Below are 40,902 nucleotides of genomic sequence, written 5' to 3' on the forward strand. Positions count from 1 at the left end.
TTAAGAGCCGCAGACAATTGCCCGACTTCATCCTCGGATTTCTGCACCAGGCGACGAGAAAAATCGCCCAGGCTGATGTTGGCGGCCAAGGCCGCGGCCTCGCGAATCGGCCCGACGATTTTCGCGGCGGCATACCACAGGGCGGCCAGGGCCAACAGGGAAATGACCATCCCCACCGACACTTGCCAGATGCTGTTGCTGATACTGCGCGCCTGCAGTTCCTGCTCCAGGGCTATCGCCTGGCTCATGACCACGGCCTTGGGCAGACGGATCAACACCGCCCAGGGCTTGCCTGTGCGACCCAGCGTAATGGGCATCAGCACTTCAATATGCTGGGTTTGTGGATTGAGCAGGCCATTGCCACGACCGCTCTGGATGTCGCGCAGTACGTTTTCCCAGGACTCAGGCAACAACGCCTTGATGGGTTGGCCAATCAAGTCAGTACGCTGGCTGTCCGCAACCACCAGGCCCTGGTTGCTCAGGATCGTCACCGTGCCTTTGCCACCGTAGAGCTCGGCAGACATCTGCTCACTGAGCTTCTGGATAAAGGCAATATCGAAATCCGCCCCGACCACACCATAGAACTTGCCATTGGCGACGATCGGAACCGACAAAGTGGTCAGCCAGACGTTTTTACCCTGGACCACATAAGGAATGGGGTCCAGCACGCTTTCCTTCAGGGTATCGCGCGGGCCGCTGTACCAGCCGCCCTTAGGCACGCCGTTGGGGTGACGATCCGGGGAGTCGTACTCGACCAACGGCTGCACCGCGACATGGCCACCGGCGCTGCGGGTCCAATAAGGGGTGAAGCGCCCGGTCAGTGGATTATTGCCATCCTGGGCATTGCGAAACGCCTGATCCTGCCCGTCCAGCGCATCCGGTTCCCAGCAGGAATAGGTACCGTTGAAATCAGGGTTATCCTTGAGGACGCTGAGCAATACCGTATTGACCTGCTCCCGGCCCAATGCCAGGGGGCTTTGCGTGACTTTGCTGGCGGCAAAGGCATTGGCCATGGTGCGGGCCGCATCCAGGGCATTTTGCAACTTGGCCTGGATGGCGTTGGCCCGCGACTCGGCCAGGTTTTGAATTTCCCGGATCGTTGATTTTTCAACCAGTGCGCTGACCTCGGTCGCGACATATTGCTCATTGGCCCGAGCCGTGAAGAGCCCATATACAACCAGGCTGATGGATGAAACAAACAGGCATATGCCTGCCGTGACACAAATTCGTGCCTGCAATGATCTGAATTTCATATCGTCCCCTGCCTGATTCTTTTTGTTGCCAACGTTAAAGAGCGAAAGCCTCTAACTTTTGCACGACGCGGCGAATAACAATCAATCCGCGCTGTTTACGCGGCCCACGAGGCAATCGCCTTGAAAGGGCATGGCGGTACAGCTGCTTTATAAGTATTTGAAACGTGGTGGGTTGGGGCGTAAATCCAGCTCTATTCGCCTGGAAAGCAATAGAGGTATTCAAGTCAGGAACCGAAGGCCTTATGTGCCAGGACAATAAGGGCGATAGGTGGAAAGAATGTGAAAACCTGCTTTTCCAGTAACCACAGGGTCACCCTTGAATAATGCCGCAGAATCCATTCAGACCAATAACCACAACAGCAAATTAACACGCTCGGGTTTTATACAAAATCAAACTTAGGCGTTATACAAAACAGTACTTTAGTCGTAACTCACCAAAGACCCGACATGCGGATGAAAGTACCCGCGATTGATGTGTACACCGTGCGGAACCGAGAGGATCTGTGGCGCGCGCGAGGCATCACGCCAGGCTATTCCTGGGCAAGCGCCGTTGCACTATCGGCTGTAGGAGGGCATCGCCAATGGCACTGGCTGCGGATTGGCGATGACCCAGCGCACGGCCAACTCACAGAGGCGCTCGGTCTGCCCGGCGTTATCGTTACCCCCCCGCAGAATGGCAGCCAGCGCCCGCGCTTCAGCGAGCTCGGCCTCAGACAGAGGCACGGCGCTGCCCACGTGGCTAACCAGAGCCGCCAACATCGCTTTGAAATCCGCGTCCCAGTTGGCCGAGCCGTTGTGGTGAATCTCTCGGGAGATACGGCCACTGATGCGGATCACCTCACCCTGCACCGTCGCTGCGGCGCCAGAGGATGGCACCAGCAGCTCCCACAATTGCTGATGCTGATCAGGCCAGCCACTGGCCGTTACGACGATAGCGGCCTGACCGTCGTGAACCTTGCGGGAGGCAACGGGAGTGACGTCGAAAAGACGATAAAGATTGGCCAGGGCCGCGTCCGCTGCCTCGAGGTAGTCCGGGTTGAAGGAGGCCCGGTGAAACTCGAATTCACGGCCGATGCGCTGCACCTCAGCGAGCATGCCGTCATCGGGTTGCAGCCCTGCCGCCAGCAGAATCTGGGCGATTTTCGCAGTGGCCTCGATATCGGCATTGCGGCTAGTCGCCAGGGCAATATGCAGCACACCCTGTCCCTGCCGACTCTTGGCATCGACATTGGCGCCTCGACGGATCAGGGCTGCGATGGCCTCGGCTTTGTGACTGTTGGCCGCGGCATGCAGTGGTGTATAGCCCTGGTAATCCTGCGCCTCGATATCGGCTCCTAAATCCAGTAGCAGATCGACACCGCCAATCCAACTCGAACTGCGATGGTGCAGGGGCGTTCGTTGGTAAGTGTCACGGGCATTAATGTCGGCGCCCTGCTCCACCAGCCAGCGGGCCAGTTCGTCGGGGCAGGTGTAGAAGCCCAGCGCAGAGCTCTTGCTGTAACCGCCGGTGGCTTCAAGCTCGCATTCATCGAACACGGCGACCAGCTCGGCAAACGAAGCCTGCTCCAGCAACTGACCGAAATCCTTCGGCAGTGTCTTGCGTTTACGCTTACCCATGGCGAAGGTCACCGTTCTGATCCAAAGATTTTTCAGCCTAAAATTACATAGTCATTGGTCACGGCCATCTGAATGGAGATCAGACTTTTCTGGTCCTCGGCAAGAATATCGCCAACACCCCAAACAACGGCAGGAACGAGCACAACCAATACACGTACTCGATGCCACGGATGTCCGCCAGATGCCCCAGGAGCGCGGCGCCAATCCCGCCAAAACCGAACATCAACCCAAAGAATACGCCGGCGATCATCCCGACATTGCCCGGCACCAGTTCCTGGGCGTACACCACGATGGCCGAGAACGCCGAAGCCAGGATAAAGCCGATGACCACGCTGAGGATGCTGGTCCACAGCAGGTCAACGTGCGGCAGGATCAAGGTGAACGGCGCCACGCCAAGGATCGAGAACCAGATCACCGCCTTGCGCCCGATCCTGTCTCCAATGGGGCCGCCGAAGAAGGTTCCCGCCGCCACCGCACCGAGGAACAGGAACAGGTGCAACTGCGAAGACGCCACTGACAGGTCGAACTTTTCGATCAGGTAGAAGGTGAAGTAGCTGGTGAAACTGGCCATGTAGAAGTACTTGGAAAACACCAGCAGCCCCAGCACTACCAGCGCACTCAAGACCCGCCCTTTGGATAAACCGTGAGTAGCCGCCTGGCCTTGCTTGAGCTTGAACAGGTTCAGGTGGTTGGCGTACCAGCGGCTGATGCGGTACAGCACGAACAGCGCAAACAGTGCGAACAACCCGAACCAGGCCACATTGCCTTGCCCGTAGGGAATGATGATCGCGGCCGCCAGCAAAGGGCCGAAGGCAGAGCCGGCGTTCCCGCCGACCTGAAACGTCGACTGTGCCAGCCCATAACGGCCGCCCGAGGCCAGTCGTGCGACCCGCGAGGCTTCCGGGTGAAAGGTCGATGAGCCGATGCCGATCAGCGCGGCGGCCAACAGAATCAAAGGGAAGCTGCCGACCATGGACATCATCACGATACCGATCAGCGTGCACACTGTTCCGGCCGGCAGCAGCCAGGGCTTGGGATGCCGGTCGGTGTGATAGCCGACCCAGGGCTGCAGCAACGAAGCCGTCAGTTGGAAGGTCAGTGTGATCAAGCCGACCTGGGTGAACGTCAGGCCATAGCTTTCCTTGAGCATCGGATAGATCGACGGCAGCACCGCCTGGATCAGGTCGTTGATCAGGTGCGCCAGCGCCACGGCACCGATGATCCGCATGACCAAGGGACTGCTTTGCGCGGGGGCGGGAATAGACGGTGTGTCCGCCTGGGTATTGCTCAGAGCCATGGGAGTTTCCATACGACAGATGGGTGCACACGGGCAGGTGCGTCAATGTGCCATTTTTCGGTGCAGCACGGCTATCCCCTTAGCTTGCTATCGAACTAGAAAATTGTCGGAAACCAAGGTGATAGCGCAACGCCATGGTCTGAATCTTGCCTTGTTAATGGTCTATAACGCGGCCTCTTACAAAGGGGACCGAGAATGGGAAGTTTCGCTACAGAGCTGGCCTACCGAGCCGATTTGGACAAACTTTCGAGGCCTTTTAAAAGGGCACCTGTTTCTGCACTGTGTAGAAACGCACAAAAACAGTGCAAAGGTGTTCAGGGGAGTATGGGCATGCAGGCTTTTCTATCACCGGGCATCGGATTGCTGGGACGTTTCGGCTTCGCCCGTAAATTCCAGCTGTTGTTCCTGCTTTTCATCCTGCCGCTCATGGGCAGCCTATGGCTGATCGGCCAGGACTATCGCGACAAACTCAGCCTGATTTCCGGGGAGCGCGCCGGGGTACGCCAGTTGCTGGCCCTGGATAACCTGGACAACCTGCTCACTGCCCAGCGCAACCGTGCGGCCCGTTGGCGTGCCACCGAAACCAATCGACAACCGACGCCGGCAACCATTGCCGCAATGGCGGCTTTCGACGCAGTGCAACCGGCCCTCAACCAGGCCGCCAGCGACTTGGGCAGTACCCTGCAAGCCGAGGGCGCCGAAGCCGACACCCTCGCCCGCTATCAAACCCTGCAAACCAGCCTCAACGGCCTGGATTCGAAGAGCCTGGGCGCCGTGGGCTGGTGGCCAGACGGTTACGACCGTTTCACCACGGCCCTGAGCGCACTGCAAGCCTTGCGCGAGCAAATGGTCATGGACAACCGCCTGACCCTCGCCTCCTGGTTGGAGACGTATTTGCTGACGCAGATTTCCACCCAACAGACACCGGACCTGATTGAACGGGTTGGCCGCCTGGCCAGCGTCGGCCAAGCCTCCGTGGTGTCGGGCCAGTTCACTTTGCAGAGCCGTCTGCAACTGCGGGACCTGCGCAGCCGTATCGGGGACGCCCGGGACCAGTTGGTCAAAACCGGGGCATTGCTGGAAACACGCCTGCCCAGCGAGCTGCAAACCTGGGCCGGACAATTCCAAGGCAGCCTCAAGCACCTGGATGCGGGCCTGAAAGTACTGGATGACGGCGTGTTTGGCGGCTCCATCAATCTCAAGCCGGAAGACTTCGAGAAACACATGGATGCCCTCCTGGCCAACCTGGCCACCTTGCGACAACAGTCGCTGGTGGCATTGGACAGCCGACTGGACCACTACCACGGCTCGGCGATCCGTCAATTCACGCTGGTGGCAACAGTGCTTGGCTGCCTGTTACTGGCCGCACTGTACCTCTTCATCTGCCTGCAAGCGTCGATCCGCCGCAGTGCCAGCGGCATCACCCTGCTGGCCGAAGCCCTGCGTGACGGCAATCTCAGCTTACAAGTGCCGGTACAGGGGCGCGACGAACTGGCGGCCATCAGCACCGCCCTCAACGTCGCCGTGGTACAGCTGCGCAACAGCCTGCTGGGGGTGGACCACGAAACGTTGCAGTTGAGCAATGCCGTACGCACCCTTAACACTCACTCCAGCGGTGCCCTGGACGAAGTCGAAGCCCAGCAGATGCAGATCAGCCAGATTGCTGCCGCCGCGACACAACTGGCCGCCACGTCTCAAGGGGTGGCGAGAAGTTGTGAACAGGCTTCTGACAGCGCCCAACAGACCCGGCGCATCGCCACCGACAGCAGCCGCGACAGCCAACGCACCACGGCGAGCATCCAGCAGCTCAACCAGCGACTCAACGAAACCGCCGCCGCACTGGGTCGGGTCAGCGAGCAGGGGCAGCAGATCCAGCTGGTGGTCGATACCATCCGTGGCGTGGCCGAGCAGACCAACCTACTGGCCCTCAACGCCGCCATCGAAGCCGCTCGCGCCGGGGAACAGGGCCGTGGTTTCGCGGTGGTAGCCGATGAGGTGCGTAGCCTGTCGCAACGTACCCAGTCTTCCACGCAACAGATTGCCGGCACCGTCGACAGCCTGCGGGCCACGGTCAACGAAGCGGTCAGCCTGATGGAAGCCGCCTGCGGCCAGGCCCAGACCGACGCCCAAGCCGTCACCGGCCTTGGCGAACGCCTGGCAGAAATCGCCAGCGCCGTGCAAAGCGTCACCGACACCCTGGCGCAAATCGCTACCGCGGTGGATGAGCAAGCCAGCACGGCCGACGAGGTCAGCGGCAATATCCAGCAGGTCGATCAAGCGGCCATGCGCTTGCTCGATGGCGCACGGGCCGTGAACCAGGCGGCGGATACCCTGAGCAAGGGAAGCCAGGCCTTGAGTGCCAATACGGGGAGATTTCAACTCGGTTGAGGGGCATTTGCAGCGAGGATTGATAAGCGGTTGAAAGCGTAGAGAAATATTTCAGATTTACGCTTGACACATCTTCGTTACCGGCGAATAATGCGCGCCACTTGGCTACATAGCTCAGTTGGTTAGAGCATAGCATTCATAATGCTGGGGTCCGGGGTTCAAGTCCCTGTGTAGCCACCAAGTACTAAAAACGGCTTATCGAAAGATAAGCCGTTTTTTTATGCCTTGAGAAAAGCACTGTAGCTGGGATCCACCACACTCTCGCTGGGGAGCGGCCCCTTTTCGCGAGCGCTTCGCACTCCAGAGCAGCCTACAACCCAAACCGAGCCTGTTATTGCTCCAAGGCCATCGTTCGGCGCGCGGTCTCTGAGCTGGTCAGTGTCTTGACGCAAGCCAGCAATTCGCGGCTGTCAGCGGGCTTGAGCAATACCGCATCGAATACCAGGTCCGTCGGATGAGCGTTCGGGCGGCGTGCCGGGACCGCCGAATAAAGCATCACAGGCACATGCCGCCACCGGTCACGCACACGTCGCAGCAGCTCCCAACCGTCCATACCGGGCATCATCTGGTCGCTGATCAATAGATCGACCCGCTGCTCTCCCAGACATACCAAGGCATCTTCTCCGGTCGCCACCATGCTCACGTCAAAGCCATAACCGGCCAGCAGGTCGTACAGCCATTCACAGTTCTGCTCGATATCATCGACCAACAGGATATGTTTGCCCTGGCCATCAAAGGGGGCGACATTGTTATCGACGATGCCGCTCTCCAGGTCCTGTTCCCGAGCGTATTCCAACTGGAGACGAAAAGTGAATCGGCTGCCGCCCTGCTCTGTGGCCTGCGGTTCCAGCCGGCTGTTCATACGCTCCAGCAACTGAGTGACGATCGACAAACCCAGCCCGCTGCCTTCGTAGCGTTGCGCATTGCGTCCGCGGCGGAAGGGCAGAAGTAACTGTTCGACCTCCTCCGGATCAATGCCGATTCCTGTGTCGACCACGCTGAAACACAGCTCCACTGTTTCAGGGGCCGCTCCTGGGCAACAGGTCACTTCGAAGCGGATGTGTCCGTTACGGGTGAATTTCGCCGCGTTCGCCAAGAGGTTCATCAGTATCTGCCGAAGACGCTTGAAATCTGCCTGCACCAGTACCGGCAGATCATCCGACAGAACAACCTCAAAGGTGTTGTCCTGTCGCGATGCGAGAAAGCCCGCCTCGCCTTCGATCTCCTGCAAGAAGCCGTACAAATAACCTGGCGCGAGGGTTAACTGCATTTGCTCCAGTTCTCCATGGGAGAACTCCAGCATTTCGTCGATCAACTCCAGTTGCTGGCGAGCATTGCGCTCGATATTGGCCTGATATTCCCGGTTCGACCCTGTATGCAACAGGCGCGCGTAGTCAATGATGCGCACCAGCGGGGAACGCAGATCATGACTGATCCGAGCCATCAACCCGCTACGTGCCGCCAGCGACTCACGCAACTGCGCGGTGCGCAGTGCCACGGTACTTTCGAGGCGCTCATGCTCGGCTTGTCGTTGTAACTCCAGGTTGGACAGGGCGTGCCTTTCCCGGATTCGGCTCCGGCTGACCTCCATGATTAACGTACACACCAACAACGCCACGCCGGGCAAGGTGGACGATAAGTTGTATTTGTTTTCGGGCGACTGCCAGGGCAACTGCTCCTGCGGGAAAAAGTATCGAATAGCCAACTGCAGGAGCAGCAGCCCCGGGACCAGACAAGCCATCCAGTTGTAGGCTAGCCTTCTTCGCCACGCCATGAATAACGTAGGGAGCAGCGCCCCGTAGAAACTAAACAGGAACAGCTGTAAAAAATATGCTCCCTGAGCAGGATCGACCTTCAACCACCAAAGTCGGCCAAGCGCGTATCCCAACAGAGGCACGCAATATATCCAGCCAATGATTCTAGGCAGGCGAGAGACCTGTAACAGCACGCGCATGTAGGAAAGAAAAAGTGCGAACGTAACCACACTGGCGAACGTCAGTAACTCCCGCGACCAGCCGAGCGCCGCGGGCCAGAACACCAAATAGCCGTTCAAGATACAGGTCAGCAGGATATTGCCGAGTACCGCGGCCGCATTTATCACCAGCAGTCGAGAATGCAAAATCCAGCCAACGATGAGACCGAACGGGACGATCAACAAGACAATGCCGAGCGTCAGCCCATCGGTCAGATAGGTATGTTGCTGACTTCGAAGAAGCTCTCGCTCTGCCCAGAGTTGCGGGTCCAATAATAGCTGTGAGGTGCTGGTCACCCGGACCAACAGCATGACGGTCTCCCCCGCCGGCAGCGAGAGCTGGAACGCGGGCTGACGTGCCGCGGGCAGTGGCCATTCATCCAAGGGATAGGCGCTTCCCCCATGCGAACGACTCCAGCGCCCCGCTTTCCTTTGGTATACCTGGATATCTTCCAGGCGTGGGGCGCCAACAACCAGCAACCGCGAGCATGCCCTATTGCTCGAATTAGTCAGCTGCAGCCTCAACCAGAATGCGGACTGGGTGTAACCCTGTGTCGGCCAGTCAGTGGTCGCGACATTGAAACTCGCTACGGGAAGCTGCGTAACGTCTTCCAGGCTCAGCCTTGCTTGCGGGTCTTCGAAAATCTGCGTAGCGGAGATCAAATTCAGGTGATCCGCATGGCAGACCTCTACCGGAGCCGCCTGCAGGAGGCCGCTGACCAATAAGCCAATCATCAGCAACAGCGACTGTAGAAGCCGCATTATGTGCACTCAGCCAACTCTGCATCAGCCATGCCTTGGGCTTGCTGGCGGAACTGACTGGGCGTCATACCTAGTCGCTGTCCAAACGCAGTGGTGAAATTGCAGGCACTGCGGAAACCAACCAGCTCGGCGACATCCTGGACGCTCATGGAACTTTCGGCCAACAGCTCCTGACCGCGGCGCAATCGCGCATCGCGAATGTAGGAGAATACGGTCATGCCCAGATGCTCGCGGAATATACGAGAGAGGCGCTTCTCATGAGTGCCGACTTTTTGTGCAATCTTGGCCAGAGAGGGCATGTCGTCCAGTTGATTTCCAATCAGGCGCATCGCCGCCCGTAGAACGATCTCATCCCCTTGCAATGCGGGGTCTGTCAGGTCGCACGGGTTGGCCGGCTGTTCGCGCCAAGTCAACTGCAAATGGATGCGGATGCGCGCCAGCACCTCCTCGGGTTCGCAGGATTTCGATATGTAATCGACCCCGCCCAATGTCAGCCCTTCCAGACGCTCGACAGAACTGTTCGCCGAAGATAGAAAGAGGATGGGTATTTGCCGAGTCGACGGAGCCTCGCGCAGTAGTCGACACAGGCTGAAACCGTCCATCTGCGGCATAAGTACATCCAGAACTATTAAGTCCGGACGCAGTGCCAACGCCCGCTGATAGCCGTTGTAGGCATCGCTGGCCACCGAAAGGCGCCATGATTGTGTCTTTAGCAGAATGAGCGTCGCGCGGATATCTTCCGGGGCATCGTCGATAAGTAGGATATGCGGCATCTGGTTGGATGACGGAACCGCCCCCTCCACCATAGCCGCCGGTCTTTCGTATCGTCCGTCATCCATTAGCTACATTCTCTTAGTCTGTCATCAGCAGGGAAAGCAAAGATGTTGTGAGCCGTGGGCCCGGATGGCTGCGCCTATCCAGATCCTGGAAAATATCAGGCAACGCTGGATACCACGCCCCCGGGCCAAATGGCTCTGTATGGAATCCCGAGAACACAGAAAAAAAAACGCCGATTTGATTGATGAATGTTCGTGTGAACAAATCCATCTAACAAACCAGCGTCCCTGTGCGCGATATTAATACTTTCCTTCCTTTTTTGGGGAAGGTTTTTCTGCTGTCACGATCAAGACTGATGGCGATGCTCTGCAGATCGATCCGACTCCCCACGCCAGCCGATTTCCTTCTTGTAGCGGCGGCCGAAAATCCTGTTCCCCTCATGGGTATTGCGACAGCGAGTTCTTCTTCATGAAGATCAAGAGCCTATTTTTCGACAATCCGTGAAGATTTTTTTATTTTTTATCCCCTCCAGCAAAAGCACCAGCCGCTCTCACAAAGGTCCGGACTCATTTTAGCGGTGATAATTCGGGCCTCCTGACTTACTTCACAAACACCCACGATCTGAAGGGTAGCGCCGAGAGGCAGACAAGTAAGGGATATAACTTGTCCATGGTGGAAGCCAGGATGTGTGGTTTTCCGTAAACACTTGGCCCAGGCCCCGAAGATCAGACGGCTCGATACCTCGGGGCGAAAAAGACGGCAACTGTGATCCTGACTCCATCTCAACTAATTTGATTGCTGTTAAAAGTAAAAATGACCAAAAAAACAACGATCATAAGCTTTGTCATGAGTGGTGGGGTTGGCTCACGCCTGTGGCCTTTGTCGCGTGAAGATTTCCCCAAGCAGTTTCACAACCTGTCCGGCCAGGGCTCCATGCTCTTGCGGACAGTCAAACGTATGGGGGCACGAGGAGGCGATACCTCTGTTCCGGTTTATCTACTCACCTCAGAACGTCATGCGGACCGCATCAGCCGAGACCTTTGCGGTGTCGACCTGTCAGGCGGGCGAGCGATTTTCGAGCCGGTGGGACGCAACACCGCCGCCGCCATTGTGCTGGCAACAGAGATTACGCTGCGCGAGCATGGTGATGATCTGGTTCTCGTCGTGCCGTCCGATCATGAAATAACGACGGATCGCGGTTTCTGGGACACGGTGGAGGCTGGCACAGGTGCGGCCATGGCCGGTCGTATCGTTGTCTTCGGCGTCCAGCCGGACAGGCCAGAAACCGGTTATGGCTATATTGAGGTCGGCCCGCAGACCGGGAACACCCGTGACGTTATACGGTTCGTAGAAAAGCCCAATGAGGAAACTGCGACCCAGTACCTCGAATCGAAAAGTTTCCTCTGGAACTCCGGCATTTTTCTTTTCCGCGCCAGCACGATGCGCGATGCATTCCGCGCGCATGCGTCGACGATCTGGGAGGGAGCCGTGGCCGCGCTCGACAATGCGACAAGCAATGTCTTTGGCACCTATCTGCCGCATAACCTCTATGCAGATGTGGCGTCCATTTCCGTCGACTACGCCATTATGGAAAAATCCAAGGACATTGCGCTGGTTCCGGCACGCTTTCGCTGGAACGATCTCGGATCGTGGCAATCGCTCCTCGAAGTCAGCTCAACCGACGGCAACGGTAATGTGATTGTTGGCGATGTCATCGCCATCGATTGTGAGAACAGCTATTTGCACAGCAATGGCCGCCTGCTTTCCGCCATAGGCCTTCGTGATCTCGCTGTTGTGTCAACCTGCGATGCCACATTCGTCGCTCCTGTCGCCGAAAGTCAGAATGTTCGCAAGATCGTCGAACAGCTGGAGAAAACCGGCCGCCTTGAAACCAAGTTCACGCCAGCGCAGGACCGCCTGCCGCAGATTGGTGCCTATGAGAAGCGGGTTCGCCATTGGCTGTTCGAGGAGACATTGCCGCTCTGGTCGACAATCGGTGTTGACCGGCTCTACGGCGGTTTTCACGAGGCACTGACCTTTGATGCCACCCCCATCACCAGACCCAAACGGATGCGCACCACGGCGCGGCAGATCTACGCCTTCGCAGTGGCGCATGAAATGGGCTGGGATGGACCGGCCTATGATCTGATTGATCACGGCATACAGTTCATCACCACCAACGGCCGGACGGATCGTGGCGGCTGGATCAAGACCTTCAATCCTGATGGCACGGTTCTCGATGGCGCAGAAGATGCCTACGATCAGTCCTTCGTGCTTTTGGCATTGGCGCATGCCCATCGGGCAGGTCATCCGCAGGCGCTTGGTCTCGCCACGCAAACCTTTGCCTTCCTCGAACAGAATCTTGCCGACTCCAAACTGCGCGGTTTCCTGGGGGTGCCAGGGGATACTGGCTTGCGCCGATCCAACCCGCATATGCATCTACTGGAGTCGTTCCTTGCCTGGTACGACGTGACGGGAAACCGGGATTATCTGCAACAGGCCGCGCGGATTGTCGACCTCTTCCGGCAACACTTCTTCGATGCTGAAACATGGACACTCGGCGAGTATTTTACCGATGACTGGGAGCGCGCACCGGGCGAAAAAGGCGAGTGGACGGAGCCGGGACACCATTTTGAATGGGCCTATCTTCTATCCAATTTTGCCGCAGCATCCGGCCAGAAAGATGTGATCCGCCACGCGCGCAAACTGTATGCCTCGGCGATTGCCAACGGGCTGAACCGCACCACGGAACTCGCCTATGGCGCGGTTTCCCGCCATGGCCTGCCGCTTGACACCCTTTCGCGCAGCTGGCCCCAGAGCGAAGCTGTAAAGGCGGCTATCGCACTCGATGGCAATGGTGGACCAGACCTCAAGCCGGAAGTCGAGGCACGGGTGGGACGTCTATTCCGCTGGCATATCGAACAAGCCCCAAAGGGCCTGTGGATTGACGTGATCGATGAAAAAGGCAGGCCAAGGGCCAAAGATGTACCCGCCTCGATTTTCTATCATCTCGTCAGCGCCCTTACGCAATATCTCGATTACGTGGCAAGAACTCAACCCCGCCCGCTGAGACACGCCCCCCCTTTCGACGAGCACCTGATCAGGGCGGCTCCTGGGTCATCGCCAGCCGTAAAGCCCCTGGCTGCTCCCAGCGACCCACCAATCTCCCTCGTGGCGTGCCCCTGAGCTTGCGCCAGGGAAATCTGACAACTGAATAAACCGTTGGAAAGAGTCGCTCGCCATCCAAGGCCAGCAGTGGAGTGTTATGCGGATTCTGCATTTCTATAAAACGTATTGGCCGGATACTTTTGGTGGTATCGAACGTTCGATCCACGCGATTACCAACGGGGCGGCGAATTACGGAATAAAATCCGACGTGCTTTCTCTCAGTAAAAACCCTGAAAGTGGCACCGTCGAGTTTGGCGGTCATATAGCCCATAAGTCAAAGCTCGACTTTGAATTTGCCTCCACTGGCTTTTCGCGGGAAGTGATCGAGCATTTCCGTGAGTTGGCCGCAAAGGCTGACATCATTCACTATCATTTCCCTTGGCCGATGATGGATATCGTTCATCTGGCATCCCCTCCTGGCAAGCCGACCGTAGTCACTTATCATTCGGATATCGTGAAACAAAAGTTATTGCTGCGACTTTATACGCCACTGATGCATCGATTTTTATCAAGCGTTGACCGCATTGTCGCAACATCGCCCCGCTATATCGAAACGAGTACGGTACTGCAGCGCTACACTTCAAAAACAACGACGATACCCCTTGGATTGGATGAAGCCGACTATCCTGCGGCGACGCCGGAAGAAAAAGCAAAGTGGCGTTCTCGCTTCCCGAGGCCGTTTTTCCTCTTTGTTGGCGTGCTTCGCTATTATAAGGGACTGCACATTCTCTTGGAGGCCGCGACCAAGATTGATTCCGACGTGATCATAGTTGGAAACGGGCCGATGGAAAGGGATCTGAAGAGACAGGCCGCGACACTCGGACTGAGAAACATACACTTTGTCGGCGCGCTTTCTGATCGAGAAAAAATTGCATTACTTGAACAATGTAGCGCATTCGTCTTCCCGTCAAACATGCGCTCGGAAGCCTTTGGTCTCTCGCTGGTTGAGGCTGCCATGTTCGGCAAGCCGATGATCACTTGCGAAATAGGCACAGGTACAAGCTTCATAAATCTGCATGGAAAAACGGGCCTGGTGGTCAAAGCGAATGACGTTCAAGCGCTCGCCGACGCTATAAATAGACTCGCTCACGAAACGACCGAATCAGAATGTTTTGGGAAGGCCGCTCGCCGCCGCTTCGAAGAGACTTTCTCGGGAATGATGATGAGCCGCGCGTACGCCGAGATGTACCAGGACATGATGTCTGGTGGAAAGCCAAAATAGCTAACACCGGCAGGCCGTAGCCCATCGACTTATCCAATGTAACAGCCATCCAGCTGTGTGGAATTTTATGGAACACTTGAATATAAAATCGCAGACTGATCAAGCGCAGAAGCTCCCCAAGCTCTTAATCATTTCCAGTTATCATCGAGCGTGTGGAATCGCGCAATACGTTGAATTCCTGGAGCTTCCTTTACGACAACAGAATGACTTCGATATAGAAATCGCGTCTTTGCCTGTTGATCTTCTCAGGTCCCAATCACCCTATGCAAAACGGGCGGCGCGAGCTGAATTTAATGTCCTCCTGCAAAAGGTTGAGCGAGCAGAGGTTATTAACATTCAATTCGAACCTGGCCTTCTGGGTTTCTCACCAACCCAGATTTGGCGCAACCTGAACGCTATCATTAGCAAAAGCAAAAAAGTGATTATCACTTACCATACAGTCCCCCCTTTGGACAGCCCGAAGCTCCACTTCAGTCGGAGGGGTGTAATTGACTACTTGCGAACGTGGCGAGGCAACTACGTATTTGACAGGCTATTTGCAAAAGTTCGAAAGAGCCCCGAAAAATTTCACCACATTGTTCAAACCGCGCGCGAAGCAAAGAACTTTGCATTACTGGGTGTTCGCAAAGACAGCATTACGCACCAGCCCCTTGCTTTCATCAGTAAGGACGTTAGAGAACACATGGATCACGATGACGCCAAGTCAGTAATTCTGGCGCAGATGAACATCAGCAGCAGCGCTACATTGGTGGGTTGCTTCGGATTTTTGTCACCCTATAAGGGCATCGAAATCGCAATCAGAGCCTTGAGCGCATTATCCGATGACCACCATTTACTCGTGGTAGGTGGCTTGCATCCCGAGGGAATCGACAAGGGAAGCGTTGAAGCACCCTATATCCAAAAACTACTCAAAGTCATCAGGAAGCATCCGGGATTGAGCAAACGAGTTCATTTTTGCGGTGCACTTGATAATGAAGAATTCAATCAGGTTATGTTGGCCTGCGACGCGGTGGTGCTGCCGTACGCGGAGGTGGGCCAGACGTCGTCAGGCCCAGCGGCTCTGGCACTGGACATGGGCCGTCCCCTATATTGCTCCCACACGAAGTGTTTCGGTGAGCTGAATCGGTATCAGCCCGGTGCGGTTTCTTTTTTTGAAATCGGCAACCATATGGAGTTGGCGGAGAAGCTGTTGCTGGCCGACGGTGACAGCCCCAGTCGCATCAACGCTCGGAAAAGTTATCTTGAAAAATTTAGCGTCGAGCATCGTTCAGCCAGTTACCTAGCTGCCGCGAAGCAGCTGATCATGGAGAACTAAACTCCATGTTAAAGCGCAACCAATGGCGATGGATTGAACGTGACTTCTTCACAGATGTGCGTGTTCTCGTGTCACAACGAAAACTGGCGTGGCAGCTTTATTTGGCGGACGTTGCGGAAAACAAACGCAATTCGGGACTGGGGCTCATTGCGCCCTTCATCTCGGTATTAATCCACGTTCTCCTTTTGGGCTCCGTCATGGGGCTCGTTTTTAACGAACCCTTGGTAGAGTTCATTCCATTCTTCGCCGTATCATTTTCCATCTGGCAAGGTATTTCGATTTTCGTCTCAGACATATCCTACTCCAACGATAAGGCCATGCGTTACATATCGTTCCCCAACATCTCAGGCTTCATAAGCAATCTTGTTTCAACATACGAATTTACCGTTGCTCTGCTGCTCAAGATCTGCGGATCGTTTGTCATTATTTTTTTTGTGAACCCGGAAATCGTATTCGCCGCTAACTATTTAGCGTTCGTTGCAGGGTTAATTTTGCTGACGCTGGTTTTGTTCACTTGGTCCCTTCCCCTCGCGTACCTCTTCGACAGGGTAAGAATCCTTCGGGGATTTTTGCCGCAAATCCTATTTGCGATATACCTATTGACGCCGATTCTGTGGGCCCCCGATCGTCTTAAGTCTCACAGGTGGCTTGTAGATTTTAATCCAATTTTCCATCTCATAGAGTTGGCTCGAGCCCCTATTATTGATGGAGGTTTCCCCCTGGTCTCGATTTTCATTAGCCTCGGGTTGATAGCGATGGGAATTATCATGTCGTATCTCCTTTTTCCGGTAAACCGCTGCCTTGTTGTCTACAGATGGATGTCCTAGCATGGATACTGCAGATATCGTCGTTCGGATTTGTAACGCCACTGTCGAAATACCTTTGAGAGGAGTCAAGCAAGAGGTCGTTGGTACAGACCCTCGGATCATTCGCCGGAAGAATGGGGCCATCGTATTACGGGCGCTGGAAAACATATCCCTTGAAGTCCGCCGAGGTGAACGCATTGGTATTGTCGGCGGAAACGGTAACGGAAAGACCACTCTTCTCAAGCTCATCGGAGGGATGCTGCCTGTGGCGTCAGGCTCGGTGGAAGTCCACGGATCCATACGCACTTTGCTTACCATCGGTGCGGGTACGGTGCCCGCACTGACAGGGAGACAGAACGTTAAGATGCGCTATGCCCTTCTTGGGATTAAAAGCATCACGGAGTCGGAATATGTTTCCGACGTTGAAGCATTCTCAGACATTGGTGCGTTCTTCGACATGCCCTTAGGGACTTATTCCCCAGGCATGTACAGTCGCATCCAATTTGCCATGAGCACGGTAGAACCGGCAGATATCCTCCTGTTGGACGAATGGATTGGTGTTGCTGATCAAGCCTTCCAAAACAAGGCCAATGATCGTCTTGAAAGCTACATTCAGAGAAATGAAGGCTTTCTATTTGCTTCACATAATGAAGAGCTGTTGAAACGCATGACAAGTCGCACCATTCGTCTTGTCAACGGCAGGCTTGAGGCGAATCAAGATTTGGAATTGCACATGGAACGTTGCCCAAGTCGAAGCAACATTTGAAGCGTCCACTTTATTAACTAATCGACGAGAAACGAGGGGAACGATTTGGCCGGCAACCGAATAAAGATGCTAATTGAAGGTATGAAAAATACAGTGAAGTTTGCCCTGCACGGACGGGAGGCCATCGACAACATAGACCTCTCCGTTCGGGAGATCGATCGAAAAATTAACGAAATACGTTCGAGCCTTCCAAACGATCACAGCGTTTCTTATCTAGGTCGTGATCTCTGTCTGGTTAGAACCCGATGGGGAGGGTACGTCGTCGTGCCATCCTACAATGTTGATGTGGCAGTAGGTATTATTCGTGACGGTGTGCATGAACCTTGGACAACTCGGTTAGTGCAAGAAAAGCTGAAGCTCGGCGATACCTATGTCAACGTCGGTTCAAATTTTGGTTACTACACCAGCCTGGGCGGCTTAATTGTCGGCAACAAGGGCAAAGTGTTCTCATTTGAAGCGAATCCCGTAGTTTTTGCCATTCTGCTAAAAACGATAATGTATGCCGGCATCCCCGATCGAACGACCGTGTTCAATCGAGCGGTTTTTCGAGAAACGGGAGAGCACTTCCGCTTTGCCTTTGATTATCAGTTTGCAGGAGGCGGTCATCTTGAAATCAATGCAACAGAACAGCCGAGCACTGGAGACCCCTTTTGGTCCAAGGATTCTGTACCGTCTATTCTCGATCATAACGGCCAGTGGACTCCCGGCAAAGGAATTATGAATAAATTCAACGCCAAGACATTGGCGTTGGACGACGTCATGGGCGAAGCCCAAGTTGACCTACTGCATTGTGATGTCGAAGCAGCTGAGCCCTATGTCATAGCGGGCGCACAAGCCATGATAAAAAACTCTCCTCGGTTGAAGATCATCTTCGAGTGGTCAAGCTACAGCTTCGACTACGGTACGGACGAATATCGGGCAGCAGTAAATGATATGTGGGAGCTGTTGATATCTGAAGGTTTTTCTATTCGCCGGCTTATGCCATTTCTTCATCCAGATGGAGCCATCCAGCTCTCCGAGAGACTGACTTACGCAGAGTTCATTGCTGGGGAGCATGGCGACTATTTTGCTGAACGATCCTCGCAGGGATGAATAGCACCCAAAGCGCAACGCAATGCTGTTCACTCAATAAAATAGATGAATCTGTGGCGCACACGCCTCAAGTGAACAACATTGCACTGACAACAAGCTTTTTGTTCAGAACCCCGTTGATTTGCGCCAGACGCCTCGCGTCGCTACAGTCGGTTCTATCTCCCTGGCCCACGGATGGAGCGACACATGTTTATAGATCTGAAACCCAATCTTCATCGCCTGTCAGCTGTTTCGCTGTTGGCTGTCGCTCTGACGCTCACTGCCTGTAAGGCTCCACCCTCCTCCTCCACCACACCGGCACTGCCCGCCCCACCGGAAATCGCGGCCGGCTACCGCGCCGATCTACAGTCCCGCCACGCCGACAAGCACATGGCCGCCGCGGCCAACCCGTTGGCGGCTGAGGCCGGGCGGGAGATGTTGCGACGTGGCGGTTCAGCCATCGACGCAGCCATTGCGATGCAGGCGGTGCTGACCCTGGTGGAGCCGCAATCCTCTGGCATCGGCGGGGGGGCGTTCATTGTGTTGTGGGACGGCAAGGCTGTGCGCACCTATGACGGTCGCGAAACGGCACCGGCTGGCTCCACCGAAAGACTTTTCCTGCAGGCTGACGGCAAACCCATGCCGTTTACTGCCGCACAGATCGGCGGTCGTTCCGTGGGTACACCGGGGGTGTTGCGCGGACTGGAACTGGCCCATCGCAAACATGGCCGTCTCGAATGGGCGACGCTGTTCGAGCCGGCCATCGCGCTGGCGGAGCAGGGCTTCGCGATCTCTCCCAGGCTGCATGCCTTGATCGCGTCCGACCCGTCGTTGCCGGGCTCGCCAGACATGGCGGCCTACTTCCTCAATGCCGATGGCAGCCCAAAGGCGGTCGGCACCGTGCTGAAAAACCCGGCATTGGCCGGCGTGCTCAAGCGCATCGCCCACGAAGGTCCCGATGCCTTGTACAAAGGGCCGGTTGCCGAGGAGATCGTCGCCAAGGTGCAGGGCCACGCCAACCCCGGCAGTCTTTCGCTGGCGGACCTCCAGGGCTACACCGCACGGGAGCGGCCAGCGCTATGCACCGACTACAAGCGCTGGCAAATCTGCGGCATGCCACCACCGTCTTCGGGCGGGGTTGCCGTGGCGCAGATCCTCGGGACGTTGCAGGCCCTCGAACAGCACGACAGCAACGCGGCCCTTGCGCCCTTGAAGCCCCTCAAGACCGCTAAACCCGCCGGCATTGAACCCGCCCCCGAAGCGGTGCACCTGATCGCCGAAGCCGAGCGCCTGGCCTATGCCGACCGCGCCCAATACATTGCCGATCCAAATTTTGTAGCCGTGCCGCTCAAAGGCCTGGTCGATCAGGGTTACCTTGCCAGCCGCGCCAGCCTGATCGGCCCTCGCAGCATGGGTGTCGCCAAGCCCGGCACACCACCGGGCATCCAGGTGGCCTATGCCCCGGACCGTTCACCCCTGCGTATTTCCACCTCGCAAGTGGTGGCCGTGGATGACCAGGGTGGCGCGGTGTCCATGACCACGACGGTGGAATCGGCGTTCGGCTCACACTTGATGGTCCAGGGCTTCATGCTCAATAACCAGATGACCGACTTCTCGTTCATCCCCGAAGAGAATGGGCAAAAAGTCGCCAACCGCGTCGAGCCTGGCAAACGCCCACGTTCGTCCATGGCACCGACGCTGATCTTCGATCATCAGGGTAGACTCCTGGCCGCTGTCGGCTCCCCCGGCGGCTCGCAAATCATCGAATACGTCGCCAAGTCAGTCATTGGCCTTCTGGATTGGGGCCTGGACCCGCAAACCGCCATCAACCTCCCCAACTTCGGCAGCCGCAACGGCCCCACCGAACTGGAACAGGGCCAGTTCAGCCCGGCGTTGATCCAGGCATTGAAGGATAAAGGCCACACCGTGAGCGAAATCGACATGAACAGTGGCACCCAGGCAATCGTCCGGGTGCGTGACGGGCAAGGAAAAGTGTCACTGGCTGGCGGGGCGGACCCACGGCGCGAGGGTCAAGCACTGGGGGATTGATCAATCTCGCTCTGGGGTTGATAGACCAGCAGATCGGCTGGCTGACATTGCAGATAGCTGCAAATGGCTTCGAGGGTCGCCAGCCGTATACCCTTGACCTTTCCTTGCTTGAGCAAGGAAAGGTTGGCTTCGGTAATACCTATGGCCGCGGCAAGATCCTTGGACTTGACCTTGCGCATCGCCAGCATTACATCCAGTTGAATAACGATAGGCATGAGTATCTCAAACAAAAGTTCGGTTTTCTGAGTCGACTTCACTAGCCTGGGACAGTATCCGGGCAATGATCGCAATACAGGCCGCAAGAAACAAAGCGACAAAAGACGGGGCGGTAATGCTGAGGGTAAGCAATCGCTGGCCGACCGGCGCATTGATCGTCACCAGCAGGCTGAGAAACGGTTCACACAGGAAATCCAGCAGCACCCATAGCGCAACCGCGCGCCCCGCCTTTCCCAGATAAACCGCTGCTTCGCTGGAAAAGTATTGGCCCTGGGCATACCGCTTGAACAACTGCCGCAGGTTGGCTAGCCCAGACGCCAGGACCAGCAAAGGAATACTCGATAAAAAGATCCCGCCAAGGCATTGCCAGCCAGTCAACTCCATCGCCCCGTCAGACAGGCTCGACAGCTGCCGCTCGGTCAGGGAAAACCCCAGACCATATTGCGACGCCACCCCAGGAAACAGCCAGGCTGCGGCGTTGATGGCCATCATCGCGACAATGAAAACAAGCGTTATGGCAGCCATGCGCTGGCTGTACAGGGCAAGACGATTCGAATGCATGTGAGGCTCCAATAGAACAAGAGGAGCCCAAAACATAGCGTTAAAATTATCGCAAAACAATAATTAATATGTAAAAAACGATAAAATCAGGTCGACAATTGATTGGCGAACTGACTCACCGCATCAACCACTTTCTTCGCCCCATCCTGAATCTCGACAATTACCGTCCCCGCTTCGGCTGCCAGGGCCAGGCCCTGTTCAGCCTGGTGCTGACCGTCGGTCATCAGCGCTACGGCATTGCGGGCCATGTCCTGGTTCTGGCGAACCACGCTGACGATTTCATCGGTTGCCTGGCTGGTTCGCGACGCCAGTTGCCGCACTTCATCGGCCACTACGGCGAAACCTCGGCCCTGCTCTCCCGCCCGGGCCGCTTCGATGGCCGCGTTGAGCGCCAGCAGGTTGGTCTGTTCGGCGATGCCGCTGATGGTCTTGACGATGGTACCGATCACCTGGGATTGCTCATTCAGCGCCTCGATCCCTTCGCCGGCGGTCTGCATGTGCCGGGCCAAGTCGTGCATCACATCCACCGCCTGAGTCACGACCGTAGTGCCGCGCTGGGCGCAACTGTCCGTTTGCAATGAGGTGCTGTAGGCAATGTTGGCCGCTTCGGCGACGGCTTTTTCCTGGTTGACCTGGTCAGTGATGTTGGTAGCGAACTTGACCACTTTATACAGGCGCTCGTTGGCATCGAGCACCGGGTTGTAGGAGGCTTCCAGCCAGACCTCACGGCCATTGGCGTCGATACGCTTGAAGCGGCCGGCCACGAACTCGCCGCTGTTCAGGCGCTGCCAGAACTGCTGGTAGGCCGCGCTGTTGTATTCTTCAGGCTCGCAAAACAGGCGATGGTGCTTACCCTTGATCTGCGCCAGGCTGTAACCCATGGCGCTGAGGAAGCGGTCATTGGCCGTCAACACGTGACCGCCGAGGTCGAACTCAATCACCGCCGTTGAACGCACCAACGCACCGATGAGGTTTTCATGCTCGCGAGACCCCTCGATGGTGCGGGTCAGGTCACTGGAATACATTGAAAAATAGCGGACTCGCCCATCAACTGCCCGCACTGGCTGAAGGATCGAACGCAACCAGGCTTCCTGGCCATTGCCTCGCAACAGGCGCACGGCACCCGAGAAGTGTTCCCCACGGGTCAGCGCCGACTTGAAGCGAATCTGGAACTCGTTGGATTTCAAATACGCCGGGACAAGTTCTTCGACAGGCCGGCCAATCAAGTCCTGGCTCTTGTAGTGCATTTCGTCGAGAAAATTCTGATTGACCGTTTGCACCCGCCCGTCGGCATCCAACGTGAGCGCCAGCATTTCGCGGTCCAGGCTTTCTTTCACTTGCATGAGGCTGGACAGTTCTTGACGAAGAGCCGACAGCTCCTGCTTCAAGCGTTTGTTGAACATGGGCAAGCTCCGGCAGGCAGGAGAATTTAAAAATAGCTTGTTCTCTTGCCATCGGCCCGGTGATTTGTTTCTAAAGAGCACCACTGGTCGACCTGGAAATTAATCGTGTGCCCCCTCGAACCCTGATGAACCTTCCATGGTCACTGGATTGTTCTACTGTTGGCCCCTGGCTGCTGAAGCCCTTGCCACTACCAATACCCATAACCATAAAAACGAGGTAATTGCCGTGACCACCGACATCCAAGACAGTCGCTCCGCCCGCTTCGCCTTGCGCTGCTCCAGTTTTGCCGAGCGCTGGTTTCCCGACTCCTGGGTCTTCGCCGCGTTGGCGGTGCTGGTGGTCGCACTGGCGACGCAACTGATCGGCGCCACCCCCATAGCCGCCGCCATGGCGTTCGGCGATGGTTTCTGGAGCCTGATCCCGTTCACCATGCAAATGGCCTTCGTGGTGATCGGCGGTTATGTGGTCGCCAGTTCGCCGCCAGCCGTCAAGTTGATCGATCGCCTGGCGCGTATCCCGAAGAACGGCCGCTCCGCCGTGGCCTGGGTAGCGCTGATCTCCATGGTCGCGTCGTTGCTCAATTGGGGCCTGTCGCTGGTGTTTGGCGGTCTGTTGGTGCGGGCCCTGGCCCGTCGCACCGATCTTAAGATGGACTATCGCGCCGCCGGCGCCGCCGCCTACCTTGGCCTGGGCGCTGTCTGGGCCCTGGGGCTGTCTTCGTCGGCTGCGCAATTGCAGGCCAACCCGGCCAGCCTGCCGCCGTCGATCCTGTCGATCACCGGTGTCATTCCGTTCACCCAGACCATCTTCCTCTGGCAGTCCGGGGTGATGCTGCTGGCGTTGATCGTGATCTCATTGATCGTCGCCTACGCCACCGCTCCCGGCCCGAACAGCGCCCGTGACGCCGCCGCCTGCGGCATCGACCCCAGTTTCAGCATGCCGGCGCTGCAGCCACGCACCCGCCCGGGAGAATGGCTGGAACACAGCCCGCTGCTGACCATCGCCTTGGTGCTACTCGCCGCCGGCTGGCTGTTCCATGAGTTCTCGACTAAACCGGCGATCAGCGCCATTTCCGGGCTCAACACTTACAACTTCCTGTTCCTGATGCTCGGAGCGCTCCTGCACTGGCGACCGCGCAGTTTTCTCGATGCGGTGGCCCGTGCGGTGCCCACCACCACGGGCGTATTGATCCAATTCCCGCTGTACGGTTCGATCGCCGCCTTGTTGACCACGGTCAAGGGCAGCGATGCCCAGACGCTGGCCCATCACATCTCGACCTTTTTCGTACAGATCGCCTCCCATGACACCTACGCCCTGTTGATGGGCGTCTACTCGGCGGTATTGGGTTTCTTCATTCCTTCGGGCGGCGGCAAATGGATCATCGAAGCGCCCTACGTCATGCAGGTGGCCAACGACCTGAACTACCACTTGGGCTGGGCGGTACAGATCTATAACGCCGCCGAAGCGCTGCCGAACCTCATCAACCCGTTCTACATGCTCCCGCTGTTGGGGGTGTTGGGGTTAAAGGCCAGGGACTTGATCGGTTTCTCCTTCGTGCAGTTACTGGTGCATACGCCGCTGGTGCTGGCGCTGCTGTGGGCGCTGGGGACGACGTTGAGCTATTTGCCGCCAGTGATGCCATAAAGCCATAAAAAAGGGCCGATATTTCCGTCGGCCCACTTTTTCTTCGGCTCGGTCTGTTTCAGTATGGCTACGCCCTGTTTCGAGGGGTTCACACGCTGAAAAGGATCTGAGCATGTCCAAACTCGCCGTACTTTCTTTTGCCGCCCTGGCCTTCAGTGCCGCCACCCACGCCGCCGACATCGATGTACAGCTTGGCAGCACCGAACGAGTCACCCGCCTCTTCGCTTATCCCAACAACTGCAACGTGATTTGCTTTCGCGACTGGACCCTGGAACAGACCGTGGAGCATTACCTGACCCAAAGCGTCCAGCGCGACGGTTACAGCACGGCCAAGGTCAGCGTCAAACGCGACAACGATAAAGTCTATGCCCACATCAGCGGCGTGCCAAAGGACTATGGCCAACCGCTGAAGGCACTGCTCGACGCGGGGGACCTGGCGTACAACGGCGCCAGCAAACTCAACACCGACAAGAAATGGTCCTACAACTGGTACCTGTTCCTGCCGTTGGGCATGGCCCTGGAGAACCGCAAGAGTGTCGAGCTGCTGCACTTCCCACCGGATTACTCCCTGACCCAGGCCCAGGATTACCTGGAGTCGGCCACCACCGACCGCTGGGCCACGCTGCTGACCGTCAACGGCATTGCCGCTGACCAGACGCCCGCCTACCAGACCATCATCGATATCGCGCCAATCGCGGCCCCGTCCAATGCTGGCAGCACGCTGGAAGGACTCTACGATTATTTCAACGACTACCAGACCACCATGGTCAAGGAGGTCACTCAGGGCACAAGCGGGGCCGCGTTGCCGATGGTGGCTTTCGGCGCTCCTGTGAGGAACTGGATCAAGACCCAGTACGGCCAGACCGTGGGCGTGCTTGGCCTGGCAACCATCACCCCGGCCGCGGGGACCAAGGTTCCGGTGCTGGGCTCCAACCACCCAAGCTATATCTGGTACGCCGCTGACAAGGACAACTACGACGGTGACGAAGCCAAGGCAGATGCCGCCGGCTTGAAAGTCATGGGTCAGGACCTGAGTGCCGCGTGCTGGCAGGCCGGTATGGGCAGCAAGCCGGGCACCGATCCGAGCACCCTGCTGAACCAATGCACCCAGACTTGGCAGGTGACGCAAAAAGAGCAGACTTGCGAGTTGTTCTATACCTCGATTCGCAACCTCTCCCCGGCTGACGCGGAGAAAAAATGCGAAACGCCGGCGATCAAGTCGCAACTGCCGCAACTGAAGGTGCCAATGCCGTTGCCGGCTGAGGCGGTGTAAACCTCAGAATGTCCCGCGTCAGCCTAGGCTGACGCGGGACAACTCATAGGCCTTGAGACGATGGCGCTCAGGGCGCGTCGACCGGGCGCAAGCGATACTGCGGCGGCAATTGCTCGAAACCACTGATCGTGGTGTCCAGGCTTTTCCAGCGCCCGTCCTTGATGCCGTAGATACAGCCATGAATCGACAGACTCTGCCCACGGTGCCAGGCGTTCTGCACGATGCTGGTATGGCCGACGTTAGCCACCTGCTGGATCACGTTGAGTTCGCACAGACGGTCTACGCGCTCTTCTTCGGTGGGCAGCTTGGCCAACACTTCGCGGTTCTCGTAATACAAGTCGCGAATCGAACGCAGCCAACCGTCGATCAGGCCCAGTTGGCGGTCCTGCATCGAGGCACGCACACCGCCACAGCCGTAATGGCCGGTGACCAGGATGTGTTTGACCTTGAGCACGTCCACCGCGTACTGGATCACCGACAGGCAGTTGAGGTCAGTGTGCAGCACCACGTTGGCCACATTGCGGTGTACGAACAGATCCCCCGGCAGCATGCCGACGATCTCGTTGGCCGGCACCCGGGCATCGGAACAGCCGATCCACAGATACTCCGGGGTTTGCTGACGGGCCAGCTTGGCGAAGAAGTCAGGATCCTCCTGCTTGATCGCATCGGCCCAGCGCGCGTTGTTATCAATCAGATCTTGTAATTCGTTCATGCTTCTAGCCCTCGAGAATAGTGCGCAACTTTGACAGTCGACCGCCTGTCGAGGTCACTTCAATGATGCCGTTGGAATTCTCGGCACGGCTGCGGGTCCACCCAGTAAGGCCCACAGTATGAGGAATTGCCATGAATGATTCACGACGTCCCTTTGATGCGGTGCAACCGGAGCCCATCGACGACAACGAAGACCGCATGGGCTCGCTGCATGAGCTGGAATTCGACGAGGATGAGCCCAGCGCGAAAATCGGCGACGAACTGCCGGACAACGAACGCGAACAGTTGATGCCACCGGAACGTGTGCGCGAAGCGGGTATGACAGGAGCTTCGACGGAGGATCACGAACCAACCGACGACGACATGAGCCCGGAAACACTTATCCGCGAAGACGGTGCCCGGGACGCCCACGAAGCCGGCGACGACGAACGGGCGGACTGGGACCTGAGCGTGGTGGATGAAAATGATATTGGCGGGGGCGACGGGCTGGATGAGGCGGAAATGGCAAATATCGATCCGTTGGATGGCAAGCGGTAAGCGCCGATAGGGCTGACGCCATCGCTCTCACTTAGAATTTGCTGAGCTCAAAACATAAGTGTATGACGCCACATCTGTGGGAGCGGGTTTGCTCGCGAAAGCGGTGGGTCACCTTGCATGAATGTTGAATGTGACGCCGTCATCGCGAGCAAGCTCGCTCCCACAGGGGGTGGCGTTCAGTCGACCAGCGTACAAGCCATGACCACCGCATCTTCACGCCCGCCCACCGCCGGGTAGTAATCCCGGCGCCGGCCAATTTCATTGAAGCCATAGCGCTCATACAGCCGGAACGCCGTGCGGTTGCTGTCACGCACTTCCAGGAAGCACTCCCGGGCCTCGGCCTTGTAGGCAATGGACATGAGGTGTTCCAGCAGACGCAGGCCCAGGCCACGGCCCTGGTTTTCCGGTTTGACGGTGATATTGAGCAGGTGCGCCTCATCCAGGATGATCTGTACCACGCCATGGCCCACTTGCTGCTGGCCTTCGAACATCAGCCAGATCTGGTATTTGCCCAGTCCGTCGAGAAATATCCCTCGGGTCCAGGGGTGACTGTAGGCCGCGTATTCAATTTTCAGCACAGCGTCGAGGTCCGCCTCGGTCATCGGGCGGAACGATACAGCGTCACTCATTCGATTCTTTCCAGCGCGCCATCAGCCGGCGCATGGCTTGCCAGACATCAGCCTTGCGCTGTGGCGTGTCCATTAACAGTTCCAGCCCGGGCAACGCCCAGGCCGAGCCCAGGCCTTCGACCTGCAATTCGCGATTGAACGCTTCGGCATCCGCCTCGCCGGCAAACTTCACCGCCGGCAGGCCGATCAGCCACAAACACGCACAGGGCTCATCTTCGAGCCGTGCCGAAACAAAGCCTTGGACGAAATCCCGCGCCGCTTCCGGCCCCTGGTCCATGGTGCCGCGGGACAACAGCGGCCAACGCACCGGCTCACCGATAATCTGCGGGCTGTCCGGCAGGCCTGCGGCGCGTAGCATGTCCTTGAGCAGCAGGTAGGCCGGATCGCGACTCTGGAAGGGGTCGCCCGTGGGCAGTTCCACCAGCAACAAGCAACGTCCGGCCCGCAGCAACTGCAGGGCGAAACGCGGCGGCGCGACGTAGGGTGCCTTGACTGGCGCCTCCACAGCGTCTTCCACCGGTTTGGCGTTGGTGCGGGTCGAGGCCAGGCTCGGACGCGGAACCTCGACTTTCGGCCGCTCGACCACGGGCGCCACCGGCTCGGCAACCGTTGCGGCCACGGGCGCGGTCACGACCGGCGCAATGTACTCGGGCTCGGGCATGTCCAGCAGCTCGGGCCGCGATGGGGCGGCGAACGGTAATTCGGTACGCGGCAGCCAGCTGACCACCTGCATGGCGCTCAGATAAGCGCGGCGACGGGACTCGATAAGCAAAGGTCGGCCACTTGTGGATAACTGAAAGTGGGAGGGATTCTACCGCCCTTCGACGCGGATCGCTTCCCTGTTGAGCCAATAGTTGATCGATACCACACGACAGTCCGTCTCAGGGGTGAATCGCAAGCGGCCCGATGCAGTACAATCGCCGCTTTTAATTGCCAACCCGACGGCCATTGCGATGATCGAACCCAAGCGCGTCTTGCGCGCCCTCGCTGAACACTGGGCATTGCTGGAACCTTTGTGCGAGCACTTCGACCAGGGCACCCTGAGCCTCAACGAATTGCGTTCACAGCTGGCCGCCCAACAACTGGACAGCACGCCCCAGGACATCACCAGCCTGCTGGACGTGTGGATCCGCCTGGACATCCTCGTGCCAGTGGCGAAAAGCCCGAATCGCTTCGAGCTCAACGCCCAGATCCACGACTTCCTCGCTTACCTGCGCCGCGAACACCGTCTGGGCCTGTGCCTGGAGATCGAAGCCTACCTGCGTCACCTTGAGCGCCTGGCCGGCTACATCCAGGACGCCTTCGATATACGCGACGGCAACGACCTGGCCCGTCAGCTGCGCCTGCTGGACATGCGCGTGCGCGACGTCCTCAAGAAACTCGCCAACGATGAACAGGCCCTGGTGGCCGTGGCCGAACGAGCCAAGACCAGCGACCGGCAGATCCCCCTGCGTCAGCGCTACGCCGAAGTGCTGGCGACCTGGGACGAATACGTCGAACCGATGATCCAACTGGTGAACGCCGACGGTGCGTTCGAGCAAGGCGTGCGCAAGGTCGAGAACGTGCTGTTGCGCATGCTCACCGAACAGCAGCGCCTCGGCCACCTGGTGGACGATGACATGCTGCTGCGCACCCACGCGCGCATCCTCGAAATGCAGACCAGTGCCCAACTGACCTTGCGCCATGCCCGCGAACTGCTCCTGCCACTGCGCGAAGAGGCCCGCCGCCACAACGCCGTGACCCGTGGCGCCGCCCTGGCCCTGGCGGCTATTCGGCGCAAAGGCATCGATGCCGTGCCGCAGGCCGCCATGCCGTTGTTCACCCGGCCGCAAAGCACCTTCCTGGGCAGTGCGAGCCAAGTCGAAGCCTATGTCTACGCCCTGGCCCGTTTCGAGCCAAAGCCGACGCGCTTCCCCAAGTCCCACAAGACCCACAAGGGCGGCGAGGCGCCGCGGGCACCACGCACGGTGCGCGAGATGGTCGAGCGTTGCGAAGACGCCCTGCCGATGCCGGACTTGATGACCTGGCTGCTGGAGCAGGAACCGGACGGCGCCACCGACGAATTGCTGTACTGGTTCTCGCGCCTGTCGCGGGAAAAACGCTTCAAGCGCGAGCGTCTGGAACGCCGCGACTACCACACTCACGAGCATCAGGTCAGCCTGCGCTCCTTCGCCCTGCTCTCGGCCCGCGACAACGCCGCCGAGGATTCTGCGAGCATCCCCCATGCATCTTGATCTATCCGAACTGTCCCAGCTGGCGCCGATCTTTCGCGAGCTGTTCAAGGGTTACCACGTCAGCCGCCGCGACCCGGAACTGTACGCGCAACTGTCGAACTTCCAGGACCAGTACCGCACGCTGTTCAAAGCCCTGGGTTTTGAGCTGGTGTGCGACACCCGTGGCTTCTATTACTTTGTGCCAGACCTCGCTGCCGCCGCAGTGAACAAGACCGCCCAGCGCCTGGCGCTGTTCACATTCATCCTGGTCGAGCACCTGGCCGACCAGGGCCGCGACCCGATCGCCGTGCTCGACGGTGGTAGCCTGGGCCGCGATGAACTGCCCTCACTGCTGGACAAGTACCGCGACCTGTTCATCCAGGCCGAAGTGCAGACCCAGGAAGAGCTGGAAGAAAAAATCATGCGGCGCATGACCCAACTGGGTTTTGCCGGCGAGGAAAACGGTGTGTACCGCTTCCTGCCGCCGATGCACCGCTTCCTCGACGTCTGCCTGTCGGTCCAGCAGGACCGCGACCTGGCTGCCAGCCTGCACAGCGTGCTGCCGTTGCCCGTGCCGGTGCTGATCGACGAAGACAGCGACGAGAAACTGCTGCAAACCGATGATCCGCTGGACCTCAGCCCCTTTGATGCCGAGAGCGAAGAAGACGCACTGGCCCGCGCCATTGCCGAAGAACAGGAGACCGACGCATGAGCAAGGAACGCTACGGCATCCGCCGCTTTGCCCTTTTGAACACCGCAGGCTACAGCCTCGGCCTGTTCCCGCTGGAAGAACCGCTGTCGGTGTACGGCGCGAACAACCTCGGTAAATCCGCTTCGATCAACGCCTTGCAGTTCCCGATCCTGGCACGCATGTCGGACATGAGCTTCGGCAAGTACAGCCTGGAACAGTCCCGGCGTTTCTACTTTGCCTCGGACACCAGCTACATCCTGGTGGAAGTCGCCCTGCCCCACGGCCCACACGTGATCGGCGTGGTCGGTCGCGGCCCCGGCGGCGGCTTCGGTCACCAATTCTTTGCCTACGCCGGCAAACTGGACCTGGCCCACTACCAGAAAGACGACACCTGCCTGCGTCAGAAAGAACTGTTCACCAACCTGGAGCGCGAAGGCCTCAAAGCCTACGAGCTCAAGCCCGATGAACTGCGGCGGTTGTTGGTAGGCGGTCATACGTCCATTCCGCTGGACCTGACGCTGATCCCGCTGCGCTCCACCAGCGAGCAAAGCCTCAAGACCTTCCGCGCGCTGTTCATCAACCTGCTGCACATGCGCGAAATCACTGCGGCCAAGCTCAAGCAACTGTTCCTCGATGCCTTCGAGCACAGCCTGCGCTCCGGTAGCGTGGATTACATTGCGGCGTGCGAAGAAGCCTTCCGCGACGTACGACGCATGGAGCAGGACTACAACTCCCTGGTCGCCGCCGGCCCGCTGGTGGAAGCCCTGGCCAATGGCGTGAAGCAGCGCGACATTCTGCGCGGCAAACTGCATCGCCTGTCGCCATTGCTCGACTCGTTGCTCGGCACCTGGTCGGACTACGCCAGTGCGCGCAAGGAAGAGCTGACCATCCAGGCCGAACACTACCGCAACGAACAGGATTCGCTGCAGAACGACCAGCGCGGCGGCACTCAGGAACTGATGCGCCTGGAGCGGGAAATCAGCGGCATCCAGCGCTGGATCGGCGAGCTGTCGGTGCTCAAGAACCGCTTTGCCCTGGTGGATGACGTCAAGGTTCTGGAGCAGCAACTGCTCGCGGCCAAGGACGCCCACGACGAACTGGCCGGTGCCCTGGCCCAGTCGCGGCAGTTCAGCGCCGAAGACCTGGAAGAGCGCCTGCGGGATCTGGAAAAACGCCTGAAGTCGGTCAAGCAGCAACTCGACCACGCCGACAACAACAGCTACGCCCGCCTGCGCGAAGAGTTCTCGCAGCAGGACGTCGAACGCCTGATGCGCCTGTTCAACAGCGCCCTGTTCAGCCTGCCACTGGGCGAACACGGCATCGCGCTGGACGAGAACGGCGAGTGGGTCAAATCCATGGAGCTGATCCTCGACGGCTTCAAGGGTGAACGTTTCGAAGTACCGGGCCTGTCCATCGACCTGTCCCACATCGAGCCGCCAGCCCTGCAAGCCCTGGCTGACCGCGCCGCGCTGCGCGACCAGAAAGAGCGCCTGGAAAAAGAACTCAAGCAGCTCAAGACCCAGCAAGCCGTGGCCGCCGACCGCGCCGCGAGCAAGACCCAGACCGAAGCCCTGTACCAGCAGGTTCTCGACGCGCAAAAGGCTCTGGAAGACTTCCGCCGTACTCAGACCCTGAGCGCCGAAGAAGGCGAGAAACTCGAACAACTGGCGCAAATGGAAGCCGCCCAGGACGAACTCAAGCGCTCCAGCGATGCCTTCACCGAGCGCGTCCAGCAACTGTCCGCCAAGTTGCAACTGGTGGGCCGGCAGATCGCCGACATGGAAGCCAAGCAACGCACCCTCGACGATGCCTTGCGCCGTCGCCAATTGCTGCCGGCAGACCTGCCGTTCGGCACGCCGTTCATGGACCCGGTAGACGACTCCATGGACAACCTGCTGCCACTGCTCAATGACTACCAGGACAGTTGGCAAGGCCTGCTGCGGGTCGACGGCCAGATCGAAGCGCTGTATGCCCAGGTGCGTCTCAAGGGCGTAGCCAAGTTCGACAGCGAAGACGACATGGAACGGCGCCTGCAACTGTTGATCAACGCCTATGCCCACCGCACTGACGAGGCCCTGACCCTGGGCAAGGCACGGCGTGCGGCCGTGACTGACATCGCCCGGACCCTGCGCAACATCCGCAGCGACTACGACAGCCTCGAACATCAATTGGCGCTGTTCAACCGCGAGATCAACAAACGTCAGGTGTCCAACCTGCAGAGTTTCCGGATCGTCCTGGCGCCGAACAAGGAAGCGCTCAAGCACATCGACCAGATCATCCACAGCGCCGGCCAGTACGAAGAAGGCGAGACGCTGTCGGTGTTCGATCTCAGCCAGAGCGCCGAGCAGGACAACAAGAACGAAGAAGCCAAGGAATACCTGGCGCGGCTGGTGGCGGCGAACCACAACCAGCTCGGTCTCAAGGACTTGTTCGAACTGGCCTTCGAGATCACCAAGGTCAACGGTCAGCCCGTGATCCACACCGACATCGATGGCGCAGCGTCCAATGGCACCACCATGACCATCAAGGCGCTGACCAACATGTATTTGTTGCTGCACCTGATGGACCGCGAACAGGCCGGCCGCGTGCGCCTGCCGTACTACCTCGACGAAGCGGCGGACATCGACGAGAAAAACCAGGCCGCTCTGCTGGAAACCAGTCTGCAACTGGGCTTTGTGCCGATCCTGGCCAGTGTGAAACCGCAAGTCTGCGCCAGTGTCGCCATTGACCTGGAAGGCGGCAGCGGCCCGAACGGCATCTACATCGACGAAGCGGACTGGAAATACATCCGTCGTCACGATGCGGTGAGGGCCACGGTGAATGTACAGGCCGATGAGCCGGAGCTGGATCCGGTGTGATGTGAAAAACCGGAAATGAAAAGGCCGCGATCCAAATGGATCGCGGCCTTTTTTTCATTGCGCTATTTTTGAGTCTTCAGCGCTACTGATGGCCTCATCGCGAGCAAGCTCGCTCCCACATTGGATTAGCGTCGTGCTTGATCTCTATGAACAACACTGCCCCCTGTGGGAGCGAGCTTGCTCGCGATGGCGTCAGTACAGGCGACGCTATTGTTACTTACCGAGGCTGATCTTCGGCGCCCAGGTCAGCCACTCATCTTCAAACTTGTCGAACAGCGGGAAGGTCTGCTGCGGCCGCGCCGGACTGCCCATTCTCTCGCCATCCGGCGTTGCGAAGGCAATGCCACCCTGGATCAGCGTTTCCAAAGATTCAGTTCGTACCGTCGCCCCTTTGAACAGACCGAAGTCCAGACCAAAGCCACTGGTATTCCAGAATCGCGTACCGCTACGCACCAACGGCGCATATTTTGGCTCGATCAGGACATGGATCAGCACCCGGTCCGCCGTCTGGCCCAGCTCATAACCGGTGACCTTGCCCACGGTTATCTCTCGGTAGGTCACCGGTACGCCAGTCTTCAACGAACCACGGCGAGCCGCGCTCAGTACCAGGCTCAAACCTGCTTCGGGCGCAGCGCTTTCCGGAGGGCTGGCCAGGGCCACGAAGCTTTTCTGCGGCCCGAGGTTTTTCGCCGAGGGCTGCACTTCGATGTACTGCCCGGTCACCAGCGTCTCCAGGTTGGAAGTCTTGATCAGCCCCAGCTCAGGCTTGACCACCCAGAACTGCGAACCGACCCGGGCAATGCGCTCTGGCACTTCGGTGATCCGCGCAGTGAGCAGTACCGATTGCAGATCGCCGCTGAGGTCCACATCCTCGATCTTGCCCACATCCAGCCCCTTGAAGCGGATCGGCGTACCGCTGTGCAAACCGTCGGCGCGGTCGACTTTGATCGTCACCACGGTGCCATTCTGTTGCGCGGCTTCGCGGTCCTCAAACAAGCGGAACCGGGGGATGCGCCTTTTCAACGGTACATTGGGCTCCGGCGTCTCGAAGGAAATCCCCCCGGCCATCAGGCTCTGCAAGGATTCACTCTTGACCTGGATCCCGCCTGTCAAACCACCGGTGAGAGTAATGCCGCTGGCGTTCCAGAACCGCGTCGAGCCGTTGACCAGCCCTTCGTATTCCTTCTCGATATGCACACCAATGATCAGCTGCTTTTTCTTGCGGGAGAACTGGTAGCTCTGCACCGACCCGACCTTGACCTGTTTGTAGAGGATTGGACTGCCAACCTCCAGCGATCCGAGGTTCTCGGTGAGCAAGACCAGGTGCAGGCCCGGTGAACGCAAGTCCAGCGGCGGCGCCTTCGCCCTGGCTTCGAACTCCCGTTGCGGCGCACCGCCCTTATCGCCTGGCCGGACGGCAATGTAGTTACCCTTGACCAGCGCCTCCAGACCGGTGATACCCGCCAGGGAGATCGACGGCTTGACGACCCAGAACTGAGTGCCGGTCACCAGATAGTCTTCAGCCAATGGGTCCAGGGTCAATTCAGCAGTAGCACTGGACAGGTCCGAGTCAACTTTGAGGGTCTTCAGGCTGCCAACCTGGATGCCTTTGTACATCACTGGCGTACGACCGGCTTGCAACCCTTCGAAGTCACTGAGTTTGACCTTCACCCGGATGCCGGCAGCCGCCGCGTCAAAGTCTTCGTAAAGACGAAACGGCAGGCTTGGGTCCGTTGGCGGACTGTCCTTGCGGCTTTCCGGCGTGGCGAAGGCAATCCCCCCGGCCACGATACTGGCCAACGACTCGCTGCGCACTTTGACGCCTGACAGGTTGGCATCGATGCTGATGCCGCTGGCGTTCCAGAAACGCGTGTGCTTGCGTACCAGGTTGGCATAGGTCGGCTCGATGAAGACTTTGACCTCAACCTTGCTCTGGTCCTCCGACAACAGGTAACTCTTCACCTGGCCGACCTGAATCTGTTTGTAGAACACCGGGCTGCCACGGTCGAGCGAGCCCAGTCGGTCAGCCTTGAGGGTCAGGTGCAAACCTGGCTTGGAGTCCGACAGTGGCGGCTCTTCGGCCAGGGCTTTGAATTTACGGGTCGACTCCCCTTCACCCGGGCTGATAGCCACGTAATTACCCGACACCAGCGTTTCCAGGCCGGTGATCCCCGCCAGGCTCACGCTCGGCTTGACCAGCCAGAAACGCGTTCCGGTCTTGAGGTATTGCTCGACATCCTTGTTCATTTCGATGGTCGCGACCACTCCCTTGGAGCTGCCTTCGTCATCCAGCGTGAGGGCCTTCACTTTGCCGACCGGCATGCCTTTGTAGACAACTTCAGTCTTGTTGAGCTGAATGCCTTCACCGCTCTCAAAGCGCACGCTGATCTGGATTCCGGTATCGGTATAAGCCCTCCAGCCGAGCCAGCCACCGATGATCAAGGCAATCAGCGGCAAGACCCAGATGGCTGACCAGTTCGAAGCCGGTCGGGTTTTAGCGGTAGGCAAATCAGTCATGGTCGTCATCCGACTCCGTGTTATCCCAAATCAGTCGGGGATCAAAGGTTACTGCAGCAATCATTGTCAAAATCACTACGCTGGCAAACGCAATCGCGCCGAGACCGGCTTCGACACTGGCAAGCCGACCGAAATTCACCACAGCCACCAAAATGGCGATCACGAAAATATCCAGCATCGACCAGCGGCCAATGAACTCAATAAAGCGATACATGAGGATACGTTGCTGTGCAGACATGGGCTGGTGCCGCTGCACGGAAAACAGTAACAAGGCGATGCCCACCAGTTTGAAAGTGGGTACGACGATACTGGCGATGAACACCACCGCGGCGATAGGAATCATGCCGTGTTGTACCAACTCGATGACCCCGGACATGATGGTACTCGGAGCACCCTGGCCCAGCGAGTTGATGGTCATGATCGGCAACATGTTGGCCGGGATGTAGAGAATCGCCGCCGTGATCAACAATGCCCAGGTGCGCATCAAGCTGTTCGGGCGACGGGGATGAACCAGTGCGCCACAACGGGTACAGGTTTGTTGGTCAGCGTCCGCATCCTGCCGGTTCAACTCATGGCATTCAGTACAGATCAGAATGCCTGCATCAATCGCCCGCATGGGCATCCTCTCCTGATAACGCTTGCCAGATCTGATGTGGCGACATGACCACCTCCAGCCAGACCTGGACCAGCAACAAACTGACAAAGCACACCAGGCCAAGGCCTACGGTAATCGCTGCCATATCCGCTAACTTGACGATGGCTACCAGTACGCCCATGAGGTAGACCTCGAGCATTCCCCAGTCTCGCAAATGGTGATAAATGCGGTACAGCAACAGACCGTAACTACGGCCTATATTGAAGCGAATGGTCAGCAGCACAGCCAGCTGGCAAAGCAGCTTGAGCAACGGAATGCCCATGCTGCATAGGAACACCACCACCGATACGCCCTGCATGCCAGTATCGAACAGACCGATCACACCACTCCAGACGGTGTCCTGGGAGGACTGCCCGAGCAAATTGAGTTGCATGATGGGTAAGAAGTTTGCCGGCACATATAACAGCAGAGCGGCGATGACCAAGGCAAGACTGCGTTCGACCACATTGTGCCGATGGGCGTAGAGCTCATACCCGCAACGGGGGCACTCGGCTTTTTCGCCGTGGGCCAGTTGCGGCTTGCGCATCAACAGGTCGCACTCATGGCACGCCACCAGATCATCCAGAGGTAAATCTGACAATCGATGAGTGTCTGACGGATCGGACATAAAAGAGCTCTGGCTCAGCTAAGTTGGGGCTATTCTAGTGCTGTAACTCGAAAATAACTGTGCAAATTTATCAAGCTTTCGCACACGCTTTTCTTGCAGGCAAAACAAAACCCCTACCTGCATCAGCAGATAGGGGTTTCGGAATTTAATCTTGACGATGACCTACTCTCACATGGGGAAACCCCACACTACCATCGGCGATGCATCGTTTCACTACTGAGTTCGGGATGGGATCAGGTGGTTCCAATGCTCTATGGTCGTCAAGAAATTCGGTAGCCGGTGCGTGCCTTGCGGTCACGTGCCAGCGAATGGGTATGCGATAGTTTGTGTGTTTGCTGCGAACTTTCGGTTCATATCGTCTTCACACACCGCAATCTGGTGCCCTTTCAGGTCAGCAAATTGCTTGGGTGTTATATGGTCAAGCCTCACGGGCAATTAGTACAGGTTAGCTCAACGCCTCACAGCGCTTACACACCCTGCCTATCAACGTCGTAGTCTTCGACGGCCCTTCAGGGGACTCAAGGTCCCAGTGAGATCTCATCTTGAGGCAAGTTTCCCGCTTAGATGCTTTCAGCGGTTATCTTTCCCGAACATAGCTACCCGGCAATGCCACTGGCGTGACAACCGGAACACCAGAGGTTCGTCCACTCCGGTCCTCTCGTACTAGGAGCAGCCCCTCTCAAATCTCAAACGTCCACGGCAGATAGGGACCGAACTGTCTCACGACGTTCTAAACCCAGCTCGCGTACCACTTTAAATGGCGAACAGCCATACCCTTGGGACCGGCTTCAGCCCCAGGATGTGATGAGCCGACATCGAGGTGCCAAACACCGCCGTCGATATGAACTCTTGGGCGGTATCAGCCTGTTATCCCCGGAGTACCTTTTATCCGTTGAGCGATGGCCCTTCCATACAGAACCACCGGATCACTAAGACCTACTTTCGTACCTGCTCGACGTGTCTGTCTCGCAGTCAAGCGCGCTTTTGCCTTTATACTCTACGACCGATTTCCGACCGGTCTGAGCGCACCTTCGTACTCCTCCGTTACTCTTTAGGAGGAGACCGCCCCAGTCAAACTACCCACCATACACTGTCCTCGATCCGGATAACGGACCTGAGTTAGAACCTCAAAGTTGCCAGGGTGGTATTTCAAGGATGGCTCCACGCGAACTGGCGTCCACGCTTCAAAGCCTCCCACCTATCCTACACAAGCAAATTCAAAGTCCAGTGCAAAGCTATAGTAAAGGTTCACGGGGTCTTTCCGTCTAGCCGCGGATACACTGCATCTTCACAGCGATTTCAATTTCACTGAGTCTCGGGTGGAGACAGCGCCGCCATCGTTACGCCATTCGTGCAGGTCGGAACTTACCCGACAAGGAATTTCGCTACCTTAGGACCGTTATAGTTACGGCCGCCGTTTACCGGGGCTTCGATCAAGAGCTTCGCGTTAGCTAACCCCATCAATTAACCTTCCGGCACCGGGCAGGCGTCACACCCTATACGTCCACTTTCGTGTTTGCAGAGTGCTGTGTTTTTAATAAACAGTCGCAGCGGCCTGGTATCTTCGACCGGCGTGGGCTTACGCAGCAAGTGCTTCACCCTCACCGGCGCACCTTCTCCCGAAGTTACGGTGCCATTTTGCCTAGTTCCTTCACCCGAGTTCTCTCAAGCGCCTTGGTATTCTCTACCCAACCACCTGTGTCGGTTTGGGGTACGGTTCCTGGTTACCTGAAGCTTAGAAGCTTTTCTTGGAAGCATGGCATCAACCACTTCGTCACCCAAAAGGTAACTCGTCATCAGCTCTCGGCCTTAAGATCCCGGATTTACCTAAGATCTCAGCCTACCACCTTAAACTTGGACAACCAACGCCAAGCTGGCCTAGCCTTCTCCGTCCCTCCATCGCAATAACCAGAAGTACAGGAATATTAACCTGTTTTCCATCGACTACGCTTTTCAGCCTCGCCTTAGGGACCGACTAACCCTGCGTCGATTAACGTTGCGCAGGAAACCTTGGTCTTTCGGCGTGGGTGTTTTTCACACCCATTGTCGTTACTCATGTCAGCATTCGCACTTCTGATACCTCCAGCAAGCTTCTCAACTCACCTTCACAGGCTTACAGAACGCTCCTCTACCGCATCACTTGCGTGATACCCGTAGCTTCGGTGTATGGTTTGAGCCCCGTTACATCTTCCGCGCAGGCCGACTCGACTAGTGAGCTATTACGCTTTCTTTAAAGGGTGGCTGCTTCTAAGCCAACCTCCTAGCTGTCTAAGCCTTCCCACATCGTTTCCCACTTAACCATAACTTTGGGACCTTAGCTGACGGTCTGGGTTGTTTCCCTTTTCACGACGGACGTTAGCACCCGCCGTGTGTCTCCCATGCTCGGCACTTGTAGGTATTCGGAGTTTGCATCGGTTTGGTAAGTCGGGATGACCCCCTAGCCGAAACAGTGCTCTACCCCCTACAGTGATACATGAGGCGCTACCTAAATAGCTTTCGAGGAGAACCAGCTATCTCCGAGCTTGATTAGCCTTTCACTCCGATCCACAGGTCATCCGCTAACTTTTCAACGGTAGTCGGTTCGGTCCTCCAGTTAGTGTTACCCAACCTTCAACCTGCCCATGGATAGATCGCCCGGTTTCGGGTCTATTCCCAGCGACTAGACGCCCTATTAAGACTCGCTTTCGCTACGCCTCCCCTATTCGGTTAAGCTCGCCACTGAAAATAAGTCGCTGACCCATTATACAAAAGGTACGCAGTCACCCAACAAAGTGGGCTCCCACTGCTTGTACGCATACGGTTTCAGGATCTATTTCACTCCCCTCTCCGGGGTTCTTTTCGCCTTTCCCTCACGGTACTAGTTCACTATCGGTCAGTCAGTAGTATTTAGCCTTGGAGGATGGTCCCCCCATATTCAGACAAAGTTTCTCGTGCTCCGTCCTACTCGATTTCACTTCTAAGATCCTTTCGCGTACAGGGCTATCACCCACTATGGCCGCACTTTCCAGAGCGTTCCGCTAAAATCAAAGAAGCTTAAGGGCTAGTCCCCGTTCGCTCGCCACTACTAAGGGAATCTCGGTTGATTTCTTTTCCTCAGGGTACTTAGATGTTTCAGTTCCCCTGGTTCGCCTCTTGCACCTATGTATTCAGTACAAGATAACCATCTTATGATGGCTGGGTTCCCCCATTCAGACATCTCCGGATCAAAGTCTGTTTGCCGACTCCCCGAAGCTTTTCGCAGGCTACCACGTCTTTCATCGCCTCTGACTGCCAAGGCATCCACCGTATGCGCTTCTTCACTTGACCATATAACCCCAAGCAATCTGGTTATACTGTGAAGACGACATTCGCCGAAAATTCGCATGCTCAAAGAGCAACTCACAAATTTTACCTTAGCCTGATCCGTTACCAGTGAAAGTAACGTTCAGTCTATCTTTCTATCACATACCCAAATTTTTAAAGAACGATCTAATCAAAAGACTAGAAATCAACATTCACCATCTTATTGATGGAATGCTCATTTCTAAGCTTTCAGAAGCAGTTTATGGTGGAGCCAAGCGGGATCGAACCGCTGACCTCCTGCGTGCAAGGCAGGCGCTCTCCCAGCTGAGCTATGGCCCCATAACAAAATTGGTGGGTCTGGGCAGATTCGAACTGCCGACCTCACCCTTATCAGGGGTGCGCTCTAACCAACTGAGCTACAGACCCAATTTCGAGCTTGTAACTGTTAGCGTGAGCTATCAGCTTGGAGCTTAAAGCTGCTTCTATCGTCTTCTTCAATGAATCAAGCAATTCGTGTGGGAGCTCATGGAGCAGCTGCGGTCGTCGATTAAGGAGGTGATCCAGCCGCAGGTTCCCCTACGGCTACCTTGTTACGACTTCACCCCAGTCATGAATCACACCGTGGTAACCGTCCCCCCGAA

27 protein-coding genes, 3 tRNA genes, 3 rRNA genes and 3 pseudogenes (2 of these 36 cut by a window edge) are annotated in these 40,902 nt (G+C 57.4%); 16 read left to right on the top strand and 20 right to left on the bottom strand.

The genetic code is table 11. The features are described 5' to 3' along the window. From EPZ47_RS30975 to EPZ47_RS24940, 3 genes and pseudogenes are all read right to left on the bottom strand, one after another. Positions 1–1,253 (bottom strand): annotated as a pseudogene (locus tag EPZ47_RS30975) (methyl-accepting chemotaxis protein) (its annotated part extends 10 nt beyond the left edge of the window); the annotation flags it as partial. Positions 1,254–1,808: 555 nt separating this feature from the next. Further along, a complete protein-coding gene (locus EPZ47_RS24935; protein WP_135847156.1) occupies positions 1,809–2,870 on the bottom strand; it encodes an ankyrin repeat domain-containing protein in 1,062 nt (353 codons plus the stop codon). Positions 2,871–2,949: 79 nt separating this feature from the next. Beyond that, the gene (locus EPZ47_RS24940; RefSeq protein WP_135847157.1) at positions 2,950–4,167 is read right to left on the bottom strand and encodes an MFS transporter; all 1,218 of its coding nucleotides are present in this window, start codon (positions 4,165–4,167) and stop codon (positions 2,950–2,952) included. Between the two features lie 330 nt (positions 4,168–4,497). On the opposite strand from EPZ47_RS24940, the gene EPZ47_RS24945 reads away from it, so the two are divergent. Beyond that, on the top strand, positions 4,498–6,555 hold the full coding sequence (locus EPZ47_RS24945) for a methyl-accepting chemotaxis protein (RefSeq protein WP_135847158.1): 2,058 nt from the start codon (positions 4,498–4,500) through the stop codon (positions 6,553–6,555). Positions 6,556–6,658: 103 nt separating this feature from the next. Next, positions 6,659–6,735, top strand: a tRNA-Met gene (locus tag EPZ47_RS24950). Between the two features lie 151 nt (positions 6,736–6,886). On the opposite strand, the gene EPZ47_RS24955 is transcribed toward EPZ47_RS24950, so the two are convergent. Together EPZ47_RS24955 and EPZ47_RS24960 are read right to left on the bottom strand one after the other, a co-directional pair. Then, positions 6,887–9,289 (bottom strand): hybrid sensor histidine kinase/response regulator, encoded by a 2,403-nt coding sequence (locus EPZ47_RS24955; RefSeq protein WP_135847159.1) that lies wholly within the window; start codon positions 9,287–9,289, stop codon positions 6,887–6,889. Next, positions 9,289–10,128, bottom strand: coding sequence for a response regulator transcription factor (locus EPZ47_RS24960; protein ID WP_135847160.1), 840 nt, complete (start codon positions 10,126–10,128; stop codon positions 9,289–9,291). Before EPZ47_RS24960 ends, EPZ47_RS24955 begins: the two co-directional genes overlap by 1 nt. A 227-nt stretch (positions 10,129–10,355) precedes the next feature. On the opposite strand from EPZ47_RS24960, the pseudogene EPZ47_RS30980 reads away from it, so the two are divergent. The 8 genes and pseudogenes from EPZ47_RS30980 to ggt all read left to right on the top strand — a co-directional run. After that, positions 10,356–10,519: pseudogene (locus tag EPZ47_RS30980) on the top strand (ISL3 family transposase); the annotation flags it as partial. Positions 10,520–10,879: 360 nt separating this feature from the next. Next, positions 10,880–13,252, top strand: coding sequence for an AGE family epimerase/isomerase (locus EPZ47_RS24970; protein WP_135847161.1), 2,373 nt, complete (start codon positions 10,880–10,882; stop codon positions 13,250–13,252). A gap of 79 nt (positions 13,253–13,331) precedes the next feature. Beyond that, entirely contained in the window at positions 13,332–14,456 is a 1,125-nt protein-coding gene (locus tag EPZ47_RS24975) for a glycosyltransferase family 4 protein (RefSeq protein ID WP_135847162.1), read from the top strand. A 67-nt stretch (positions 14,457–14,523) separates the two neighbouring features. Beyond that, on the top strand, positions 14,524–15,771 hold the full coding sequence (locus tag EPZ47_RS24980; protein ID WP_135847163.1) for a glycosyltransferase: 1,248 nt from the start codon (positions 14,524–14,526) through the stop codon (positions 15,769–15,771). 5 nt (positions 15,772–15,776) lie between these two features. Beyond that, entirely contained in the window at positions 15,777–16,598 is an 822-nt protein-coding gene (locus EPZ47_RS24985; RefSeq protein WP_135847164.1) for an ABC transporter permease, read from the top strand. A gap of 1 nt (position 16,599) precedes the next feature. Then, a complete protein-coding gene (locus tag EPZ47_RS24990; protein ID WP_135847165.1) occupies positions 16,600–17,343 on the top strand; it encodes an ABC transporter ATP-binding protein in 744 nt (247 codons plus the stop codon). A 66-nt stretch (positions 17,344–17,409) separates the two neighbouring features. Then, positions 17,410–18,435 (top strand): FkbM family methyltransferase, encoded by a 1,026-nt coding sequence (locus tag EPZ47_RS24995; protein WP_238346677.1) that lies wholly within the window; start codon positions 17,410–17,412, stop codon positions 18,433–18,435. Positions 18,436–18,621: 186 nt separating this feature from the next. Beyond that, positions 18,622–20,463 (top strand): gamma-glutamyltransferase, encoded by a 1,842-nt coding sequence (gene ggt / locus EPZ47_RS25000; protein WP_135847166.1) that lies wholly within the window; start codon positions 18,622–18,624, stop codon positions 20,461–20,463. Here ggt and EPZ47_RS25005 read toward each other — a convergent pair. The 4 genes and pseudogenes from EPZ47_RS25005 to EPZ47_RS30990 all read right to left on the bottom strand — a co-directional run. Continuing rightward, positions 20,445–20,678, bottom strand: coding sequence for a helix-turn-helix domain-containing protein (locus EPZ47_RS25005; RefSeq protein ID WP_135847167.1), 234 nt, complete (start codon positions 20,676–20,678; stop codon positions 20,445–20,447). The two genes, ggt and EPZ47_RS25005, sit on opposite strands and share 19 nt — an antisense overlap. Before the next feature lie 7 nt (positions 20,679–20,685). Next, complete coding sequence (locus tag EPZ47_RS25010; RefSeq protein ID WP_135847168.1) at positions 20,686–21,240, bottom strand: DUF2975 domain-containing protein; 555 nt, start codon at positions 21,238–21,240, stop codon at positions 20,686–20,688. An 86-nt stretch (positions 21,241–21,326) separates the two neighbouring features. Continuing rightward, complete coding sequence (locus EPZ47_RS30985; protein ID WP_406550193.1) at positions 21,327–21,758, bottom strand: methyl-accepting chemotaxis protein; 432 nt, start codon at positions 21,756–21,758, stop codon at positions 21,327–21,329. 108 nt (positions 21,759–21,866) lie between these two features. Further along, positions 21,867–22,643 (bottom strand): annotated as a pseudogene (locus EPZ47_RS30990) (PAS domain-containing protein); the annotation flags it as partial. A gap of 226 nt (positions 22,644–22,869) precedes the next feature. Here EPZ47_RS30990 and EPZ47_RS25020 point away from each other — a divergent pair. After that, the gene (locus EPZ47_RS25020) at positions 22,870–24,288 is read left to right on the top strand and encodes a short-chain fatty acid transporter (RefSeq protein ID WP_135847170.1); all 1,419 of its coding nucleotides are present in this window, start codon (positions 22,870–22,872) and stop codon (positions 24,286–24,288) included. A gap of 112 nt (positions 24,289–24,400) precedes the next feature. Beyond that, positions 24,401–25,561 (top strand): hypothetical protein, encoded by a 1,161-nt coding sequence (locus EPZ47_RS25025; RefSeq protein ID WP_135847171.1) that lies wholly within the window; start codon positions 24,401–24,403, stop codon positions 25,559–25,561. Between the two features lie 67 nt (positions 25,562–25,628). Here EPZ47_RS25025 and can read toward each other — a convergent pair whose 3' ends face one another. After that, positions 25,629–26,273, bottom strand: coding sequence for a carbonate dehydratase (gene can, locus EPZ47_RS25030; protein WP_135847172.1), 645 nt, complete (start codon positions 26,271–26,273; stop codon positions 25,629–25,631). 131 nt (positions 26,274–26,404) lie between these two features. Between can and EPZ47_RS25035 the strand changes: the two genes are divergently transcribed. Further along, positions 26,405–26,809: a serine kinase/phosphatase gene (locus EPZ47_RS25035; protein ID WP_135847173.1), complete on the top strand. Its 405-nt coding sequence runs from the start codon at positions 26,405–26,407 to the stop codon at positions 26,807–26,809. Between the two features lie 176 nt (positions 26,810–26,985). Here EPZ47_RS25035 and rimI read toward each other — a convergent pair whose 3' ends face one another. Both rimI and EPZ47_RS25045 read right to left on the bottom strand, forming a co-directional pair. After that, positions 26,986–27,438: a ribosomal protein S18-alanine N-acetyltransferase gene (gene rimI, locus EPZ47_RS25040; RefSeq protein ID WP_003205585.1), complete on the bottom strand. Its 453-nt coding sequence runs from the start codon at positions 27,436–27,438 to the stop codon at positions 26,986–26,988. Next, positions 27,431–28,210, bottom strand: a complete 780-nt coding sequence (locus tag EPZ47_RS25045) for an energy transducer TonB (protein ID WP_135847174.1) — start codon at positions 28,208–28,210, stop codon at positions 27,431–27,433. The genes rimI and EPZ47_RS25045 overlap by 8 nt, the downstream gene beginning before the upstream one ends. A 181-nt stretch (positions 28,211–28,391) precedes the next feature. On the opposite strand from EPZ47_RS25045, the gene mksB reads away from it, so the two are divergent. The 3 genes from mksB to mksF are packed head-to-tail and all read left to right on the top strand — an operon-like array spanning position 28,392 to position 33,200. Then, positions 28,392–29,672 (top strand): Mks condensin complex protein MksB, encoded by a 1,281-nt coding sequence (gene mksB / locus EPZ47_RS25050; protein WP_135847175.1) that lies wholly within the window; start codon positions 28,392–28,394, stop codon positions 29,670–29,672. Continuing rightward, positions 29,662–30,363, top strand: coding sequence for an Mks condensin complex protein MksE (gene mksE / locus EPZ47_RS25055; RefSeq protein WP_135847176.1), 702 nt, complete (start codon positions 29,662–29,664; stop codon positions 30,361–30,363). The genes mksB and mksE overlap by 11 nt, the downstream gene beginning before the upstream one ends. Further along, positions 30,360–33,200: an Mks condensin complex protein MksF gene (gene mksF / locus EPZ47_RS25060; RefSeq protein WP_135847177.1), complete on the top strand. Its 2,841-nt coding sequence runs from the start codon at positions 30,360–30,362 to the stop codon at positions 33,198–33,200. The genes mksE and mksF overlap by 4 nt, the downstream gene beginning before the upstream one ends. 213 nt (positions 33,201–33,413) lie before the next feature. Here the strand turns inward: mksF and EPZ47_RS25065 are convergent, their stop codons facing one another. The 8 genes from EPZ47_RS25065 to EPZ47_RS25100 all read right to left on the bottom strand — a co-directional run. Beyond that, positions 33,414–35,717 carry a PqiB family protein gene (locus EPZ47_RS25065; RefSeq protein WP_135847178.1) on the bottom strand — a complete coding sequence of 768 codons (2,304 nt, stop codon included), beginning with the start codon at positions 35,715–35,717 and terminating at the stop codon, positions 33,414–33,416. Then, entirely contained in the window at positions 35,710–36,333 is a 624-nt protein-coding gene (locus tag EPZ47_RS25070; protein ID WP_135847179.1) for a paraquat-inducible protein A, read from the bottom strand. The genes EPZ47_RS25065 and EPZ47_RS25070 overlap by 8 nt, the downstream gene beginning before the upstream one ends. Beyond that, complete coding sequence (locus EPZ47_RS25075; protein ID WP_135847180.1) at positions 36,320–36,979, bottom strand: paraquat-inducible protein A; 660 nt, start codon at positions 36,977–36,979, stop codon at positions 36,320–36,322. The genes EPZ47_RS25070 and EPZ47_RS25075 overlap by 14 nt, the downstream gene beginning before the upstream one ends. Positions 36,980–37,128: 149 nt before the next feature. Continuing rightward, a 5S ribosomal RNA gene (gene rrf / locus EPZ47_RS25080) occupies positions 37,129–37,244 on the bottom strand. Positions 37,245–37,393: 149 nt separating this feature from the next. Beyond that, a 23S ribosomal RNA gene (locus tag EPZ47_RS25085) occupies positions 37,394–40,285 on the bottom strand. A gap of 239 nt (positions 40,286–40,524) precedes the next feature. After that, positions 40,525–40,600: transfer RNA gene (locus tag EPZ47_RS25090), tRNA-Ala, on the bottom strand. Between the two features lie 10 nt (positions 40,601–40,610). Next, positions 40,611–40,687: transfer RNA gene (locus tag EPZ47_RS25095), tRNA-Ile, on the bottom strand. 122 nt (positions 40,688–40,809) lie between these two features. After that, a 16S ribosomal RNA gene (locus EPZ47_RS25100) occupies positions 40,810–40,902 on the bottom strand; it runs 1,444 nt beyond the window's last position. The 16S, 23S and 5S rRNA genes sit together here with 2 tRNA genes alongside, the layout of an rRNA operon.

The sequence above is a fragment of the Pseudomonas viciae genome (assembly GCF_004786035.1).
Classification (GTDB): domain Bacteria; phylum Pseudomonadota; class Gammaproteobacteria; order Pseudomonadales; family Pseudomonadaceae; genus Aquipseudomonas; species Aquipseudomonas viciae.

Bases quoted from the DNA above. Each gene is read 5' to 3' on its own strand.
- EPZ47_RS24935 (WP_135847156.1), bottom strand. From the start codon at position 2,870: ATGGGTAAGCGTAAACGCAAGACACTGCCGAAGGATTTCGGTCAGTTG.
- EPZ47_RS24940 (WP_135847157.1), bottom strand. From the start codon at position 4,167: ATGGCTCTGAGCAATACCCAGGCGGACACACCGTCTATTCCCGCCCCC.
- EPZ47_RS24945 (WP_135847158.1), top strand. From the start codon at position 4,498: ATGCAGGCTTTTCTATCACCGGGCATCGGATTGCTGGGACGTTTCGGC.
- EPZ47_RS24955 (WP_135847159.1), bottom strand. From the start codon at position 9,289: ATGCGGCTTCTACAGTCGCTGTTGCTGATGATTGGCTTATTGGTCAGC.
- EPZ47_RS24960 (WP_135847160.1), bottom strand. From the start codon at position 10,128: ATGGATGACGGACGATACGAAAGACCGGCGGCTATGGTGGAGGGGGCG.
- EPZ47_RS24970 (WP_135847161.1), top strand. From the start codon at position 10,880: ATGACCAAAAAAACAACGATCATAAGCTTTGTCATGAGTGGTGGGGTT.
- EPZ47_RS24975 (WP_135847162.1), top strand. From the start codon at position 13,332: ATGCGGATTCTGCATTTCTATAAAACGTATTGGCCGGATACTTTTGGT.
- EPZ47_RS24980 (WP_135847163.1), top strand. From the start codon at position 14,524: ATGGAACACTTGAATATAAAATCGCAGACTGATCAAGCGCAGAAGCTC.
- EPZ47_RS24985 (WP_135847164.1), top strand. From the start codon at position 15,777: ATGTTAAAGCGCAACCAATGGCGATGGATTGAACGTGACTTCTTCACA.
- EPZ47_RS24990 (WP_135847165.1), top strand. From the start codon at position 16,600: ATGGATACTGCAGATATCGTCGTTCGGATTTGTAACGCCACTGTCGAA.
- EPZ47_RS24995 (WP_238346677.1), top strand. From the start codon at position 17,410: ATGCTAATTGAAGGTATGAAAAATACAGTGAAGTTTGCCCTGCACGGA.
- ggt (WP_135847166.1), top strand. From the start codon at position 18,622: ATGTTTATAGATCTGAAACCCAATCTTCATCGCCTGTCAGCTGTTTCG.
- EPZ47_RS25005 (WP_135847167.1), bottom strand. From the start codon at position 20,678: ATGCCTATCGTTATTCAACTGGATGTAATGCTGGCGATGCGCAAGGTC.
- EPZ47_RS25010 (WP_135847168.1), bottom strand. From the start codon at position 21,240: ATGCATTCGAATCGTCTTGCCCTGTACAGCCAGCGCATGGCTGCCATA.
- EPZ47_RS30985 (WP_406550193.1), bottom strand. From the start codon at position 21,758: ATGCACGACTTGGCCCGGCACATGCAGACCGCCGGCGAAGGGATCGAG.
- EPZ47_RS25025 (WP_135847171.1), top strand. From the start codon at position 24,401: ATGTCCAAACTCGCCGTACTTTCTTTTGCCGCCCTGGCCTTCAGTGCC.
- can (WP_135847172.1), bottom strand. From the start codon at position 26,273: ATGAACGAATTACAAGATCTGATTGATAACAACGCGCGCTGGGCCGAT.
- EPZ47_RS25035 (WP_135847173.1), top strand. From the start codon at position 26,405: ATGAATGATTCACGACGTCCCTTTGATGCGGTGCAACCGGAGCCCATC.
- rimI (WP_003205585.1), bottom strand. From the start codon at position 27,438: ATGAGTGACGCTGTATCGTTCCGCCCGATGACCGAGGCGGACCTCGAC.
- mksB (WP_135847175.1), top strand. From the start codon at position 28,392: ATGATCGAACCCAAGCGCGTCTTGCGCGCCCTCGCTGAACACTGGGCA.
- mksE (WP_135847176.1), top strand. From the start codon at position 29,662: ATGCATCTTGATCTATCCGAACTGTCCCAGCTGGCGCCGATCTTTCGC.
- mksF (WP_135847177.1), top strand. From the start codon at position 30,360: ATGAGCAAGGAACGCTACGGCATCCGCCGCTTTGCCCTTTTGAACACC.
- EPZ47_RS25065 (WP_135847178.1), bottom strand. From the start codon at position 35,717: ATGACTGATTTGCCTACCGCTAAAACCCGACCGGCTTCGAACTGGTCA.
- EPZ47_RS25070 (WP_135847179.1), bottom strand. From the start codon at position 36,333: ATGCGGGCGATTGATGCAGGCATTCTGATCTGTACTGAATGCCATGAG.
- EPZ47_RS25075 (WP_135847180.1), bottom strand. From the start codon at position 36,979: ATGTCCGATCCGTCAGACACTCATCGATTGTCAGATTTACCTCTGGAT.